A 53999-nucleotide genomic window follows, 5' to 3' on the forward strand; every position below is an offset into this window, starting at 1 on the left:
CCGCACAGCGCCGTGAAGCAGGAAGCCCCCAGAAGGGCCAGACGGCCCAGGCTGGAATCCTCGTCCTTTAGGGCGGGGAGCACGTCAACGCCATGGTGACCTTCTCGACCTTCGGGGCGCCGCCCCAGTGGTCGGGGTTGGCCTTGAAGGTGAGCTTCTCGCCCTTGCTCCAGGAGGCCAGGACGTACGGGCCGGTGCCGACGGGCGCGGTGTTGAAGGCGCCGGTGTTGGGGTCCTGGCCGCCCGCGACGTGCTCGGGGACGATCGGCAGCACCGTGCGGCCGGCGAAGGGCGCGTACGGGTACTTGAGGGTGAAGACGACCTTGTCGTCGCCGTCCGCGCGCACCGTCTCGATGGCGTCGAGTTCGCTGCGGGAGGTGTTGTTGGTCTTCTCGTCGAGGACGGTCTCGTACGTGAAGACCACGTCGGCGGAGGTGAGCGGTTCGCCGTCGCTGAACTGCACCCCGTCGCGGAGGGTGTAGGTGTAGGTGAGGCCGTCGTCGCCGATCTCGGGAAGTGCCTCGGCCAGCGCCGGTGTCAGTTTCAGGTCGGCGTCGCGGGCGAGCAGCCCGTCGAAGATCTTGGAGTTGCCGTCCTTGCCGTAGCCGAGGAGCGGGCTCAGGGTGTCCGGTTCCGAAGCCACGCCGATCACGACGGAGTTGCCTGCCCCGCCGCCCCCGTCTCCCCCGCCGCCGTCGGGACCGCCGGGTGCGGAGCACGCGGCCAGTCCTGCCGCCAACGCCGTAGCGGCGGCGGCAGTCCGTATCCGTCGGGTCGCCATATCCTCACACCTTCTCTTGCAGCCAATGCGCTGTTGCATATTAATCGCAAGAGAGGTTGCCCCAGGTCCGCGCCCGCCACACACCGGGGGCGCGCCCGCCGCCCACCGTCAACTCGGCTCCCCGCGCGGGCCGTTGCGCGTAATCAAGCAGTGGCGCGAGGGATGCCCTGCCGGGTTCGGCGGCGGGCGGCGCGGCCAACACGTGGGCGGGGCGGGCGCGGAGGCGGGACGGGTCCGGAGGCGCGGCGGGTGCGGAGGCGGGACGGCGGCCGGCGAACCGGCTCGGCACCGACCTGACCGCCGACCTGGCTGCCGTCCTGGCTGGGGTCCTGGCTGGGGTTGTCCCCCGTTCCGGTCGTGGGGCGGGCCGGATCGCGCCCGGTCGGGCGCGAAACTAGCGTCCAGTCATGACTTCGACCCTGCGAAAGCACCTGGCCATGGCACTCGGTGTCGCCACGCTGCTCACCGCCGAGGTGGCCCCCGCCGTCGCCGAGCCCGCCGGCCCCTCTGCCGTGGAGCGGTTGCAGCGGGACACGGAGGCGATCCACGCCCTCGGTGTCAGCGGCGTGCAGGCCCGCGTGATCGGGCCCGACGGCAGGCAGTCGGTCGCCACCAGCGGCACCGCCGATCTGCGTACAGGTCGCCCCGTTGCCCCCGACGGCTACTTCCGGATGGCCAGCACGTCCAAGACGCTGGTCGCCACCGTGGTCCTCCAACTGGAGGCGGAGGGCAGGCTGTCCCTGAACGACACGGTCGACCACTGGCTGCCAGGAGTGGTGCGGGGCAACGGCAACGACGGCAGCCGGATCACCCTCCGCCACCTGCTCCAGCACACCGGCGGCATCCACGACGCCCTGCCCGGATACACCACGCCGGAGGAGTACTACCAGCAGCGCAACGACGTCCACGAACCCAAGCAGTTGGTCGACCTGGCCATGGCCCACGAGCCGGACTTCCCGCCCGGCGAGGGCTGGGCGTACTCCAACACCGGTTACGTGCTGCTCGACATGGTCATCCGGAAGGCGACCGGTCACCCCGCCCACCAGGAGATCGAACGCCGCATCCTTCGCCCGCTGGGCCTCGACCGGACCCGGTGGACGGGCACCTCGCCCACCCTGCCCCGGCCCCACGCCCGGGCCTACCAGTTCTTCGGCCCCGGTTCCCGGGTGGACGTCACCCACCAGATACCGGTGGACCACGAGAACCTCTCGTGGGTCACGACCACGCGGGACGAGAACCGCTTCCTGCGCGCGCTGCTCGACGGCCGCCTCCTGCCGGCACGGCAGTTGGCCAGGATGAAGCAGACCGTCCCCGTGAGCGCCGAGGTCCAACAGCTGTGGCCCGGCGGCCGATACGGCCTCGGCCTGGTCGAACGCCCCCTGAGCTGCGGAGGAACCTACTGGGGCCATGAGGGCGGGGACGGCGGCTACATCACGCTCAACGGCGTCACCGACGACGGCGCGCGAAGCGCCGTGGTCTCCACGTCCGAGGCCCGCGGCGACACCCTGGAGCACATCCTGGAGCAGGAGAACACGGCCGGCGCCCTGATCGACCACGCGCTGTGCGCCGGGAGCCGCGGCACCCCGTGAGCGGAGGTGCCGCGTCCCGCGCCCCGTCCGAGCCGTGCGCGGGACGCGGCGGGCACGAGCGTCGCGTCACCCGCGGTGGGTCTCCAGCAGCCTCAGCCACACCTCGCTGATCGTCGGGAACGCGGGAACGGCGTGCCAGAGGCGTTCCAGTGGGACCTCGCCGGCGACGGCGATCGTCGCGGAGTGGAGCAGTTCGCCGACGCCGGGGCCGACGAAGGTGACTCCGACGACGGTGCCGCGCTCGGGGTCGACCAGCATCCGGGCCCTGCCGCGGTAGCCCTCGCCGTACTGGTGGGCTCCCGCGAGGCGTGCGAGGTCGTAGTCGACCACGTCCACGCGGCGGCCGGTGCGTTCGGCCTCCTGCACGGTCAGGCCGACGGCGGCCGCCTCGGGGACGGTGAAGACGACCTGCGGTACGGCCGCGGTGTCGGCGGTCGCGGCGTGTGCGCCCCACGGGGAGTCGTCGACCGGTTCGCCCGCGGCGCGGGCTCCTATGACGGCACCGGCGATCCGGGCCTGGTACTTGCCCTGGTGGGTGAGCAGGGCCCGCCGGTTGACGTCTCCGACGGCGTAGAGCCAGCCGTCGGGGACGGCGGTCACCCGGAAGGTGTCGTCCACGCCGAGCCAGTCGCCCGGTGTCAGGCCGACGGTCTCCAGGCCCACGTCCGAGGTCCGCGGTGCCCGGCCGGTGGCGAGCAGGATCTCGTCCGCCTCCAGTTCCTCGCCGTTGGCCAGCGTGATGTGCACCGCACCGTCCGTGTCGCCCTCGCGGGTCAGGTGCTTCACCGAGGTGGCGAACCTGATGTCGACGCCGGCTTCCCGCAGGCCGTCGGCGACCATCTCGCCGGCGAAGGGCTCCATCCGCTGCAGCAGCCCGTCCTCCAGGACCAGCATGGTCACTTGGGATCCGAGGGCCTGCCAGGCGGTGGCCATCTCTACGGCGACCACCCCGCCGCCGATCACGGCCAGTCGGCCCGGTGCCCGGTCGGAAGTGGTCGCCTCGCGGCTGGTCCAGGGGCGGACCGAGTCGAGGCCGGGGATGGGGGGTGTCGCCGCGCTGGTGCCGGTGCTGAGGACCACGGCGTGCCGTGCGGTCAGGTGGACCGTGTCGCCCTGCGCCGTCCGCACCGCCACCCGGCGGGGGCCGTCGAGGCGGCCGTGGCCGCGGACGAGGTCCACGGAGACCGAGTCCAGCCAGTCGACCTGGCTGTCGTCCTTCCAGTGCGAGGACATCCTGTCCCGGTGCGCGAGGACCGCGTCGACGTCCAGTGGTCCGGCCGCGGCGGCGCGCAGTCCGGGTATGCGGAGGGCGTCGGCGCGGGCGACCACCGGCCGCAGCAGTGCCTTGCTGGGTTCGCAGGCCCAGAACGAGCATTCGCCGCCGAGCAGTTCACGCTCGACGATGACGGTACGAAGGCCTGCGGCGCGGGTGCGCTCTGCCACGTTCTCACCGACGGGTCCCGCACCGACGACGATCACGTCGTACTCGCGGGTGGCCTCGCTGGTCGCTGCTTCCTGCATCACGGTTTCCTGTGGTCAAGTCGGGTCGAGTGGGTGGTCGGGTGGGGTGGTGGGTGCCGGTCCGGCATCCTGTTTCGGGGGGCGGCTGCGCGCTCCGCCTGCCGGGGCCCGTGGTGTCGGTGGACTTCTCCGCCCGGCGGTCCCCGGCCTGCACGCCTGTTGCCGGTGCTGTCGCGATCAGCGGCCGGGGAAGCGCTCGGTGATCTCCTGGAGGACCCAGCCGTTGCCGTCGGGGTCGCTGAAGGAGGCGTAGGAGGCGTAGGAGGCGCCTTCGGGGTGGCGGCCCGCGATGCGTGCCTGACCGGGCAGGTCGTGGTTGACGGTTCCGCGGGCGTGGTTGTGGAAGAGCACGCCCTTGTCGTCGTGGAAGACCTCGCTGACCTCGACGCCCCGCTCCAGGAGCTCCCGGCGGGCCTCCTCGATGTCGGTGACGATGAGGTACAGGCCCTGCGTGGAGCCCGGCTCGGCGGAGGTGAGGCCCTTGCCGAAGATGATCGACGCCTCGGATCCCGGCGGCGTGAGATGGACCGCGCTCCACTCGGAGGTGGGGGCGGCGTCGACGTCCAGACGGAAGCCCGCCTTCTCGTAGAAGGCCTTGGCGCGCTCGACATCGGAGACGGGCAGGACGAGGAGTTCGAGCTTCAGGTTCATGGCTTCGTTCGGCTTTCTGTGGGTTCAAGTGACCGGAACGGGGGTCGTCACCGGTTCAACTGGTGACGAGCATGCGACATCAATCGTCACCAGTCAAGGAGGTGACGATTGGATCGGGCGCGACCGTCGCACCCCACGAGGCCCCGAGAGTGTTCATTGCGCAGGTCAGGAACCACACCGAACAGCGACGGGCCGACTTCCGCACGACCCGGGATGCAAGCGGCGAGCGGCGAGCAGCACTGCTTCGAAGTATCGCGACGACGGCACCCGCCACCGCGGACCGCCACCCCTCCCCGCACAGCGAGGCCCCTCGCACCACTACGCCCACTTTCACCCCCAGCCCCACGAGGACGAACCGACACCACAGGGCGCCACCCCCTCCGCCCAGGAGCCGCACCGGCCGGGAAGGCCGGCCGAGCCCCCCGCCACCACCAATGCCACACCTCCTCGATGCGTCACCTGTTTGACAGGTGACGCATGTCGTGTGAGTCTCGATTCACGCCTTCAAGCTTTTGCGAAAGGAAATTTCGATGAGTACCTCTCCCGCGAACTCCGCAGGTCAGGATGGGGCCGACTCACCCCGGGCCCGCGGCCGGTTCTCACGCCGCGTGTTCGTCGGCGGAGCGGCCGCGGCGGCCGCCGGGGTGTCCCTGGTCGGTACGGCTGCGCTCCCGGCCGCCGCCTCCACCGCACGGCACACGCGAGAGGGCTTCGGCTCGGTGACCACCGCGCCGCGCCTGCCCGTCGGGTTCACCAAGACCTTCACCAGCCGCTTCGTCCAGGCCAACGGGATCCGCCAGCACGTGGTCGTCGGCGGTGACGGCCCGCCGCTGCTGCTGGTCCACGGCTGGCCGCAGAACTGGTACGCATGGCGCCTGCTGATGCCGGAGCTGGCCAAGAAGTTCACCGTCGTCGCGGTCGACCAGCGCGGCATCGGCCTGACCGACAAGCCCGCCGCCGGCTACGACAGCCGCACCCTGGCCAACGACCTCGTCGCCCTGATGGACGCCCTGGGCCACCGCGGCAGGTTCGCCGTGGTCGGCCACGACACCGGCATGATCATCAGCTACGCCCTGGCCGCCGACCACCCCGGCCGTGTCGCACGCGTCGCCCTGGCCGAGATCCCCGGCCCGCCCGGCGTGGTCCCCTCACCGCCGCTGTTCATCGAGGAACAGCTCAACAACAGGCTGTGGCACATCCCCTTCAACCGGGTCGACCACGAGCTCACCGAACAACTCGTCCGGGGCCACGAGGACCTCTTCTTCGGCTACGAGTTCGACATCCAGGGCGGCACGCTCCCCGAGTACGCCCGCGAGTACTACTTCCGCCTCTTCTCCGACCCCGAATCCCTGCGCGGCTCCTTCCAGCTCTACCGCTCCTGGGACACCACCCTCAAGCAGAACGAGAAGCGGGCGAAAACCAGGCTCCCCATGCCCGTCCTGGCCATCGGCGGAGCCGACAGCTGGGGCCCCGCAGTCGGCGAAGCCATGAAGGACGCCACCACCAAACTCCACACCGTGGTCCTCCCTGGCGCCGCCCACTGGGTCGCCGAACAGGCCCCCACCGCGCTCCTGCACACCCTCGACGACTTCCTCACCCCCTACCGCACACGCCGGTAGGCACGGACACGCCATGCCCGGGGCATCCGCCTGAACGGCGGGGCCGAGCACCCGATCCACCCCGGCCCCGCCCACCCGGCCGTCGCGGCCACCGCCGGCGCGTCTGCGGCAAACGACCGACGGCATCGCGCGGCGTCACCGCCACGACGCGACGCCGCAACAGCCCCCTCCCCGCGGCAGTCGCCGCACCACACACGAAGGAAGCACAGCATGTTCGGCAAACTCGGAGCCCCTGAAATCCTGCTGATCCTGGTCGTCCTGGTCCTGCTCTTCGGGGCCAAGCGCCTGCCCGGCATGGCGCGCTCCCTCGGGCAGTCCCTGCGCATCCTCAAGAGCGAGACCAAGGCCATGCGCGATCGCGACGAGGAGACGACACCCGATGCGTCCGCCTCCACGCCCCACGTCCCCGCGACCGACTCCCCCCTGACAACAGTTCCCGCTCCCGATCGCCGGGAGGCGTCCGCGGCGGCCGCCCGGGACACCTCGGGCCCCTACTGATCCCACTGCCAGGAGGCGAGAGAGGAGGTCCACCCCGTGACCACGAGCGCACCCCAGACCCCCCAGGGGGACATGCCCCTGACGGCTCACCTGCGTGAACTGCGCAACCGCCTCACGAAGGCGATCGGCGCCATCCTCGTGGCGACCGTCGTCGCAGGGCTGTTCTACAAGCAGCTCATCGACTTCGTCATCGCACCCCTGCCCGGATGCGATCCCATGACCGCCGGGACCGCGGGATCGGAGCGGTGCGGGATCGTCTCGACCAACGGCCTCCTCGCGCCCTTCACCCTCGCCCTGAAGGTCTCCCTCACCGCAGGCCTCATCGCAGCGAGCCCCGTCTGGCTCTACCAGACATGGGCCTTCCTCGCCCCGGGCCTGCACCGCACCGAGAAGAAGTACACCCGGGCCTTCCTCGGCGCCGGCATCCCGCTCTTCCTCGGCGGAGCCGCGATCGCCTACGCCATCCTCCCCACCACCGCGCGCGTCCTGATCTCCTTCACCCCCGACGCAGCCACCAACATCCTGCCCATCGACGACTTCCTCGACCTCGCCACGCGCGCCGTCGTCGTCTTCGGGCTGGCCTTCGAGCTCCCCCTCGTCCTGGTCATGCTCAACTTCGCCGGCATCGTCAGCGCCAGGCGCATGATCGGCTGGTGGCGGCACATGGTCATCGGCATCACCGTCTTCGCAGCCATAGCCACCCCCAGCAGCGACCCGCTGACCATGCTCGCCCTCGCGGGCCCCGTCACCGCCCTCTACCTCCTCGCCTGTGCCGTCGCATCGGTCAACGACCGCCGGCGCGCCCGCAAGGACCCCGCTGCCGGCCTCGGCCCGGACGAGCCCTCCGTCCTCCCCGCCCCGAAGGAGCCGGCACACAGCCGCTGACCGACCGTCCCCCGACACACCGCATCCAGGAGGCCGCACATGTTCTTCGACATGGGCCCGCTCGAAGTCATCGCCATCGCCGTGATCGCCATCGTGGTCCTCGGCCCCGAGAAGCTGCCGAAAGCCATACAGGAGGTCTCCGCGGTCATCCGCAAAATGCGATCGCTCTCCCAGACCGCGCAGAACGAGATACGCAAGGAACTCGGCCCCGAGTACTCCCACCTCGACCTCGGTGAACTGAACCCCCGCAACCTCACCCGGAAGGCACTGTCCGGGGCCGAGCGGACCCTGCGCCTCGACGACCTCGCGAAGAGCGTCGACCTGAACAAGGTCCTGACCGAGGATCGAACCCGGCCAACCTTCACCAAGGCCACCAAGTACTGAGCCCGCGCGACCGGCCGTCCCGGTCCCACGCGCTGTCTCCGCCGAGAAGCGGCACCTCCGGGCCGGACCCGCCGGAACGGATTCCCGCCACACCGCCACGAAGTCCCGGTCCGCCGCCCGGAGTCGGCATCGGCCGCCGCCGCACGGAGCCGGGCATACACATCGGCACCGTGCTCTCGCCGGCCATTCGGGACTCCGGGGTTCTGATGCGTGGAATCGGGGTCCGGGCACGCCGGGGACCCTCGGCGCGCGTTCAGCGGTGGGATGTCTCGGCGGGCGCGCAGCGTCCCGGCAGGGCCAAGGGCTCGGTGTCCGGCGCCCGACACCCGGAGACGACGCGTCATGCGTCACCCTCTTGACAGGTGACGGAATCCGCACGTACCGTCACCTTGCGAACAGGTGATGGGTGGGGGTGCCGCTTCGGATCCGGCCCGGCGGGGCGATCGTTCGAGCCCGCTGCCCCTTCCCGACATCGCGCCCAGCGCCTCACGGCGCGAAGGCGCGGCCTCTTCGCGCCGTACGCATCACCCACCAGGCCCGCCCCGGGCCCCGACCGTTGTCGTGAAGGACCCCCATGCCGATTTCTCGAGTCCTGAAACTGATGTCCGCGGCCGCGGCCGCCGTCGTCCTCTCCATCGGCTGCTTCCTGCAGCTCTTCTGACCCCACCGTCCGCGGAGGACCGGCCGGGACGGTCCGCGACCCCGTCCCCGTCGAACCGGGTTCGACCCCTGCGGGCACGGCCGCGCGGCTGCCGGACCCGGTCCGCATTGCCGCCCCGACTCCTGCCGAAAGCCCGAGCGGCGGCATCCCCGAGGGATGCCGCCGCTCATGTCACCGAAGAACTCCCCGCGCGGTTCACGGTCCTCGCCGGGCCGCGAGGAGCCCGTACCGCAATTGCTCAGAACACGTTGCGGACGAGCCACTCGTCCGGGTCGTAGTCGTTCCGGCGGGCATCGAGGGGCTCCGCGGGCCGCTCCTCGACGGTGTCCTCCAGCCGAACGTGCGTCGGCAGAGCGCCGAACCGGGCGCGGCGTCGCTCCGCGTAGGGATCGGGAGCGGCGGCGGCGGCCCCGGAGTTGCGCACCACGCCGGCCGTCTTCGACTTGTTCTTCCTGTTCACCATGTCGCAACCTCCTGCTCGGCCAACTTCCCGCTCGTCACGCTTGTTCCCCGAGCCGCCGCGACGCCTCGCAGGTCGGCAACGGGTGTTCACCACGGGGCTCGCCCTCAGCACCACGCCGGGCCGGGCAGCATCGGCGCGAGCGGCCGAATCCTCGCCGTACGGCCGCCTGCGAGGACGGCCCCGCCCTGCGCAGGCGGGACTTCGCTCAACGCCTCCGCCACGGCCCGTCCGGCCCGCCCTCGACCCGGCCCCACGGTCCGGCCGCCGCGAGCCGCACAAAGGCCGCCCCGGCAGTCCGCACCCACCCGATCAGTGGCGCCAACGTTCGAAGAGACACCACTTGACCAGTCCTGGGAGTTGGTGGCGCCAGAGCCACCAGGGCAGGCGGCGGCGCGGGACGAAGGACCACAGGTCGTCGTCGGCCTCGTTGCCACGTGGCTGAGCGCGCAGCAGGGCGAGGCACTCCCGGTCGACGGTGCGGTGCAGCCGCGCGACGTGTGCGAGCGCCACCGTGCCCTGATGCTGCCGCGCGGGGTCGGTGGCGCGGAGCGCCCGGGCCACGCGGGGCAGGATGGCCCGCGGATCGGGGTGGTGCAGGGCGAGCCCGATGACGGCGACGCCGACGTGGCGCTCACCGCGTTCGAAGGCCGCGTCGACGACGGCCGGGTCCTGGACGCCGATCAGTCCGGTCCCCTGCTCCCAGTCGAGGGCTGGGAGCAGGGGCTGCGGGATCTCCTCGTACGCCATGACCGGACGATAGGCCGAGCGGGACGGTTCGGGCCACGGGGTGCGGGATGGGCGCCGCGGCAGGGGCCCTCGGCCGCGGCCGGCCCGCACGTTCAGCCCGCGAACCGGGTCGGTGCGGTGTGGTGGGCGATCGCTTCCCGGGTGCGGGACGGATCAGTGCCGCCACAAGTCCCGGCGGAGCGCCCGTGGCCTGCTCGGCGTCACCGTTGCGCGTCGGCCCGTGCGCGGGCGCGTTCGATGTCGGGGACGTGGCTCTCGGCCCATTCCCGGACGGCACGCAAGGGCGCCAGCAGTGACCGGCCGAGGTCGGTGAGGGCGTACTCGACATGCGGAGGATTCGCGGAAATCTCCGTGCGGGAGATCAGACCGTCGTACTCCATCGCGCGAAGCGTCTCGGTGAGCGCCTTCGGCGTGATCCCCCGGATGTGCGCCTTGAGTTCGGTGAATCGCTTCGGCCTGTCGTCCAGCGCGTTGACGATGAACACCGTCCAGCGCGCCCCGATCCGGTGCAGCACGGTACGGCTGGGGCAAGTCGCGGCCATGACGTTGTAGGCCTTGCCCATGCGTGTCCCCCAAGTAGCGTTGTGGATACCGGTATTGAATCTATACCGTCCGGGCTGTGTCCCTTCCCCCTCGCACGGCCCGCCCCTCAACGGCCCGGCACCGTCGTTTCGTCGCAGCGATCGTCATCGACTCGGTCGGCACCGGTGTCTTCGTCCCCGTTTCGATGCTGTACTTCCTGGCCACGACATCGCTGACGCTGGTGCAGGTGGGCGCGGCACTGACGACGGCCGGGCTGCTGGCGCTCCCGGCGGGCCCTGTGATCGGAGGGCTGGTCGACCGGTGCGGCGCCAAGCCGGTACTGCAGGCGGCGAACCTGGCCCAGGCGCTCGGCTTCGCCGGGTACCTCCTCGTGGACCAGGCATGGCAGATCGCGGTCTGCGCCTGGTTGAACAGTGCCGGGCGGGCGGTGTCCTTCAGCTGCTACGGAGTGATCGTCACCGCGCTGGCCGCCCCCGGCCGACGTGAGCGCTGGTTCGGCCTTCTGGGGTCGGTGCGCAACCTCGGCTACGCACTCGGCGGCCTCGCCTGCGCCGTCGCCGTCGGTTTCGGCACGCAGGGCGTCTACTCCGCGATCGTGGTCGTCAACGCCCTGTCCTGTGCCGGTGCCTTCGTCCTGATGCGTGCCATGCCGAACATCCGTCCCGAGGCGGGCCAGGACGCTGCCGGGGGGTGGGGGCGCGTGCTCCGGGACCGGCGGTACCTGCTGGTGGTCGCGCATCAACTGTGCTTCGCGATCTCCTTGTTCGCCCTGAACATCGCGATACCGGTCTACGCCGTGGACGTGCTGGGACTGCCCGGTTGGACGGCCGGCGCGGTCTTCGTCCTGAACACCCTGCTGGTCGGCTTCGGCCAAGGCATCGTCGTCGGCCGGCTCGGCGGGCGGATCCGCAGCCGCGTCCTGGTCGCCGGCCACGTCTGCTTCGCGGCCGGCTACGCCCTGTTCCTCGCCGCCGACCGCGTGAGCGCGCTCGCCCTCGCGGTCGGCGTCGTGCTCCTCGGCGCGGGCAGCTACACCTTCGGTGAAATCCTCGGCGGCCCCGTCGCGGCGACCGTCGCCGCGGAGAGCGCCCCGGACGCTCTCCGCGGCCGGTACCTGGCCCTCAACCAGCTCGCCGTGACGGTCGCGGGAGCGCTCGCTCCGGCGGTGCTCTCCGGGTTGCTGTCCATCGGGGCAGCCGCCCTCTGGCCGGCCATGGTCGGCGTCAGCGTCCTCGGAGCCTTGCTCGCCCTCGCGATCGGCAAAGTGGTGCCGGCCGCCCGGAGCCCCATCGGAGGGGTCCGTCGCCGGGGCGGGACGAAACCCGCCCCGGTGACGAACTCGGCGACCGGCGGGCCGAGTTCGTTCACCCCGTCCACCACCCATGACACCCGCCGCTCCGCATCGGCCCTGCGGTCGGCCGACGACACACGAAATCCGTAGCGGCTCTCACTCCTCGGGCCGGTCCGTGTCGTCCTGCCGCACGTCGTCGACACGCCACCGGGAGTGGTGACGGGCGGCCCAGGCGCGGTCGACGCTGCCGGTGCGCATCCCCTCCAACGCCTCGGGGTGCGCACGCGCCTTCCTGATGTGCGCGAGGACCGCGAACACGATCGCCCAGGCGACGGCGTCGTGGACGAAGATCGCACTGGTGCGGGAGATGAACGGCAGGAGCCCCGCGAACCACATCAGCAGCCCGGTGACCAGCATGACCAGCACGGTACCGGCGATCCAGCCCGCGTAGACCTTCTGCCCCGCGTTGAACTTGCCGGCCGGGCGGGCCTCCAGCGACAGCACCCGGCGGCGGGCCGCGCGCAGCCACTGCCTGTCGTAGTCCGCGAAGCGGTTGAGCCGGCGCAGGTCCGCCCGCAGCGCCGAGGAGAAGAGACCGAGCAGCAGGGGGACGGGCAGGAGGATTCCCGACCACTTGTGGACGGTGGCCATCAGATACCGCTGCCCGACCACTTGGGCGATCGGCCCGATGTACATGCAGGCGGCCGTCACCAGGCACACGAGCATCAGCCAGCCGGTGGTCCGGTGCACCAGGCGCTCGGCACGGCTGAACCGCCGCACCCTGCCGCGCGGTTCAGGCCGCGTGCCTGTCGGCCCCGTCGAGCCAGCCGTCGATGTCATAACCGCGCTCCTCCCAGTAGCCGGGTTCGACCTTGCTGGTGACCGTGATGCCCGACAGCCACTTGGCGGACTTGTAGAAGTACATGGGCGCCGCGTAGAGCCGTACCGGACCGCCGTGGGCGTGCGTGATCGGCTTGTCCTGCATGTCCAGGGCCACCAGCATGTCCGCCCGTCGCGCCTGTTCGAGGGTCAGGCTCTCGGTGTAGGCGCCGTCGAAGCAGGTGAAGTGGACGGCGGTGCCCCGCGAGCGGACCCCGGCCTCGTCCAGGAGGTCGGCCAGCTTCACGCCGCTGAACGGCGTGTCGTCCACGCGCCATCCGTCGGTGCACACCACGTCGGCGACGATTCGGGTCTGCGGCATCGCCCGCAGGTCGGCGAGTGCGTAGGTCCTCGGCCTGTCGACCAGGCCGCCGATACGCAACTTGTAGTTCGTCGCGTCCTTGCGCGGCACCGAGCTGACGACGCTGAAGTACCGGAATCCGCCCGGATTGGGCAGCAGCCCGGTGAGCCCGGTCGGATCGGCCTGCGAGGAGGAGGCCAGGAAGCTCTCCCAGGCACTCTGCAGACGGGGAGCGCCGGCGAGTCCCGCGGCTCCCGCCGCGAGCATCGCGAGCATGGTCCGGCGTCCTACCGGCGCACCGCCGGCCGGGCGTTTCGACTGCCCTGCCATGGTCACCATCCTTCGTGTCGCGGCGATCGCGGCAGTTGCCGGCGCCGGGGCTGTTGCCGCGGATCGCAGGCGCGGGCCCGGCGGGGGCGAGGTTCGCGGCAGCGCCTCCCCCGCCCGGATTCCGGCGACCGTGAGCGGGCATGCGCCCGCAGCCGACCTCGCCGGCGTGCTTCCCGGCGGCGGCGCATCACTTCCTGCGGCGGTGCCCGCATGCTGACACGCCAAATCGTCACCAGTCAAGGGAGTGACGATTTGCTCACAGTCGGCGCACGGCCACGGGTCTCGCCCGCCGGACGAAGGGCCCGGGCACGAATGGCGCCGCGCCGGACACCGGCCGGGCGGCGAAACCCTCGCGCCGGGGGCGAAGCCCTCGGCGAGCCTTCAACCTTCGGGAGCTTCGGCGACCCTTGTCGGCGCCCGCGCGGACCGTGGCCCGCCGGGCCGCTCCGGTCACCCTCCGCGGGCCGCCCGTACGCCGGGCCGGTGCGCGGCGGCGGCATGGCCCTGGGCGCGAGCCATCGACTCGCGCGGGCCGAAGACGGGCGCCGGCCCGGGATGCCGGGGGCGACTGGCGGCGCAGGACGGTGGCGACGGGGGACGGCGGTGATGCGGGACGGTGGTGATGCGGGAAGCCGCGGCCCCGCCCGGACGGGGATCCGTCGCGGGCCACCCCCCGTCACCCGTCACCCGTCACCCGTCACCCGTCACCCGTCAGGAGAATTCGACGTGGTCGATGTCGATGGTGACGAGTTCGATGTCCCGGATGGCGACGCCGTCCTCCCCCACCGGATGGACGCGCCGCTTGGTGGGCACCATGATCCCGTCGAATTCCTGGTAGTCGGAGCTGTAGTGGGCGGCCGGTCCCGCGTTGAGGACCTCGGCCGCGTAGTCGTGCCGGCGCAGCAGTCCGCTCTCGTCGTAGGAGAAGACCTGCTCCGGCGCGTGGGTGGCGATTCGGCTGGGGAAGGCCACCTTGAGCCGGCGCAGGGTCGCGCCGTCCTCGGTCACGGGCTCCAGTTCCTCGGTCCTGAAGTCGGGCGCGGCGAAGGTGAAGGGGGAGGTCAGGTAGGTCCACATCGCATAGCCGGCGAAGTAGGCCAGGTGCAGGTCGTCCCACGGTGTCTGCAGGGTGTGGCCGGCGAACGCGGCGCGCGGGTTCGATCGCTCCGCCAGCACGTCGCCGGCGGCGTTCTCCACGGCCACCCGCTCCGGGGTGAACGAGCTGTGCAGGTCCGGCGCGGTGAAGGGGCTGTGGCTGGCGTACTGGCGGTCGAGGCCGAGGCGCACCGTGGAGGAGTCGAGGATGCCGGCCTTGCCCTTCAGCTCCCACAGGGCGCCGCCGGAGCGGAAGTGGACCGTGGCCGTGCGGTACCGGCCGTAGCGGTCCAGGCCTCCATGGGCGTCGATGACAGTGCTGGTGAGGTCGGTCATGGGGGGCTTCCTTGCCTGGCATTGGGGGTGGGGCTGTTCTGCAAACCGACCATAATGACCGGTCGTCTTAAAGTCAACGAATGACAGCCCGAAACGGGACACCCAGGGGATGCAGCGCGACCAGAAGGGCCCCGCTCACCGATTCCACCAGCACATTTATCGAGGTTCACCCATGTCTGACCGCGAGGCGGGCGAGGTGGGGGCCGCTGCCATCAGCGAGGGAAGGGTGTATCCTAAGACGATCGACCATATTAAGAGGAGGGTTCGACCGTGGCCCGACCCAGCTTGCGCGAGAACATTGTCGAGGCGGCCGTCGACCGGTTCCATGCCCACGGGTACGCCGCCACGGGGGTGAAGGACATCACCGATGCGGCCGGCGCCCCGAAGGGGTCCTTCTACAACCACTTCGAGAGCAAGGAAGCTCTCGCGATCGTGGCGCTGGAGCGCTACGGGGAGAGGCGTCGCTTCGACATGCTGCGCGACGAGTCGGTGGCACCGCTCGCCCGACTGCGTCAGCACTTCGAGTTCCTGCGCGACGAGAACCTCGACGCGGGCTTCACCCGGGGCTGCATGGTCGGCGACCTCGCGGTCGAGGTGGCCGACCACAGCGAGGCCGTGCGGGCGGCCGTGCTGACGGGCTTCACCTACTGGCGCGAGGCCCTCACCGAGGCCATCTCCGCCGCCCAGGAGGCGGGCGACGTGTCCAAGGCCCAGGAGGCGGCCACCCTGGCGTCCTTCGTGCTCAACGCCTGGGAAGGCACCCTCATCGCCACCAGGACCGACCGTTCGGCCAGGCCCTTCGAATCCTTCTTCACGGTGGTCTTCGGCGTCATCCTGCGCTGACCGGCTCCAACAAGAGCTGTGATCACGTCACGCGTGCTGAAGTCGCCCAGCAACTGCCCGCCGACGTCGCGTCGCCACGATCCGCCCCCTGCCGCCTCCACACCTGGGCACCGGGACGAGAGGCGGTGTCGGGGTCCGACGTGAAATCGACGGTGAGCCGACAGTCGAGAGCCGCGGCGATGCGGCTCAAGAGCACCAGACGATGGCGGTTCGGGCGGCTCGACCGGAGCGGGCTCAGCCCTTGGCCGACTGCCGCGAGCGCGTGAACGCCGTCTTCGCCTGCTCGCCGACCCGCTTGCGGGCCCGATACGCCGCGGCCTTGATCTTGTTGCCGCACGGGTCCATGGCGCACCACTCGCGCCGCGCGCCCCGGGACCGGTCGATGTAGACCTGCGAGCATTCGGGGTTGCCGCACTCCTTGAGCAGCGACGCCTCCGGCCCGCCGAGGACCGAGACGGTGTCCCGGGCGACAGCCGCGAACGCCTGCTCGACGGACGCTTCGATGCGCCGCCCTTCCGAGGTGAGCTGCGGGACGGGGGTGGGCTTGCGCGCGTAGTCGTTCACGAGCGCCAGGGCGTCGCGGTCGTAGGCCCGCTCGGACATCCTCGCCACGATCAGCTGGTAGACGGCCTCCCTGAGCACCAGGGCCTCCTGGAGGTCCGCGGCCTTGCAGGGGATCTCGCGCTCCGCGATCCCGCTCTCGCGGAACCACACGCTGAGGCTCTTGGGCGAGTCCATGTCCTCACGGGGATCGGCGCGGTGCCGGTAGCGCAGCGTGCCGGCGAAGTCGAGCGACGGGGCACCTCCAGGGAACGCATGCATGTCACCACCTTAAATGGTGACGCGGCGAGCTGCAAGGACCCGCCCCGGACCCGGGCCGCCGGGACCCCCACGGCGTCGACACCGGCACCGGCGCCGGAAGGGGCCGCCACCGCCGGGCCGCACGCCGCGAGGAGGGCCACCCGGCACGTCACCCCCTCCATGGCCGGCACGAGGCCCGGCGCCTCGCGGATCGTGTGGGAATAATCCATATTCGTCACCTCTTGGAGTGGTTACGTCCTGGTGCTGCGACCCGCGGCACCGGCGGCCACGGACCGGGGAGCGGACACTCCCGAACGCCACGGGTCCCGATCCTGAGCCGCCCAGAGCCCGATCAGGATTTATGGGGTGAAAGGTTCCATGGAGCGGTCCCTCGTCGAGGTGGGCGACCAGCCTGAGCGTGCGGCAGCGGTCGCCCCGAGCCCCGCAGGGGGTTCCTCCGCGGCTCCCGGCCCGGGCCCGGGGACCCGGTCCTCGGGAATACCGGCCGAAGGTGCCGCCCCGCGGGCCGAGGGAGATGCGAAGCCGTACGGCTCCAAGGCCCCCGACTTCATCAAGCGGTCGAGGTCGCTGCACCTGATCTGGCGGATCGGCATATTCGTTGCGGGATTCGCGGTGGTCGGCACCGGCGTGATCCTTCTGCCGCTCCCCGGTCCCGGCTGGGTGGTGATCTTCGGTGGCATGGCGATCTGGGCCAGTGAGTTCACCTGGGCCCAGGCCGTCCTGCGCTGGACGAAGCGCAAGGTGACCCGGGCGACGCGGCGGGCCCTGCGACCGGAGACGCGGCGGCGCAACATCGCGCTCGCGTCGGCGGCCCTCGTGGTCGTGGCGGTGGCGACCGGCACCCTCATCACACGCTTCGGCCTCCTCGACCGATCCGTCTTCTGAGTCACCGCACTTCTCGCCCGCGAAGGACCCGCATGTGCAGCGGCAGTTCGCTCCGGCGGGTTGCCGCGGGATGCGACCTTCACGGGATCGAAGGGACACGCGCCGACCGATCGATGTCAGTGGGTGGCCGTAGTTTGTCCCGATGGTTCGGAACGCGGTCGACAAGCGTGCCGTCGAGGCGGCCGTCGTGGATGCCCAAAGGGCGGTGGCCGAGTTCGACGGGGCCTGCCGGTGGCTCGCCGCCGCACGGCGGGGGCCGATGGCGCCACTGGGGGCCGAGGTCTGGGTATTCGACGAGGCCCTGGCCCAGGTGCTGTTGGTGAAGCACCGCCTGCGGGGATGGGTTCCGCCGGGCGGGAAGGTCGAAGCCGGAGAGACGCCCCGGGAGGGCGCGAGCCGGGAACTGCTCGAGGAGGCGGGCCTTCAGCCGGAACTGCTGCCCGACCCGGCGGCGGTCGCGGTCCGCTCGTTCCTCCCGGGCCTTCCGCTCACCCTCGGACTGTCGTACGCCGCGGTCGTCGACGTGGCGAGCCCGCTCGTCGCGGAGGACGGGCAGCCGGCGGCCTGGAAGCCCTTGGACGAGGGCTGGGAAAGCTGCTTTCCCGACGATCCCCTCCGCATCCGTCAGTACGCGGCATGGCTGGCCGAGCGGCCGGACCGTCGCTGAGGAGTCGCCCCGCCAATCCGCCGCGTGAGCAAGGATCCGGAGGCGGCGAAGGCATATGCGACGCAGCCGTCCGGCCTGGGCGCCGTGCATAGTGACCGTGTGGATCGATTTGCGGGTCAGGCCCGCCTCGAATGGTGGGCCAACCAAGCGATTTGCCTTGAGATGTACGACATCGACATCACCGTCGCCGTCGACACGGGCGGCGAGTTGCGGGCGACCGGTCGGCACACCAGCACCCTCGACGCGACCCAGCGCGAGGGCTGGGACTTCCTCGTGACTCCTCCCCCTCGTGAACGAGGGGGCTTCTCGCTAGGCCGGGTTGGCGTTGCGACGGACCAGCCCGGCCCGTAGAACGTTGATCGCACCCACGGTGTCGGCGTGCGCGGTGTGGCCGCACGCCTGGCAGTGGAACTTTTCCTGTGTGGGCCGGTTTTCCTTGGCGGTGTGCCCGCATTCGGGGCACTCGCGTGAGGTGTTACGGGGGTCCACGGCGATCACTTCCCGTCCGGCGCTTTCAGCCTTGGCGTGCAGGATCGTCAAAAACACCCCCCATCCGGCATCGTTGATCGACCTGTTGAGTCCGGCCTTGGCGGCGCCACCGTTGGGCAGGAACGCGCCTGCCTGGCCGGGGGCGGGTTTCGGCGCGGGCGACCTGGCCATGTTGCGGATCCTGAGGTCCTCGTGCGCGATGAAACCGTGTCGGCGCACCAGGTCCAGAGCGGTCTTGTGCGCGTGGTCCAGGCGCCGGCGGCGCACCTTGCCGTGCAGAGCGGCGACGCGCTCCACGGCCCGCTGATGGTTCTTCGTGCGGTCCTTCGCCTTGCGGCGCGGATACCGGGACAGCGCCCGCTGTGCCCTCTCCAGCTTGGCGGCGGCCGTGTGGGCGTGGCGCGGGTTGGCGATGTGCTCGCCGTGAGAGGTGGTGAGGAACGAGGCGATGCCGAGGTCGATGCCGACCACGCTGCCGGTGACGGGAAGAGGCTCGGGCCGGGGCTGCTCCGCGGTGAGGACGACGTACCACTTGCGGCGCTCGCGCTTGACGGACACGGTCTTGACACTGCCGACCACCGGCCGGTGCCGGTTGACCTTGACATGACCGACGCCCTGGAAGCGGACGCGGGTCACGGGGTCGTGCGGGGTGGAGTCCCACCGGCAGCCGTCCCCGTCCTTGGGGAAGTCCACCGTGTCGAACCAGTTCACCCCACGAAAGCGCGGGTAACCGGGCGTCTCGCCGGACTTGACGCGACGAAAGAACGCCTGCATCGCCTTGTCGAGACGGCGCAGGGTGGCCTGCTGCGAGGAGAACGACCAGCGGCCCTGCCGCTGCGGGTCGAACGCCCGGATCTCCTTGAGCTGCCCGGACTGGATCCCGTACGTGACGCTCGTCCTCGAGCTGTGCCGGTAGGCATCGCGGCGTTCCTGCAGTGCCCCGTTGTAGAGGGAGCAGTGATCCCGCAGCATCTCGCCCAGCGCCTGCTCCTGACGCACGGTGGGCCGCATGAGGAACTTGTACGCCCGGATCATTTCAGCCCACCCCCTCCAATCGAGTTCCCTTGATCCTAATTCGCCGGGTCCTGTGGCGGAGCGCCGCTGACTGTGATCCGTCAATACATCGAGAGCCAGAAGCGGCCTGTCTGACCACCACCACGAAGACGAAGAGCACTCCGGCGCTTCGCGCCTCCGCGTCGAGGATGCGTTTCCCTCCCCGACTGAAGCCGGGGATACCCACGCAAGATCAGGGATGGATCCCCACTTCTCCATCACGTTTCCCGGCGAGGATCGCGGCGGGATCATGGTGCGAGTCGTCGAGGCAGACGACGGAACCCTCTCGCTCACGGAGGCACAGGATTAAAACGGCTCCGTGAGCGTCACCTTCGACCTCACCTGAGTTCAGCCCCCTGGGACAGGAATCCGACTTGGCGACGGGGCAGAGGCCGGCGTCCGCCCGCATGAGCCGGACTGTCCGACCCGAGCGCCACGGCTTGACCGTGAGATAGAACTTCCAGCATGGACATGGGCCGCGAGTCACGGTGGGAAAAGGACGCAATGACAGTGGAGATCGTTTTTGCCCTGATGACTGCCGTCGCACTGGCCGCGGCGGTCTTCGCCGTCCCTCTGTCTCTCGCACTGGCCTTTGACCTCTCGGGTCCAGCAAGGAGGGGCGTGCTGGTGGGAGGTGCGGCGCTGGGAGCGACGGCCGGAGTGTGGCGTCTGGTACGGGTGTTGCGTCGGTTCGACAAGCAGCGCCGAATGGGCCGCTGACCGCGGCAACGGCTCCGCAGCCGGGGCACCACACACCGCCTGGCCCGACCGCGGCATCGGGTCCCCCACCCGTCTGGGTCGCCGACTCCGGGCCGCGGAGCGGTCCGTCGCCCGGCTCACCGACTGCCGCCGACTCACCGAATGAGATGACTTCCCATGCGAACCGGGCCCGGGCCGGGCCCGGTTCGCGGGCCGCTCCCGGCCGGGCGGCCGGGGCCGGGGCCGGAGTCAGTCGATGAGGCCGGCGCGGGTCTGCGCGAGTGTCCGGCGCTGGACGCCGCCGGTGTCGAAGTTGGCGGGCGCCAGCCAGGTACGGAACGCGTCGCGGAGCGTGGGCCACTCGCTGTCGACGATCGAGAACCAGGCGGTGTCGCGGCTGCGCCCCTTGTAGACGACCGCTTGGCGGAAGGTGCCTTCGTAGCGGAAGCCCAGTCGCTCCGCGGCCCTGCGTGAGGGGGCGTTGAGGCTGTCGCACTTCCACTCGTAGCGCCGGTGGCCGAGGTCGTCGAAGACATGGGCCATCAGGAGGAACTGCGCTTCCGTGGAGATGGCGGTCCGCTTCAGCAGGGGCGAGAACATGACGTTGCCGACCTCGATCACTCCGTTGGCCGGGTCCTGCCGCATGAGCGAGACGGTGCCCACCGCCCGGTCCGACCGGTTGTCGACCACCGCGTAGAACAGGAGGTCCGTGCGGGCCGCGGCCTTGTCCGCCCAGAGGCGGTACTCCCCCGCGTCGGAGAAGGGACCGTCGCCCATGTAGGTCCAGTCGCGATCGTCCGGCGCCGACCGCAGTGCGCTGTACAGGTCCTCGGCGTGACGTTCGGGGTCCAGGGCTTCCAGGCGGCAGTGCCGGCCGTTGAGCGTACGGCCGGAGGGGGGCGGGCTCGGGCGCCACTGCGGGACCGGCTCCCCGACCGGCTGACCCCATTCGTTCGTGCGTGCAGGCATCGAGCTCTCCGTACGTCGTCGGCCGCGTCCTCGGGCGGGCAGGACGCGGCCGTCTCTTCTGCGGTGCGGCGGACTTCGTCGTCCGGGTGGGGACGACCGGCCCCACCCGCCCCCGTGAGGCACCTGTTCGCCCGGGGGCCAAGAACCACTCGGGTCGTACGAGGGTGCCGAGCCGGGCCCGGCGCACCTCGGCGACCTCGCGTGTCCCGAAGGCGGGATCGTACCGCTCACCAGCTGTTACAGCGCTGTCGCCGCCTTGCCGGGGTCGTTGGGGTGGGACTGCAGTGCTGTGATCGTTGCTGTCATCCACGGCCACAGCGGCAAGCTGCCCAGGACCTTCTCCCGCAGCTCGCTCTCGTCGTCGGCGCACCACACGCCGATGCTGCGCAGTTCCCCCACGGGGCGCCACAGGCGTACGAGGTGTCCGTCGGCCGCGAGCTCCTTCGCCCGCAGGCCTTCCGCGGCGCGGATCCGGTCGACTTCGGCCGGGTCGGTGCCCTCGGGAACGGTCGTGACGAGCTCGACCAGGAACTCCTTCATCTGGAACCTCCATTTGTTGGTGCCCTGTGGCGTCCGTGGAGGACGCCTGCGGCCGGAAGGCCGTTCGCGGGCGGGTGCTTGTGTCTGTCAGGCCATGGCCGCGGTGTCCGCGGGCGTGCCGGCGCGCAGCAGGGCCAGGGCGTTCGCCCACAGCGCGTCGAGCGGGTCGGTGTCGTTGTAGAGCTTGGCGAAGAGCACTTGGCCCTCCAGTTGCGCGACGACCGAGCGGGCGGCCCGACGGGTGTCGGCGACGGTGATGTCGCCGTGTTCCAGGGCTGCGGTGATCACTTCCTCGACCATGTCCACCTGGGCGTCGAAGATGTGCTGCAACCGCTCCCGGATCGCCTCGGCCTGGTTGCTCAGTTCCAGGGAGAGGCTGCCGAACATGCATCCCACGACGGAGCCGCGGCTGTCCTGCACCGCGCGTTGAGTGGTGCGTGTCTCCTCGAACAGCCGCCGGAGCCGCAGCAGGGGTTGGTCGGCGCCGCGCAGGGCGCGCTCCCAGTCCCGTCGCTGGGCAGTCCAGTGCTCATCGATCACGGCCAGGGCCAGGGCTTCCTTGGAGTCGAAGAAGTAGTAGAAGCTGCCCTTGGGCACTTCGGCCTCCCTGCAGATCTCCGCCACGCCCAGGGCCGTGTATCCGCGCAGTTCGATGAGGGACCGCGCGGCGGCAAGGATCTTGCTCCTGGCGTCACTGGTTCGTCCCATGATGACGAGTATACGACCGCTCGACTATATGTAGGTGATCGGTCTACTATCACTTCGAGGGTTCCGACCCTCGCGGGCCCGGCCACCCTTCCGTGACGCGGGCCGGGCCCGCAGCAACGCCACGGCCCGCAGTGACGGACGACGACCGCACGGGCCGACCGGGGCGGGCGACGCCGGCCTCCTTTGACTCCGCCGGGTCGATCGACTACCTTGTAGACGACCAGTCGCCTATTTTGATTCATCATCCAGGGAGAGGCCATCATGAGCACGCAGGAGCAGAAGGTAGCGGTCGTCACAGGCGCGTCCCAGGGCATCGGAGCCGGCATCGTCGCCGCCTACCGCAAGCTGGGCTACGGCGTGGTGGCCACGTCGCGCAGCATCGCCGACTCGCAGGACCCCGACATCGTCACCGTCCGGGGCGACATCTCGGACCCGGCCACCGCGGAGCGCGTCATCGCCGCGGGCATCGAGCGCTTCGGCCGCATCGACACCCTGATCAACAACGCGGGCGTGTTCATCTCCAAGCCGTTCACCGAGTTCACGCAGGAGGACTACGACACGGCGCTCGGAGTCAACGTGGCGGGCTTCTTCCGCATCAGCCAGCTCGCGATCGCCCGCATGCTCGAGCAGGGCGGCGGCCACGTCGTGCAGATCACGACCAGCCTCGTCGACCAGCCCAGCTCGAAGGTTCCCTCGATCCTGGCGTCCCTGACCAAGGGCGGGCTGCAGTCCGCCACCAAGGCCCTGGCCATCGAGTACGCCGGCAGCGGCATCCGCTCCAACGCGGTCGCCCTGGGAACGATCAAGACCCCCATGCACGACGAGCAGTACCACGACGCGCTCGCCGCCCTGCACCCCGTCGGCCGGATGGGCGATGTGAGCGACATCGTCGACGCGGTGCTCTACCTGGAGAACGCGCCGTTCGTCACCGGCTCGATCCTCCACGTCGACGGCGGCCAGAACGCAGGACACTGACCCGGCCGGCCCGCGCCGGAGGGACGGCGGGCCACCGGGCAGCACGCGCACCGCGCCGGCGCCCGCGAGGACGCGGCCGACCCGGCCCGCCCCGACCCGGCCCGCCCGGCGACCGCCACACCCGGCGGCCGCTGGAGCCGGCACGAGGCCCGGACGGCCATGAGCCCCGGGCGTCGCCCCCGAAGCCGGCCTCCACGCCGATCCGGCACTCCTGTGCCCCGGCACCCCCTCCGACCTGGGGTTCCCCGGGCCGATTCCCGTACGACCGGTCCACTTCGCCATCTCGAGGATGGCTCCCGGGCGGTCCCGAACGGTGTCCCGCACACCGGATTGAGAGCTGACGCGATGAGCCACCCGATGCATGCCGTACTGAACCAGTGGAAGGCCGCGTTCGACGGCCACCGGCCGGACGCCATGGCCGAGCTGTTCACCCCGGACGCCCTCTTCCAGGGCTTCGGCCCGGTGGTCGTGTCCGGCAGGGACGCCGTACGCGACTACTACGAGGCGGTCGCAGCCGATCGGAGCGCGGACGTGACGGTGCTGCACACGTACTCGCTCGGCGAGGACGTCGCCGGCGGTTTCGCGGACGTCACGTTCAGCGACCCGTCGGGCTGGGAGGTCAAGGTGCACATGTCGCTGGTCCTGCGGCACACCGACGGCCGCTGGCAGATCCGCCAGTACCACGTCTCCCGGGTGGCCGCCCAGGACTGACCCGCCGCACCGGGCCCCCTCGGCACCCCGGCCCACCGGCCTGAACTCCCCTCCGGGCAGCGCCCGTTGCCCGCGGTGCGGGCCGGGCCGCGACTGCCCGGTCCGGACCTCCCGGGCACCTCCGCCTCCCCCGCCCACGAGCGGCACGAGCGGCCGGTGCCCCGCGGCCGGCACCGTCGGCGCCCGGCACCGTCGGCGCCCGGCGCCCACGGCGCCCCCGACCCCTTTGCCGTGCGCGGCACGGCGGCGCACGACGTGTCCGGGGCCGCCGCTCCCCCGCGGCCCGCACCCGCACTCCTGCCCCGTGCCCCGGCGTACCCCGGTCTGCCGGGAAGGGGGGCGGCGAAGCGCGCCCGCGCCGAGCGGTCGAGGCGCCCGTTCGCCCGCGCATTCCCGGATGGGCCGCCGGCCCGTGTCCCTTATGTCACTCGGCATTCCTTTGACATGGGCCGGCATCTTCCCTACTTTGTAGACGACCGGTCATATACATCGGTTGAAGTCGAATCCAGAAACGAGATGACCCTCATGAGCACCCCCGTGAACGTCGCCGTCGTGTACTACTCCTCCACCGGAACCGTCACCGAGATCGCCAAGGAGCTGCGCGACGCAGCGGTCAAGGCGGGCGCGGAGGTCCGCCTGGTGAAGGCTCCGGAGCTGGCTCCGTGGGAGGCCATCGAGTCCAACCCGGCCTGGGCCGCCAACCACGCCGCCACGGCCGACATACCCGAGGCGACGACGCAGGACATCGAGTGGGCCGACGCGGTCCTGTTCGGGACGCCGACCCGGTTCGGCAACCTCTCCGCCCAGCTCAAGCAGTTCATGGACACCCTCGGCGGCCTGTGGGCCCAGGGGAAGCTGGCCGACAAGGTCTACAGCGGCTTCACCTCCTCGGCCACCGCTCACGCCGGCCAGGAGACCACGCTCCAGGCGCTCTACACCTCCGTCCACCACTTCGGCGGCATCGTGGTGGCCCCCGGCTTCACCGACGCGATCAAGTTCGAGGACGGCAACCCCTACGGCACCTCGCACGTCGACGGGCAGGGCACGGCCCCGGTGGGCGACACCACCCGCGCAGCGGCCCGCCACCAGGCCGAACGCGTCGTGAAGATCGCCGGCAAGCTCAAGGCCGCCGCCTGACCCTCCGGCACGCACACCCCGGCCCCGGCCCCGCGACGACACGTCGCGGGGCCGGGGCCTTGCCGGTGGCGCCCCGGGCTACCGGTCGGCGGCCCGGGGTGTGCGGCAGTCGCGGGCATGGGCGGCCTCGCAGCCGCCGCGTTCCCACGGGCCCTGCCGTCCCGCCCACGGGTCCCGCTGTCACGGCCGCTCCTGGGCCTTCGCCCGCGACAGTTTCGGCTGAGCCGCCACGAGCAGGGCGGCCCCGACGGACCAGACGACCAGCGTGATCATGGGCATGAGCATGGTGGTGCTCTGGAAGTAGCTGAGGTTGCCGACCGCCCGGACCGCTGCTCCCGGGGGCAGCAGGGGTGAGACGAAACGGGCCGGGGCGGGCAGCAGGCCCGCCCCGATGACGGCGCCGCTGGTGGCATTGCCCAGAGTCAGCAGGAGGAGGGTGGCGACGGGGACGCCGATGGGGCCCAGGTAGGTGCCGAGCAGCAGGGTGGTGAAGGCCGCGGCGGACGTCAGCAGCGCCAGGGTGATGGCCAGCGGGACCACGGGGGCCGGGACGGCGTGGAGGACGGGGCCCGCGAGGACCGCGGCGAGGATGCCGGCGAGGACGGAGAAGCCGGTGACGAGTGCGAAGCGGTATCCCGGTGGCAGCACCGCCCTGAGCCCGAGCACGCTCTGCGCGAGCACGAATCCCGCGAGGGTGACACCGAAGGACAGGTAGAACCCCGCCAGCCCCCGGGAGTCGTACTTGACCAGGGGGATGACATCGTCGACCGTCAGGCGCTGGCCGGTCTGCTGCGCGTACGTGCGCACGAGATCCGTGACGATGGCGGTGGTGGACTGCCCGTTCGCTCCGGCGACGTCGAGATGCAGCACCCCGGCACCGGGGTTCCGGGTCAAGGACGCCACCGCTTCACGGCTCTCCAGTGCCTGCCGTGCCGCGGCGGGGGTGGCGGTGCGGACGATGCGCGCGCTGGGGCCCAGCGCTTCACCTGTTTCACGCGCCAGCCGCTCCCCGGTCACCGCTATCGGAATCTCGTGGGGCTGCGGATTCCTCTGGAGGCCCACGTAGGCGCCGATGAACGCGGCCAGGATGACCAGGCCGATCAGTGCCGGCTGCAGCCAGGCCCTCGTCGGTACCCGGCGCCGTTCGGGCTTCTCGGGTGCCTCGGAACCACCGCTCCCGGCGGAGCCGGCGCTGCTGCGGTGCGAGTTCAAGGCGCCTCCGTAGGCACGGACACCGCCCACGGCACGAAGGCGCTTTCGTCCGGTGCGCCCAGTTTCCCACCGGCGGTTCGCCGTCGCCGCTCGGGAGCCGGGCCGCGCGGGCGGGCGGACACCCGCCCGGATGCCGTTGATCGCGTACCGCCGGTCCGGGACGAAGTGGGCACGCCGCTGACGCCCGGCTCGGACGGGAGTGGCTCGTCGGCCCCGCGCCTGTACGGGGTGGGGCTCGGGATCGTCGGGCGCGTGCCGGGCCTGCGCGCGGTGCGTCCCAAGGGCCCGATCCGTGGACCCGGTCCGCCGCCCACGTGCTTCCGTACGGGAGGCGCTCCCGGTGCGGACGGCGGCTGCGCGCGGCGGGTACGGTCCGACCCGGTCGGCCGGAAGCAGGCCTCCGCCGCTGGGAGGCCTGCTTCCGGTCCGCGTCGGCTACCGGGTCAGGTAGGCGTCGTGGATGGTTTCGCTGACGGTGTTGCCCTCCTTGTCGACGGCCTCGGCCTTGAAGGAAACGCTGCCGCCGGCCCGGGGGTTGGTGACCTGGATGCGTCCGTTGCGCACGGTCCGCTCGTGCCAGTGGGCTCCGTGGTCGTAGGAGACCTGGACGCGCAGGGACGCGAGGTTGCGTCCCGCCGCGGAGCCCTTCACCGTCACCGGCACGGTCATCTTCGCGCCTGCCTCGGCGGTGTTGTCGAGGGACAGGTCGGGGGTGAACCGCACGACGGACACGGGGAGTTGGGTGATCCCGGGGGCGTACTCGGAGGAGAACGTCCAGGTCGCGGTGACGTTGGTGGAGACGTCGGTGGCGGGTCCGCGGGTGAGTGAGGCGGTCAGTTTGTAGTCGGTGCGCTCGTTGGCCGCGATGTGGAAGAAGTCCATGGGGTAGATGCTCGTGCGGAGGACTTCTCCGTTGCCGTACAGGGTCGTTCGGGCGCTTTCGTGCATCGAGTTGTTGTTGCTCGCGTTGCCGCTGCCGTCCGACAGGAGCGGCAGGTCGCCCATGAGCGCCTCATCGGCCCGTATGAAGCCGGCGCCCTGCGGGAGGTCGGGGCCGAACACGCCCTTGTTGAACTCGTGCCGGTAGGAGCGGCCCGGCTTGAAGGTCCGGACAGGGGAGACGTAGCTGCCTTCCAGGGTGTCCTGCGCGTCCACCTGGTCGAACAGCAGGACCCACGAGGGGGTTTGGGAGAACAGGTGGAGCGTGGTGGTGTCGGGCAGGGGCCGCTCGGTGCCGAGTCCGGCGCCGTTGTCCGCCACCGGTGTCACGTACCCGATCTTGTCTCGCGCCGGTGCGGCGAGGTTCACCCTGATCTTGGAGAGTTCGCGGTCCTTGAGGTGGTGGGTGAAGCCGGTCAGCAGTTTGTCGCCCTTCGGCTCGTGCACCGCGTGGTATTCGTCGTGGCCCTTGGCTCCGGTGGAGAAGGAGGCGGAGAGCTGCTGGCTCAGTCGGACGTCGTCGTCGGTCTTCGGGCCGAGGTGGGCGGAGTGGAAGTTCTTGAACGACGAGACGAAGACGCCGAATCCGATGCCGGCTCCGTCGGTGGGGTCGGCGTGTGCGCCGATGTGGCCGAAGATCTGGCGGGCGGCGCGGTTGGGGACGGTGACGTCGATGGGCCGGGCGGTGCGGGCGTCCAGCGTGACCGTGGTGTCCTTGGTGATCTCCAGCAGGGGCTGGTTGATCCAGTCGATGCCCTGGGTGGTGGACCCGGCGGGGTCGACCCGGAGCATGCTGTTGAGGAAGTAGCGCCCCGGGGGGACGCGCAGCGAGTACCGGTCCGCGAAGAGGACGGCGGAGGTGCCCTTGGCGGGACCGGACATGCCCGCCAGGTAGGCGTCCCAGGAGGGTGCGGCGGCCGGCTTGCCCTTGCGGTCCAGGACCTTGACGGTGAGGGTGAACCTCTCCGCCTCGCGTTCCACCGCGAGTGCGGTACCGACCGTCTGTCCGTCGCCCTCGGCCGTGATGCGGCCGGTGAAGGCGCCCACGGTGTCGCCGCCGAGTCGGGTGTCGACGGTGACCTTCACGCTCGCCTCGCTGTGCGGGGCGATGGTGACCTGGTCGTCGAAGGTGAACATGCCCGGGGGCACGGCGCTGCCGTCGGGGCCGGTGGCGTCCATGGTCAGCTTGAGGGTGACGGCCGTGTCGCCCGGGTTGCGGTAGGTGAGGTTCTTGCTGACCGGCTGGTCATCGGTGTGCGGCCACAGGGCGGTGCCGAACGAGAGGGACGTCTGCCGGGTGGTCACCTTCTGCTTGACGGCCTTGCGCAGGTCGACCCGGCCCGAGCCCTGCTCGAACGGGGTGTAGGCGCCCGGCGTCGTCGAGTTGACCAGCGCCTGCTTGATGTCGTCGCCGGTCCAGTCGGGGTGCTGCTGGGCGAGGAGCGCGGCGGCGCCGGCGACGTGCGGGGTGGCCATGGAGGTGCCGCTGAGGCCCACGTACCCCTCGGCGACCTGGGTGCCCCTGTCGGCGAGCAGGCTGCCCTTCGCGGCCGCGGCGCCGATGTCCACTCCCGGTGCCGTCAGGTCGGGCTTGATCCCGGCGTCGCCGACGCGCGGGCCCGTGCTGGAGAACGGCGCGAGACGGTCCTGCTTGTCGACCGCGCCGACGGTGAGGGCCGCCTCCGCGCTGCCGGGCGTGCCGACCGAACCGGGGCCCTCCTGACCGCTGTTGCCGGCCGCGATGACGAAGAGGGTCCCGCTCTCGGCCGACAGGGCGTTGACGGCCGCCTCCACCGGGTCGATCCCCGGGGTGTCGTACGTGCCGAGACTGACGTTGGCGACATCCGCCTTCTGCGCCGCCGCCCACTCCATGCCGACGATCACGCCGGAGAGGCTGCCGGTGCCCGCGTCGTCGAGGACCTTGCCGTTCAGGATGCGGGCACCGGGTGCCACACCCTTGTACTTGCCGCCGGACTTGGCCCCGGTTCCGGCCGCTATGGACGCCACGTGCGTGCCGTGGCCGTACAGGTCGTGCGTGGTCTGCGCGTCGGAGAAGTTGCGCTCGGCCTCGATCTGTCCCGCGAGGTCGGGGTGGGTGGCATCGACGCCGCTGTCCAGGACGGCGATGCGGGTGCCCGTGCCGTCGTAGCCGGCCGCCCACGCCTCGGGGGCGCCGATCTGCGGCACGCTCGTGTCGAGGCTGGCCTGCACCACGCCGTCGAGCCACACGGAGGCGACGCCCGGTGCGGCGGTGCGGTCCGTCGCGCCGGCCGGCCCGTCGGTGAGCGCGGACCACAGGCGCGTGGAACCGTTCGCGGGGACGGTGACGGCGTCGGCGTCGACGCTCTTCAAGGTGTGTTCCACCTCGGCGCCCGCGAGGGAGCGGACCGCCTTCCTGGCGTCGGTGCGGGGCGCGTCGTACATCACGATGAGGTTCAGGCCCGGGCGCTGCGCGTAGGCGGGCAGGCTCAAGGTGGTGATGTCGAACAGGCGCCGGTCCACCCGGCCGCTGTGCACCAGGCCCCGTGCGTCGTCGGGCATCGCATAGGTGTGCTTGCCGATGGTCTCCGTACGGATGGGGATGTGCTCGCGTCCCCGGGCGGGACGTACGGAGCGGATCTCGCCCTGGGCGTTCACCCCGATCCGGTCGCCCGTGATCAGGGGAATCCAGCGGTGTACGGGGCCGGTGGGGGCGCCCTTGGCCTTGGCGTCGGGCCCGAACGCCGAAGGCGACACGGGCGCCGGCGACGGAGCGGGGCCCGGCGGGTCCGCGAGCGCCGGGGACACCGAGGAGGTGAGGGCGGCCAGCAGCATGCTGATGCCCACCATGGCCCTCCGGGCAGGGGGCGGGGACGTGGGTTTCACGGCTTCCTCTCGCTCGTTCGCCCCGTGTCCGTCCATGGATCGCATGGCTGGACACGGGTGCGTCGTACGGCGCGGCCCACGCATGCGGCAGGTACCGACGGATGTTCGCGTCCGGCGGTCAGTTGCTCGGCAGCCACGGCGTGCGGGGATTCGGCCGATCTCCGCAGGCGTGAACCGACAGGCAGGCGTGGGGAGTCGTCGTGGACTCGTGGATCATGGTGATCGTCTCCTCGTCCCCTGCTCAAGGGGACGGCGCAGGCGGTCTTGCGCCATGGCCCACCTGCGCCAGGCCGGGTGCGCGGGGTGTTCGGGAGGCGGCTGCCGCCGACCGCGGCCGGTCCGCCCGCGCGGACCCGGGCCGCGCGGTCACGGGCGCCGGTCGCCGCGCGTGTCCTTCTGCCGCGCATGCCGGCAGCGGCATACGGCCCGCTCCCCCGGCCGCTCGGACGGGCGGGCGTACGCCCCACGTGCCGCGCCGGAGTAGCAGGAGGGCGCGGGTGTGCACCGCGATGCCGCGTCGAGCAGCCGAGGGCCCACGGGGCTTCTTGGGACTGTCGTCACTGACGGGGGTGGCGTTCACCGGTCAGGAGGAAGAGGACGTCGCGGCAGAACTTGTCGAACGAAGGCGCACCGGAGCGGGCCGCGTCGAGGTCGAACCGCTGGGCGAAGGAGGGTTGGTGGGCGGTTTCCTGGTAGGTGGCACCGGGCGGCATCCTCCGGGAAATCCATTCCTTGGCACCGCGGATCGCCTCGGGGTCGGATGGTGGTGCGAGGTCGTCGGGGAGTCCGAAGTGTCCTGCGAGTCCGGTGGCGCCTGCCAGGAACCATGCTTCGAACTCTCGGACCGCCGCCACCGCAACCAGGGGCACGTGGGCATGCGTGGCCTGGGCGTGGCCGCGCAGTCGCTGAACCAGTTCCAGGGCGCAGTCGTCGTCCGTGTCGAGCAGCACCAGGACGCCGGTGGGTCGAGGACTGCGTGCGGTGACGACGGTGAGGGCCTGGGCGAGGGGGTCACGCTTGAGCATCCGGTCCCGGGGGACGCGGTGCGGGCGCTGGATGTCGGCGTAGGCGCCGGGCAGCAGGTGGGGCACTATGCGCTGGAGCAGCCCGAGCAGGGCCCTTTCCTCGCCGTGTCCTTCGACGATGGATGCGATGACCGGGTAGGGCGCGCTCACTGCCGGTTCTCCTGCGGTTCTGCTCCTGGTGTGGTCTCGGCCGGACGCATCTGCGCGCTGCGCAGGAGTTCGGGCAAGGTCAGTACGCCGTCGTCGAGGAGTCGGCGTCCCGCCCGGTCGAGCGGGCCGATCGTGCTGCCGGGGCCGTTGTCGCGGACGACCAGCAGGTGCGCCGGGTCGGCGGCCGCGTTGTCCAGCAGGTCTGCGCTCTGGGTGGTGACGATCACCTGTGTGTTGCGTGCGGCCGCGACCAAGGCGTCGTAGAGCGCGCCGAGCATCGGCGGGTGCAGGGAGATTTCGGGCTCCTCGATCCCGATGAGGGGGATCTCACCGGTGAGCGCCCCTGTTTGGAAGAGCGCGGCAAGGACTGCGGTGAGACGCAGGGTGCCCTCCGACAGCGACCTGCGGTCCACTTTCACTGCCTGCCCGTCCTGGCCGCGGAAGCGGCCGGTGACGACGGCGAGGTCCAGATCGGGTGACACGATTCCGTCCACTCCGACCGCGTTGTCGATCATGGTGGTGAGGTACCCGTCGATCGTCGCCTTGATCCAGGGGTGTCCGCCGGCCAGTTCATCGAGCACGCGCGCCAGGTACTCGCCGCGTTCACCGAGCACTCTGCCTCCCGGGCGTCCGGGTGTGTCGTCGACAGCACGCAGGACAGGGGTGAGCAGCTCGTAGAAGCGCATGGCTCTCAGGTGCTCGTGCAGCACTCTGCTTTCGGTGTGGTTCCGGCCGGCGCGGGGCAGCAGGATGTCGTCCCGCCAGGCCACCGCACGGTTCTGTGCCGTCTCGGGGCTGAACTGCTCTCCCTGGGGGCTGCCGTTGATGCGCAGTTCCTCACGGCGCAGCACGGGGAGGGTTCCCCCCTGCGGGTCGGTGCCGACCTCCAGTACGTAGGCGGCGTCGAAGGCGGGATGCCCGGCATCCGACGAAGGGATGCGTGCCTCCAGGCGGATCCGGAAGAAGTCCGCCTGGCTCTGTCGGCTCCGGTGGAGCACCTCACCCAGACCGCCCCGGGATTCCAGGGCCTGGCCGGGCGAGGAGCCGAGGGCTTCGCGCACGTAGCGGATCGCATCGAGGAAGTTCGACTTCCCGGCCGCGTTCGGACCGGCCAGGACCGTCAGCGGCCCGAGCCGCACGTCGCAGGCGGCGATGGACCGGTAGTTGTGGACCTGCACCCGGGTGAGGAACGGCGGCACGTCGCCGGTGGAGGTCATGACCGGACACCGGCACGGGGAGCAGTACTCACCGTGATGCGACGTCCGCCTTCAGCGGCGTACGGCCGGGGTTCCGTGAACAGGTCCTGGCGACGCGGGCCTGGTTGCGTCTGGTCTCCTCTGCGTACAGGAACCGGCTCTGCGTAAACGCCGCTCACCCAAGTCTCCGTTTCTTTCCCGCCGGGCACCGTCATCGTGTCGGCGCGCCTCGCGAGCACTCGACGGGTGGCTCGTCCACGTCTGCCACCCTACCCAGACGATCAACCTGTTCCTGAGCACCGGCCGTGGGGGCGGTCGTCGGGATCCCTTCGAGACAGGCATGAGCCGATTCCCGGCGGGGAGATATTGAGCTGCAAGGGGCGGGAGAGCCGTGGCGTGTCGCACGCCCGCTCCGGCGGGGTTTGTCGGCCGGGGTTCCGTCCGGGTTCTGCAGGTGGGGGGAAGCCGTGGACCTCAACGAGATTCTGCTTGCCCTGGGTTCAGGCGTCGCCCTCGCGCTGGCCGGCGGCGTGGCGGCCCTGCGCGGCTGGTTGGACCGTCGCAGGCGGCGGCCGGGGGATCCTCCGTCCGGCACTCCGCCCGGTCCTCCGTTCGGCGACGACGATTGGGACGACGACGAGTGAGCGGAGGAGGCGCGCCGGGCGGGGGCTCTCGTGGGTGACATCGCGAAGGGCGTCTTCAGCGGGGCGTGGGCCCTCCTGGTGGGGTGGATCGTTCCGGCCTCGCTGAATCTGTCGGTGTTCGTCCTGGCGGTCGTTCCGACCCTGCGGCGTGACGCGGCGGTGGTCCGGTGGTGGCCCGGGCCGCAGGTGAAGGTGTCGTTGCTGCTGCTGGTGGGCTCCGTCCTGGTCGGTCTGGTCCTGCACGCCCTGCAGAACCCTCTGTACCGGGTCCTGGAGGGGTACGCGTTGTGGCCCGACCCGGCCTACGGCTGGGGCTGCAGGCGCCAGTTGCGGGTCAAGCACGGGCTGCGGGACAGGATCGCCGCGCTGCGTCTGGAACAGCGGGTGCGGGAGGGCCGGGTGGGCGCCGACGCGGCGGTTCGGCTGGCCCGGCTGCGGAGCAGCCCCGATGTGGCACGGCATACGCGCCGGGACCGGAGGCGTTCCACGGTCCAAAAGGCCCTGCTGCAGGAGGGGTTGTCGCGTTACCCGGTCAGTGACGAGCAGGTCGCGCCGACCCGCCTGGGCAACGCCATCCGCCGGCTGGAGGAGTACGGATACGAGCGGTTCCGCCTCGACACGCAGGTGATGTGGCACGAACTGACCGGCTGCGCCTCCGATCAGACCAGACGTCAGGTGGAACTCGCCCGGACCCGCGTCGACTTCTTCGTCGCGCTCCTGTACGGGCACGGGGTCGTGGCCCTGTGCGCCCTTGCCGCCCTCCTGAGCAGCCGGCCGCAGCAGGGCGTCCTGCTCACCGCGGCCTCGGTGCTGCTCGCGCTGATGCCGGTGTGGTACTGGTCCGCGGTGAAGGCCACCGACGAGTGGGCGGCGTCCGTGCGCTCCCTGGTCAATCTGGGTCGCAAGCCCCTTGCGGAGTCCCTCGGCTACAGCCTGCCGCTCCAGTTGGAGGCGGAGCGCACCATGTGGACGCTGGTCTGCCGGCTGTCGCGGCTGCCGTATCACGAGCGGGCGGCCGCCCTGGATCAGTACCGCGCCTGCACTCCGCCGCCACCCCCGCCGCCGTGAGGCCGGTTGCCCGGCCGTCCCGGACGGGCCGCCGCGGCGGGACGCGCGAGCCCCGGCGGGCGGGTGCCTGCCGGGGCCGCGGGAAGGAAGAGCGTGGTCGTGAAGGGCGGTCGCCTACGCGGCGAAAGGCTCCATGAGGCTTCAGCCGAACGATCGTCCTCATGGGCTATGGGTGAGGCCCGGGGACACTGTCCCCTTCACAACCACGCTCTCCACAACAGGACCGGGTCCGTGATTGTTCCCGGCTCCCTGACCAGGGCTTTTCACACACGACGCCTCGTCCGCGGCGGCGTGTCCACCGGCGGGCCCACGAGCGGTGCCGCGGCGCGCGCCGGACGGGTGCAGCCCGGGCGGCGGCCGCCGCCCCGGTGCGGGTCAGCCGCGGAAGGCCGCCGGGCGGTCCGGGCTCGCCTCCGCGAGGGCCTTGGTGACCTCGGCGGTGCCTGCCCGCAGGCCGTAGACGGGGGTGTCGGGCTGCTGGCGCCAGGAGTCGTCGATGCCGCCGGTGTCGACGGTGTCGAAGCCGAGCTGGTCGATCAGGGCGCGGACCTTCGTCTTCGCCGCCTCGTCGTCCCCGGCGACCGGGAGAGCCACACGGTCGGGTGCGCCGGCGGGCCGCGGGCGGTCCAGGATGTCCTGGGCGTACGTGCCGTTGAACGCCTTGATCACGGAGTGGCCGATCCGGCGTTCGGTCCAGCGGCTCTCGGTGATGCCCTCGTCCTCGATCTCGTCGATGCGGCCGTCGCGCTGCTGCGGGTAGTAGTTGTTGGTGTCGATGACGGCCACGCCCTCGGCGGCTCCGTCGAGGAGGCCGGAGGGCAGGTTCGGGACGGCCTTCACGGGGACGGTGACGATGACGATCTCGGCGTCGCGGGCGGCCTCCTCGGCGGTGACGGGGGTCGCCCCGGTCTCCTGTGCCAGTTCCTTGAGCGTGTGCGGGCCGCGGGAGTTGGCGACGAAGACGTCGTGGCCCAGCGCGGTGAGCCGCCGGGTGAGGTTGCCGCCGATGTTGCCCGCGCCGATGATGCCGATCCTCATGACTGGCCCCTTCACCTTCCAGTTCCATGCATATGCATGCTTCTGGGGAGGGCAACCCCGGTCGGCCGGGGCCTATTCCGCGAGGGGGCCGACCGGGTGAAAGGGAGCGGCTAGGCGGGGCGGACCTCCACGGCCCGTACGCCGGCGTCCGCCCGCTCGATCGCGTAGATGACGCTCTGGCCCTCCGCCAGGACGTCGACGAACTGGATGGCCTGCGCCTGGAAGGGGACGTCCTCGTCGCCGCCGTAGGGGGAGATGAAGCCGACCCCCTTCGCGGCGTCGAACAGGATCACGCGCCCCGCCCGCAAACTGTTCCGCACCCTGCCACCTCTCACGCACCGTCAGTTCGCTCATTCATCCCCGCTCAGGACCGTGTGACACCTCTTGATCACCTGATGTCGTGAACGGGCAGGCAGGCAGGACGGCGGGCGGGGCGGCGGGCTGCGCCTGCCGCGCGGTCCCGGTGCCGCGCAAGGAGGACGGGTCGCGGGAGGGCGGGTCGCTGGAGGGCGGGTCGCAGGGGGCGTGGGGCCGAGCAGCGGCGTCGGTCGTCGCGGGCGTGCCGGACAAAGGTGGCGCGCTCAGTGGTCGTGGGTGTGGGGGCGGGTTCCGACGGCCGTGAGGGCGGCTGCGGCCGAGAGGGCGGCCAGTACGGCGAACAGGGCCGGGTATCCGCCGAGGGGGCCGGCGAGGAGCGTGCCGGCGAAGGGGGCGAGGGCGGCCGCGGTGTGGGCGGGTGCGCCGAGGAGTCCGGAGAGGCGGCCGTAGTGGGCGGTTCCCCAGCGGTCGGTGACGGCGGTGGCCTGGAGGAGGGTCAGGTTGCCCCGGACGGTCCCGGCCGCCACGGACAGCACGACGAGGAGGGTGTACGGCCCCGGGACGAGGGCGAAGGCGGCCGTGGTGAGTCCGCCGAGCCCGACGAGGGCCGCGGTGCGGGGGGTGGTGCGGGTGTGGCGGGCGAGGGCGGCGTAGAGGGTGCGGCCGAGGGTCTGCCCGGCGCCGCCGAGTCCGAGGGCCCAGGCGGCCTGGGTGGTGGTGCAGCCGCGTTCGAGGAGGAGGGGGACGAGGGTGATGACGGCGGTGTACATCGCGAACGCCGAGAGGGCGAAGGTCGCGGCCAGCATCCAGAACGCCCGGCTGCGTACGACCGGTTCCGGCCCGGCGGCCGGCCGTTGGGGGCTTTGGGGGGCCGGCGGCCAGGGGGCCCGGAGGGCGAGGGCGTGGGTGGGGATGGTCAGGGCGGCGAGGATCGCGGCGAGGACGGCGTAGGTGGTGCGCCAGGAGTAGTGGTCGGCGAGGACGGCGGTCAGGGGTGCGAAGACGGTGGAGGCGAGTCCGCCGGCGAGGGTGACGGCGGTCAGGGCGCGGATGTGGTCGGGGGCCCACCAGCGGGTGAGGGCGGCGAAGGCGGGCGGGTAGAAGGTGGCGGCCATCGCCGCCCCGGCGAGCAGCCATCCGGCGGTGAAGACGGCGAGGTTGGGGGCGGCGGCCACGACGAGGAGGCTGAGCGGCCCGAGGACCGATCCGGCCGTCATGACGATGCGGGGGCCCTGGCGGTCCAGGAGGCGGCCGACGTGGATGCCGGCGACGGCGGAGACGACGAGGGCGGCGGAGAACGCGGCCGTGGTGGCGCCTGCGGGCCAGCCGGTGCGGGCGGTGATGGTGGGGTTGAGAACGGGGAAGGCGTAGTACAGGACGCCCCAGCTGGTGATCTGCGTGGCGCACAGGGCGGGCAGGACGGCGCGTGGCCGTGACCGGGTCCCCGTCCCGGTCGCGGCCACGCCGGACGTGGTGTGCGGCATGCGGGTCAGCAGCCGCCCGAGGCGGTGGGGGCGCCGATGGTGAGTGTGGCGGGCGGGGCGGCGCAGCAGCCTGCGGTGTCCTGCCCGGTGGTCTCGGGCTGGTCGAAGAGGCCCGCGCCGCCGCAGACGCCGCTTTCGGGGAGGGTGAGCTCGACGCGCTCGGCGGCTTCGCGGTCGCCGGCCAGGTGGGCGGCGACGGAGCGGACCTGCTCGTAGCCGGTCATGGCCAGGAAGGTCGGGGCGCGGCCGTAGGACTTCATGCCGACGAGGTGGATGTCGGGTTCGGGGTGGGAGAGTTCGGCCTGGCCGTGGGGGTAGACGGTGCCGCAGGAGTGCTGGTTGGGGTCGATCAGCGGGGCCAGGGCGAGGGGGGCCTGGAGGCGTTCGTCCAGGCCGAGGCGGAGTTCGTCCAGGAACGAGAGGTCGGGGCGGAAGCCGGTGAGCACGATGGCCTCGTCGACCGGGTCCAGGCGGCGGCCGTCCTCGCCGACCAGGACCAGGCGGCCGTCCTGGGTGCGCTCGACGGTGTCGGTGCGGAAGCCGGTGACGGCGTCGGCGTGGCCGCTGTCGACGGCGGCCTTGGCGGCGAGTCCGAGCGCGCCGCGGGCGGGGAGCTGGTCGGCGTCGCCGCCGCCGAAGGTGGAGCCGGAGATGCCGCGGCGCAGGATCCAGGTGGCGTGCGTGCCGGCTCCGTCCTCGGCGCGGGCCAGGTCGGCGAGGTGGGCCAGCGCGGTGAACGCGGAGGCGCCGGAGCCGATGACCGCGGTGCGCTTTCCGGCGTAGCGGGCTCGGGTGGCGGGGTCGTCGAGGTCGGGGACGCGGTAGGTGATCCGGTCCGCGGCCGCCTTTTCGCCGAGGGCCGCAAGGCCGCTCGCGCCGGCCGGGCCGGGGGTGGACCAGGTGCCGGAGGCGTCGATGACCGCGCGGGCGAAGAGGCGCTCCTCCCGTCCGTCGGGGGTCTCGGTGTGGACGACGAAGGGCTGGTGCTCGCGGTCGGCGTCGACGATCCGGTCCCGGCCGCTGCGGGAGACGCCGACGACCCGGGCGCCGTAGCGGACGCGGTCGCCGAGGGCGTCCGCGAGGGGCTGGAGGTAGCGCTCGGCCCAGTCGCCGCCGGTGGGGTAGGTGGTGGGTGCGGGGGCGGTCCAGCCGGTGGGGGCCAGGAGCTTCTCCGCGGCGGAGTCGACCACCTCGCTCCACGGGGAGAACAGTCGTACGTGGGCCCAGGCGCGGGTCGCGGTGCCGGCGTTCGGGCCTGCTTCCAGGACCAGGAAGTCCAGGTCGCGTGCGGCGAGGTGGGCGGCCGCGGCCAGTCCCACGGGCCCGGCGCCGATGACCACGACAGGCAGCCGGTCGTTGGCGGTGGCGGTGGCGTTCACGACGAGTCCCCTTTGTTTCGACGTTTGTCGATGTCCGACGTGGCCAGCATCGCACCTGCATCGATGGACGTCAACATAGACATTCATCGAAATCAGCTGGCCGGACCTCTCCCGCAAGGGTTCGACGCATGTCAACATAGACATATGTCGAACACGAGGGTGCTGCCCCTGCTGGAGCCGGAATCCGACGTGGCGGCGTGCTGCCCGCCGCTGGACGAGCGCCCCCTGAGCGCCCGGGAGGCCGAGAGCGCGGCCAGGATGTTCAAGGCCCTCGGGGACCCGGTGCGGCTGCGCCTGTTCTCCCTGGTCGCCTCCCACGCGGGCGGCGAGGCGTGCGTGTGCGACATCTCCGACGTCGGCGTCTCCCAGCCGACCGTCTCCCACCACCTCAAGAAGCTGAAGGAAGCCGGACTGCTCAGCTCGGAGCGGCGCGGCACATGGGTGTACTACCGGGTCGAGCCGTCGGTGCTCGCCGCGATGGGCGCACTGCTGGCCGGCGCCGCGAAGACCGTGTGAGCCCCGCGCGGACCACCGGACCGCCGCCGCCCGCGCACGCCCGTTGCGGCGTCACGCCGCGGGCGTCGCTCAGGCGGTCCTGCCGCGCATGAAGACGACCGCCACCAGCGCCAGGCCCACCGCGGTGCCGATCAGCTGCATGCCGACGAAGCCCGGCACGGACGCGGGGGCGATGCCCGCGAAGGTGTCGGTGAAGGCGCGGCCGATCGTGACGGCCGGGTTCGCGAAGGAGGTGGAGGACGTGAACCAGTACGCCGCCCCGATGTAGGAGGCCACCGCGGCGGGGGCGAACCGCAGCCGGTCGGTGCGGCCCAGGCCGAGGATCAGCAGGATCAGGCCGGCGGTCGCCACGACCTCGCCCAGCCACAGGTTCCCGCCCGAGCGGTCGTGGGTGGACCACTTCACCAGCGGCTCCCCGAACATGGCGTCCGCCAGGACCGCCCCGGCGATCGCGCCGGCGATCTGCGAGGGCACGTACACGGCCGCCTCGCGGGCCGTCACTCCAGCGCCGCCGCGGCGGGCGGTCCACCACTCGGCCAGCGTGACGGCCGGGTTGAAGTGCGCGCCGGAGACCGGGCCGAGGAGCACGATCAGCACGCCGAGGCCGAAGACGGTGGCGGTGGAGTTCGCCAGGAGCTGGAGGGCGACGTCGTCGGTGAGCCCGGTGGCCTGGATGCCGGAGCCGACCACGACCGCGACCAGGCCGGCGGTGCCGACCGCCTCGGCGGCCGCACGGGCGACCAGCGGAGCGCGGGGCAGGGTCGCGTCGGGAGCCGGCCGGGGCGTGTCGGGAGCCGGCCGGGGCGTGTCGGGAGCCGGTCGGGGCGTGTCGGCGGCTGTGGCGGGCCCTGCCGCGGGTGCGGCGACGGGCTCGGCGGCGGTCAAGGCGGGGTACTCCTCGGGCAGATGGGGGCCGGACCGTCAGGGCCGTCAGGACCTTCCGGACCGCAAGGACCGTCAGAAGCAGACGGCCTACGAGCAGGACCGCTTGAGGTCCGCCCCGGCGGTGGCACGCGCGGTGCGGGCCAGGTCGGCGAACTGGCCGGCGAGGGTTTCGATGACCTCCGGGCGCAGGCGGTAGTAGGTGAACCTCCCGCACGGCTCCGTGTCCACGACGCCCGCCTCGCGCAGCACTCTCATGTGGTTGGAGAGGTTCGTCTGCTTCGCGCCGGTCTCCTCCACGAGGTGGGTGGTGCACAGCGTCTCGCGGGCGAGGAGGGTCACGATCCGGAGCCTGAGCGGGTCGGCCAGAACCCGGACCAGCTCGGCGTCGACTGACGTCATCATGGACTGATACTTTCACATCAGCCAAGGCTGATACCAGCCTGTGCTGACCTGTTCTCCGGTGTGCGGGGGGCCGTCAGCCGCCCGCCCCGAAGGAGGAACGATGCCCGCCTCGCCGCCGCTCCCGTCCGTGCTGTTCGTCTGCGTCCACAACGCGGGCCGCTCCCAGATGGCCGCCGGCTTCCTGCGCCACCTCGCCGGCGACCGCGTCGAGGTCCGCTCCGCCGGCTCCGCGCCCGGCGACGGGGTCAACCCCTCCGCCGTCGCCGCGATGGCCGAGCTCGGCATCGACATCTCCGACCAGCGGCCGAAGGTCCTCACTCCCGAAACCGCCCGGGCCAGCGACTACATCATCACGATGGGCTGCGGCGACGCCTGCCCCTACTTCCCCGGCAAGACCTACCTCGACTGGCAGCTCGACGACCCCGCCGGACAGGGCGTCGAAGCCGTCCGGCCCATCCGCGACGAGATCCGAACCCTCATCGAGGGCCTGATCGCCGAGATCGACGCCAAGAAGGCGTGACCGGACGGGCGATGACCCCCAGCCGCCCGCCCCATGCCCGACCGCTCCCACGCCCGGCTGCCTGCATGCCCGCCCGGCCGCTCCCACGCCCGGCTGGCTGCCTGCATGCCCGCCCGGCCGTTGCCGCCGAGGCGGAACGCGCGCGGCAGGGAGCGGGCGTCCACTGCCGCCGCCCGCGGTCCCGCCCTCAGGTCCCCGTCCTCAGGTCCCGCCCACGGGGCGCAGCCCGCGACGAGCCGGCCCATCGCGATCGGCGGTCCCACCGACCCCGCCCGGCACGCCCGGTGATCCCCCGGTCGGCTCGTGGCACGCCCGTGGCGCCGGCCCTTCGGCGCGGGACCAGCCCCTCCGGCGCGGGGCCGAACCGTCCGCGGCGGGACCACCTCTCCGGCCCCGCCCTTGTGGCGCGAGGCCGGATCTCCGGCGCGGGCCGGCCCGTTCGGTGCGGGGCCGGAACCGCCCTCCGCTCCCCCTCGACCGGCACGGCCGGTCACAAGCGCCCGTCGGCATGATTGACTCACGGGCGATCATTGATCGCCCGTCCTCGCCGGGTTCGTACGGAGATGAGCGATTCGGCCACAAACCAACAAAGCGACCTGACAAGTGAAATCTGATATATCGCGAATATTGTCGCGAACGGACGGCAGACCGGTGTTCGCCGCGCTGCGCCGGCCGCGGGTGCTGCTGTGGGCGGCGGCCGGTGTGGCGACCCTCGGGTTCCTCATCGCGCTGGAGAGCGCCGCGCGCCGCTACGGCCTGCCGGGGCCGATCACCAACCTGGCGAGCGAGGTGGTCCTCGCCCCGCATTCCGGGCCGCTGCTGTACGCCGGCCTGGCACTGACCATGGTGGTGCTGACCTGGCGGCAGCGGTTCATCGCGCTGGGGACCGCGATCGGCATCGACTGCGTCTTCTTCCTCGTGCGGTGGGCCCTCGACGCCGACATGAACTTCGGCAACGGCGCCCTGTGGGTCCTGCTGGGCTGCGCGGTCGTGGCACTCACCCGCCGTACCGGACAGGAACGCGTGCTGCTCCTCAAGGGCGCGGGCCTGGGCATGCTGCTGGTGGCCGGCCACAAGACCGGCGACACCTGGCTGCTCATCACCTCCAAGACCCGCCCCTCGGTGCTCGACCCGTACGTGGCGACCGCCGATCACGCGCTGGGCAACCCCTCGTGGCTGGCGGGCCGGCTCGTCGAGGCCACCGACCCGGTCGGCTTCCACATCCTGTACTGGGTCTACGGCCAGCTCCCGCTCGCCGCGGCCGTCTTCGCGCTGTACCAGCTGCGCCACGTGGCCGTCGAGCGCCGCTTCCCGGGCCACCACCTGGTGCGCACCTTCCTGGTGATCGGCCTGCTCGGGCCGGGCATCTACATGCTGTTCCCGGTGGTCGGCCCGATCTTCGCCTACGGCGCCGACGGCGGGCACTGGGCGGTGGCCGACGTGTGGCCGAACACGCCGCCGCCGCTCACGGCCCCGCACCCGATCCCCTTCGACGAGATCACCCCCCGCAACTGCATGCCCAGCCTGCACACGGCGTGGGCGACCGCGATCTTCCTCCATTCCCGCAAGGGGTCGCGGGCCCTGCGGTACCTGGGCGCGTTCTGGCTGACCGCCACGCTCACCGCGACGCTGGGATTCGGCTACCACTACGGCGTGGACCTCATCGCCGGCGTGGTGTTCACGCTCACCATCGACGCCGCGATGCGCGCCTTCGACCGCGGCTGGGACCGGTCGGCCGTCCTGCTGGTCGCCTACGGCACGACCGTCTTCGGCCTGCTCCTGGCCTCCTACCGCTACCTGCCGACCGAGATGGCCCGACACCCCTGGTTCTACGGGCCCCTTCTGCTGCTCGCGATGGCGTCGGTGATCCGGGGCTACATGCGGACCACCCGGGCACGCGACGCCGGGCCCGCACCGGCGCTGCAGCCGGAGCCGCAGCCCGAACTCGTCTGAGGCACGACGGGGCACAGCGTCGGCACCGGCATCCGCGTCGGCGTCGGCGTCGGCCTGGGCGTCGGGAGGGGTTTCCGGGTGGGTCCGGGAACCCCTCCCCCGGTTCAGTGCGCCAGCCACACCGCCGTGTCGGACGGGAGGCGGCCGTCCTCCAGCGGCCCGCCGGCCAGCAGTACGGCGCGGTGCGCGGGGAGTTCCACCGGATGCGGGGACAGGTTGACCACGCAGCGAAAGCCGGGGTCGCGGCGGAAGGAGAGCACGTCGCTGCCGGGTTCGCTCTCCCAGGAGAGCGAGCCGTCGCCGAGTGCGGGCTCGGCGCGGCGGATGCGCAGCGCCTCGCGGTAGAGCGCCAGCATCGAGGACGGGTCCTGCTCCTGCGCCGCGGCGGTCAGCGACTTCCACGCCTGCGGCTGCGGCAGCCACGTACCGGAGCCCTCGGGGCCGAATCCGAACGGCGGGGTGTCCCCGTCCCACGGCAGGGGGACGCGGCAGCCGTCGCGGCCCCGGTCGGTGTGCCCGGAGCGCTGCCACGTGGGGTCCTGGAGCAGGTCCTCGGGCAGGTCCTCCACCTCCCACAGGCCCAGCTCCTCGCCCTGGTACAGGTAGGCGCTGCCGGGCAGGGCGAGGGTGAGCAGCGCGGCGGCACGGGCCCGTTTCGTGCCCAGGTCCAGGTCCGCGGGGTGGGTGAGGTCGGACAGCGAGCGCAGTGGTCCGTCCGGCTGGGGCCGGGCGTAGCGGGAGACGTGCCGGGCCACGTCGTGGTTGGAGAGCACCCAGGTGGCGGGGGCGGCGACCCGGCTGAGCGCCCCCAGGGACGAGTCGATCACCTGCCGCAGCCGGTCGGGCCGCCACGGTGTCATCAGGTAGTCGAAGTTGAAGGCCGTGTGGAGTTCGCCGGGCCGTACGTAGCGGGCCAGCCGTTCGGGTGCCCCCGTCCACGCCTCGGCGACGAAGACGCGGGGTTCGTCGTAGGTGTCGGCGACGGCCCGCCAGCCCTGGAAGATCTCGTGGACCTCCTCGCGGTCCCAGTGCGGGTGGTCCTCGCGGGTGGCGCCCTCCAGCAGCTTGCCGTCCAGCGAGCCGAGGTCCGGCAGGCCGGGGGCCTTGACGAGACCGTGTGCGACGTCGATGCGCACGCCGTCCACACCCCGGTCGAACCAGAAGCGCAGGATGGACTCGAACTCGGTGCGGACCTTGGGGTTGTCCCAGTTCAGGTCGGGCTGCTCGGGGGCGAACAGGTGCAGGTACCAGGGTCCGGGTGAGCCGTCGGCCTCGGTGATCCGGGTCCAGGCGGGTCCGCCGAACACGCTGCGCCAGTCGTTGGGGGGCTCCTCGCCGCGCGGGCCGCGCCCGGGACGGAAGATGTAGCGCTGCCGGGCGTCGGACCCGGGTCCCTGGGCCAGTGCCCGGCGGAACCAGGCGTGCGCGGTCGAGGTGTGGTTCGGGACGATGTCGATGATCAGGCGCAGGCCGTGCCCGTGGACCTCGTCGAGCAGGGCCTGCGCGTCGTCGAGCGTGCCGAAGAGCGGGTCGATGTCCCGGTAGTCGGCGACGTCGTAGCCGCCGTCGGCCATCGGGGACGGGTACCAGGGGGTGATCCACAGCGCGTCGACGCCCAGGGCGACCAGGTGCGGCAGGCGCCGGCGCAGGCCCGCGAGGTCACCGATGCCGTCGCCGTCACCGTCGGCGAAACTGCGCAGGTACACCTGGTAGATGACGGCGTCACGCCACCAGTCGGCGCGGGCGCGGGCGGAGTCCATCGGCTTCTCCTGGCGGCGGGCTGGGCGAACGGCCTGGTCGTGCCGTGCACCCCGGCGGCCGGCAGCGGCCGGGCGCCGGGGTGCACGATCACGTCAGGAGCCTTCCCGGCGGGCGCGGGGTCAGTCGCGGGCCACACGTTCGGGGTCGTCCGCCTGGGTGCCGATGCGCAGCCACCGGTAGCCGTAGGCGGGCAGCTGGACGGGGAGCAGGCCGTCGTCGGGCACCGTGAGGCCGGCGTGGTCCTCGTCGAGCAGGTCCGTCAGCCTGCTGCCGGGTCCGGTTCCGGGCACCCGCAGCCGTACGGTGAGCGGCCGGCCCGCGAAGTTGTGCACGGCCAGCACGCCGGCGTCGGTGGTGCGGCCGATGTGCGCCAGCACGGCGCGCTCCCCCGTCTCCAGCAGGCGGTACTCGCCCCAGGCCAGCTCGGGGGCCTCCCGGTAGCGCTCGGCGAACAGCCGGATGCGGCTCAGCAGCGAGTGGGGGTCGCGGCTCTGGTCGTAGACGTTGACCTTCCGGGGTGCGTACGCGCCGTCCGCCAGTGGGTTGGGGAAGGTGTCCGGGGCGGCGGTGGAGAAGCCGGCGCCCTCCTGCGGGGTCCACTGCATGGGGGTGCGGACGGCCTGGCGGCCCTCGGCGGCCAGGTTCTCCCCCATGCCGATCTCCTCGCCGTAGAAGAGCACGGGGGTGCCGGGCAGGGTGAACAGGAGGCTGTAGGCGAGTTCGACGCGGCGCCGGTCGCCGCCGACCATGGGGGGCAGCCTGCGGCGCAGTCCCCGGTCGTAGAGTTGCATGTCCTTGTCGGGGCCGAAGGACGCGAACACCTCGGCGCGTTCGTCGTCGGTGAGTTTGTCGAGGGTGAGCTCGTCGTGGTTGCGCACGAACGTGGCCCAGTGCGCGTCGCGCGGGGCGGCGGGGCGTTCGCGCAAGGCGCCGGCCAGCGGCCCGGCGTCCTCGCGTGCCATCGACAGGTACATCCGCTGCATTCCGACGAAGTCGAAGCACAGGGTGAGTTCGTCGCCGCGGTCCGCGTCGGGGTCGCCGAAGAACCGGGCGAGGTCGTCGTAGGGCAGGTTGACCTCGCCGAGCAGGATCGACTCGCCGTTGCGGCGGCCGAGGAAGGCGCGCAGGTCGGCCAGGTAGTCGTGCGGGTCCGGCAGCTTGTCGGCGTCGTCCTGCCCGGCGGTCTCCAGGAGGAAGGGCACCGCGTCGACGCGGAATCCGGACAGTCCGAGCTGGGTCCAGAAGCCCATGACGCGGGCGATCTCGTCGCGCACCTCGGGGTTGGCGACGTTGAGGTCGGGCTGCTGCTTGTAGAAGCGGTGCAGGTAGTACTGGCCGCTTCCCTCGTCGTACTCCCACAGGCTGTCCTCCGCGTCGGGGAAGACCACGCCCCGCGGGCCGTCCTCGGGCGGCTCGTCCTGCCAGACGTACCAGTCGCGGTGGACGGAGTCCCGGCCGGAGCGGGCGTCCTTGAACCAGGGGTGGTCCTGGGAGGTGTGGTTGACGACGAGGTCGGCGATCACGCGGATGCCGCGGTCCTTGGCGGTGCGGACGAACTCGGTGAAGTCGCCGAGGGTGCCCAGGCGGGGGTCGACACCGTAGAAGTCCGTGATGTCGTAGCCGTCGTCGCGTTCACGTGTCGGGTAGAAGGGCATCAGCCACACGCACGTCACGCCCAGGCGCACCAGGTGGTCGACGCGCTGCGTGAGGCCGGCGAAGTCGCCGGTCCCGTCGCCGTTGCCGTCCTGGTAGGTCTCGACGTCCAGGCAGTACACCACCGCGTTCTTCCACCACAGGTCGGAGGTGAGGGTCAGACGCACTGGTACTCCTTGGCCGTGGCGGGCAGCGGGCGGGTGACGTCGAGCCGTGGCAGCACCTCGGAGGCGAACGTGTCGATGAACGGGCCCTGTTCGCGGCCCACGTGGTGCAGCATCACCGCGTCGAAGCCGAGTTCCGCGTACTCCTGGAGCCAGGCGGTGTGCCGGCCGAGGTCCGAGGAGACGTTGACCGTGCGCGCCACCTGCTCGGGCGTGACGTGCTCGCTGACGATGTCGAACAGTTCCGCCGAGTCCAGGTCCCAACTGGCGGGCGGTGCGTGCACGTTGGTGCGCCACTGGTCGTGTGCCAGCGCCAGGGCCTCGTCCTCGTCGGGCGCCCAGCTCAGGTGCGCCTGGAGGTGCAGGGGGCCGCGGCCGCCCGCGTCGCGGTACGCGTCGATGATCTCGCGCAGCCGTTCACGCGGGGCGTTGACCGTGATGAGGCCGTCCGCCCACTGGGCGCAGCGGGCCGCGGTGGCCGTGCTGCAGGCGGCTCCGATCAGCGGGGGCACGGCGGGCGGCAGCGTCCACAGCCGGGCCCGGTCGACGGTGATCAGCCCGTCGTGGCTCACCTCCTCCCCCCGCAGCAGCGCGCGGATGACGTCGACGCACTCCAGAAGCCGTGCGTCGCGTACGTCCTTGCGGGGCCAGGGAGCCCCGGTGATGTGCTCGTTGGAGGCCTCGCCGCTGCCGAGCGCCACCCAGAACCGGCCCGGGAACATGGACGCGAGGCCGGCGACCGCCTGGGCGACGATCGCGGGGTGGTAGCGCTGGCCCGGCGCGTTCACCACGCCGAACGGCATCCGGCTGGTGGCCTGGAGGGCGGCGCCGAGCCACGACCAGGCGAATCCGGACTCCCCCTGGCGGACGCTCCACGGGGAGAAGTGGTCCGAGCACATGGCGGCGGTGAAGCCCGCGCGTTCGGCTCGCACCGCGGCGTCGAGGAGGTCCGCGGGCGGGATCTGCTCGTGCGAGGCGTGCAGTCCATAGACAGTCATGCCGCAGCGGGTGCCCCTGCTGGCGCACCTCAACATGGACGGGACCGGTCGGGATCCCGAAACCCGTTGCACGCCCGCGCACTTGACCCGCGGCGGGCGCCGCTCCGGCCGCAGACGCCCACCGCACCGGGTGGCACGGCCGCACCCCCCGGCCGGTCCTGTAACGCGCGGCCCGCCGCCGACCAAGTAGGAGTGACAGCACGAACGACGACGAGAGGGACGTACGTTGGCACCGGACACGACAGACCGGGACCCGCCGCCGGGAGGAACGTACGACCCCGCGGCGTTCGAGATCTTCTACCGCCGCCATGTCGAGGCCGTCACACGGTTCATGGCCCGGCGGGTCGGTGATCCGCACACCGTCGCGGACCTGACCGCCGAGACCTTCCTCCGCGTGATCGACTCCTCCCGCGCCTACCGGCCCGACCTCGGGACCGAGGCGGCCTGGCTGTACGGCATCGCCCGCAACGTCGCGGCGGCCGAGGCGCGGCGCAGTGCGCGCCGGCACGTGCTCGGCAGCCGTATCGCCGGCCGGCGGCTGCTGGACGGCGACGACATCGGCCGGCTGGAGGAGAAGCTCGACGCCGAGCAGGCGGGGCGCCGGGCCCTGGCCGCGATGGACGGGCTGCCCGACGGGGAGCGCGCGGTGATGGAACTCGTCGCCGTCGACCAACTCACCGTCTCCGAGGCCGCCGAAGCCCTCGGGATACGCCGGGTCACCGCCCGGGTGCGGCTGCACCGGGCCCGCAGGTCGCTGCGCGGCGCGGGCATCGGGACCGCCGACGCAGCCGCCGACACAGCCGCCGGCACCGGGGCCGCGGACACGGGGGCTGCGGTCGCCGCGCGCGGCCCGGGGGACGTGCCCGGCGCCCGGCGGGCGCCGCACCCGACGACGGATCGGGCCGGCATCACCTACGTACGGGGAGAAGCATGAACACGAAGACATTCGAGGACCGTCTCCTGGACGAACTCACCCGGGAGATCCTGCTCAGGCCCGACCGGCCGCCGCAGCCCGCCCCCCGCCGCAGGGCCGCTCCCCGGCGGGCCCTGGTCGCCCTCGCCGCGTGCACCGCCGTGGCGGGCGTCGTCGTCGCCCTGCCGTCGGCGACGGGCGGATCCGAGGCGTACGCCATCGAGCACAACCCGGACGGCAGCGTCACCCTGCGCCTGGGAGAACTCGCGCCACCCAGCGCACAGCAGCAGAAGGAGGTGGCCGAGCGGCTGCGCGCCGCGGGCGTCCACGTGAGCATCGACAACCCCAGGAGCGGCTACGTCTGCGCGCAGCCGCGCGGCCGGAGCGTCCTTGTCGACGTGGTGAAGACGCCGTCCGGCGATCCCGACGATCCCGGCGAGACCTGGAGGTTCACCATGACGCTGCATCCCGGGGACACCCTGGCCTGGGAGAACCCGCAACCGGTCAAGGGCGGGGTGAGCGCGGCCTCGAGCATCTACGCGTCCAGGGGGAAGATGAAGCCCTGCCGTGAAGTGCCGGTCAAGGCGCCTCCCGTCACGGGCCTCCGGTAGCGGTCACCACGGGCGCCGGGCCCGTACGGCTTCGGTGGTACGGGCCCGGCGCGGTGGACGCGGGGACCCCTGGGCGGGGGCACGCGTCATGCGGGTGGGCCAGGTGGGCGAGGACCGTGCGTGCGGCCCTCGTGACGGCGTCGCGGGCTTCGTCGGTCGGTTCGTGGATCTCGAAGCCGTGCAGGCCGTCGGGGACGTCGATGAGGTCCAGGGGTGTCTTCGTCTCATGTGCCGCGGCCACGAACTGCGCCACCGTGGCCGCGATCTGCGGGGTCTCCCGGCCCGCCCGGGTGAGCACGATCGGCGGCGGCGCGGCGGCGGCGGAGCGCAGCGCGCCGACGGGGGCGAAGCGGTCCTCGACCGCGCCCCAGCCGGGCAGCGGGGCCAGGATCGGGTACGTGAGGGCCAGGCAGCGCAGCCACGGGGGCGGGTCGGTGAGCCAGTGCGCGGCGAGCAGTCCGGCGCCGGAGAAGATCCACAGGGCGATGCGCGACTCGTCCACGCGGGGGTCGGCGCGCAGCAGTTCGAGGGCTTCGGCGACGTCGTGCGCGGCCTGCGCGTAGTCGGTGATGTGGTGCAGGCGGTGGTCGACGACGGCCGCGACCGCGCCCAGGCCCGCGGTGTGGCGGGCGTAGCCGAGGTAGAACGGCCAGTCGCGCGGGGTGGGGGCGAGGTCGGGCGGGATCGGCCCGCCGTGCACGAACAGCACGGCGGGCATGGGCTCCTGTGGCGTGCCGGGCTCCGGCAGGTGCAGGTCCACTCGCCCGTGGCGTTCTTGCGGGCGTTCGGGGGTGTCGAGGAGGAAGGGCCGCAGGAACGGCTGCTCGTCCTCGGGTGCGGTCAGCCGCCGGCCCTCGCCCGCGGCCGCGCGCAGCAGGACGGCGGCCAGTTCGTCGGGGTGGGAGAGCATCGGCCAGTGCCCGGTGGGCAGTTCGAAGAAGCGCACATCGGGGTCGGCCAGCCTGCGGAACTGCGGAGGGCCGGTGCGTACGAGTGCTTCGACCAGTTCCAGGGTCGTTCCGCCGGCCGTGCACAGGATTCCGGTGGTCGGCAGGGCTGTCGCGGCGCCGGTCAGGCGCAGCGGACGGGTCAGGGTGCACGGCGGCTGCGGGGCGGACTGGCGGCTGAGCTGTTCCAGGTGCCGCCCCGACAGCCCTTCGGTGCTGCCCCAGCGCTGCCACTGCCCCGGCCCGGGCGGCGGGATCGGCTCCGACTCGCCCCGGGTGCGCAGCAGTTCGCGTACCGACGGGTCGGGCACCAGGGCCATCGGCGCGTCGCCGTCCTGCGGCAGGCCGGCGTCCAGGTTGACGATCCGCGCGACGCGTTCGGGGCGGCGGTCCGCGGCGGCCAGCACCGGATGAATGGCGTAGTCGTGGCCGACCAGTACCGACTGCCCCGCCGGATCGAGGGAGTCGATCAGCCGGATCACGTCCTCGGTATGCGTCTGCAGGTCGGCGTCGGGCTGCCGGCTCAACGCCACCGGGTGCGCCCGGGCGCCCGACGCGCGCAGCCGACCGGCCACCTCGCTCCAGATCCGGTCGTCGGTGAACGGGCCGGACACCAGGATGAAATCGGACATCAGTACCTCCAGGGGGCGGGTTCGTCCCGGGTACCGTAGGAACTCCTGCTGAGGGAGGTTCAACCCGTGCCGCCAGAAGGCACCTTGAGCATCGGCGAGCTCGCCGCGCAGACGAGGACCACCGTCAAGACCGTCCGCTTCTACTCCGACCAGGGGCTGCTGCCCGAAGCCTCGCGCAGTAGCGGCGGCCACCGCCGCTACGGCCCCGAGGCGCCGGCCCGGCTGCGGACGATCCGCGCACTGCGCTCGCTGGGCGTGCCCGTCCCGGAGATCGGGCGGGTCCTTGGGCGCGGGGACACCCTGGAGTCCGTACTGGCACGCCGGATGGACGACCTCGGGACCGAACTCGCCGCCCTGCGCTGGCGCGAGGCCGCGCTGACCGCGGTTCGGGACGGTACGCCGCAGGAGCTCGCCGAACGCCTGGAGCTGATCGGGTCGGTCGGTGTCCCGCCCAGCACGGCCCCGCTCGCGCACTACTGGCGCCGCCTGCTGCCGGTGCGTCTGTCCGCCCGGTTGCGCGCCGCGGTCACCGAGGCGGCCGTCCCGCAGCCCCCGGCCGCCCCGACCCCGGACCAGGTCCTCGCGTTCGCCCGCCTGGCGGCGCTGGCCACCGCGGCCACCGACCACTGCCTGGTGGCGCACCGGCCCGCCGCGGCCACCGCCGCGCACCCGGACCTGCTGTACGGCGGACTGCACGAGGCGTTCCACCTGGTGGACGCCGCCCTGCGGGCCGGCCGCGGCCCGGGCCCGGGTGAGGCGCTGGACTGCTACGTCGCCGCGCACGCCCGCGCGGGCGAAACCCGCGACAGCCCCGCCTTCCGGCGCGCCCTCACCGTCCGCCTCGCCGCGCAGGACCATCCGGTGATGTCCCGCTACTGGCAGCTGGCCGGGCAACTGTCACCCGAACTGACCCTCGGTGGAGCGGACTTGTGGCTGCGTGAGGCGCTGGACGCGGATGTTGTTGCGGGCTGAGGACCGTCTGCGGGTGCCTGCGGCGCGCCGTACCGCCGGCGGGCCGGGCAGCCGCCCCAAGGGGGCGGGTACGCGGTCCGGGCGCTGCCTGCTCCCGGGGGTGGGCGAGGCGTCCGGTGTTCCCGGGGGCGGGAGGCCGGGGCTGGGGTGCGGGGCATGACCGGCGGCGCTGTGGCCTGCCCCGCGTGCGGGCAGCCCCTGCGCTGCGGCGGCCAGGTGCTCTGCGTGCGCGAGGACGACGGCCGGCGGGCCTGCCGCTCGCTCTGGAGGTGCACGCGGCGGCACGTCTGGTGGCGCTGGGCGGATCGGCCGGACGGGCCCTTGGAGGTCTGCCCTGTACCGGGGTTGTTCCGCTGACCTCCCGGGAGTACCGGTGCGGGAAACTGTACGGATGAACGACTCCGGTGATTGCCGCCCGCTGGCCTCGGCCGAGGAGATCCACACGTATCTGGTCGAGCGGCTGAACCTGGCCCTGCGGGGGCCGGAGATGTTCGGGGGCGAGATCGCCCTCCAGATACTGATGAACCATCTGCTGATGGCCGAACGGGAACCGGATCCGATCGGGCGGCTGCGGTCGACGTGGCAGGAGCGCGGGGCATGGACCTCGCTCGGGGTCACCGGGGCCTTCCGCGAGCTGGTCCCGAAGCCGAAATACAACTGCGGCATGGCGTCGGTGTACGCGGAGTTCGCGCAGGCGCGCGGCTGGCTCAGGCCGGACCGCACGCTGGCCTCCGACGCCTACCGGGCCATGGTCGACCAGGTGCGGGACTGGGTGGGCGAGGACCGCACCTGGGCCGACGTGACCGACCGGTTCGGACCGCCCTCGGTGCTGTTCGGCGGCAGCAACCCGCTGTACAGCAAGTCACTCGGCTACCTCGCCGACGACCCCGCTCTGCCCATGGTGGTCTTCCACCTGTGGAACGGCACCGAGCCCGGCCCCGGCGACGGCTGGCCCCCCGCGCACGAGCAGCCGCTGCTGCTCGCCGTGCGCCACGGCCACGGCCCGTTCCCGGGCACGTTCACCTTCACCCCGCACGGACACCGCCTGCGCCCACCGACCCTCGAACAGGCCTGGCTCGCCTGAGGCGTCGGCCTTCCGGCATGCCTCTCGCCGGAGCGATGTACCGGCGTCGGGTGCGGCATATCGGGGTGGGAGAGCATCAAGGACCGCGAGGACGAAGCCGGCCGGCGGCAGGTAGTCGTGGGCTTCGACGTAGTGGGCGACCAACTCCGGCGCGGCATAGGCGACTCCGTCGCCGGGGACCCGTATCTCGGCGCTTCCCTTCGCGCAGTCCTTGACGGCGCCGGCCTTGCCGGCCAGGCGTTCGGCGCACCAGGGGCAGAAGTGGTGGCCGCGGGTCTGCTGTGCCCGGTGGGTGCTTGTCATGCGCTTCAGCGCCTCCACCAGGTCCGCGGACGCAGCCTCCTTGGGGTGACTCCTGCCGCGCTCGAGCCAGCCCACGTTCACCTCGGGCATACCCCGCCAGTGCCCCGGTCCCGGCTGTGCCATGTCGTGGCCGTAGGTGTACGGGGTGAGGTCGGCGTAGTACGTCATGGTCGATGTCTATCAGTCGCCGGGCCGATGCCGACCCCCGCCCCGAGGCTGCGACGGCGCCTCCGGCACCAGCCGCTCGACAATCCCCACGACCCTGTCGTGCCTATGACCTGCTTGAGCAGTCGGCCTCGGTCCAGGTCGCCTGGAGGTCACGGCAGACGATGGTGAGTGTGCCCTCCCAGCAGGCGATCTCGTGGCTGCAGCCGTCCCTGTGCGGCAGGATCTCGTCGAGAATCACAGTCCCGAGGTCCGTCTCTCCATCCTCGTCGGCGGGATCGATGACGAAGCTGGACACGCCTGCGTAGCGGATGAGCAGGTCTCGATCATGCTTCCAGCAGTTGTGCTGGAACTCGATCTCCATCTCCTCACCGCCGGCACCCCGGACGGCCCGAAGCGTCAGGTCCTTCACACATTGCCTGCTGTGGAAGTCGTAGTGATCCGTATCAGTGGCGAAGGACCGGGCCCCCAGTGGCAGATCACCAGCGATCGAGGGCAGATGCTCCAGGTAGCGGGACGGGTCCAAGACCCCTGACAGGTCGCCGACCTGCGCATCGAGATTGACGTACTCCATCGACCTTCGCCCCGCTTGCGGCTTCCTGCCGGCCGATGAATCGTCGCACAGCCTCACCACATGGGATGGCGTCCAATCAGACGGGCGCATCCGGTCAGCTGACCCACCGATCAGAGAGACACGCGCTAGCCGTCGATGTCGAGCGCCGTGCCGTACAGCCGGTCGACCTTCAGCCGGATGGCCAGTCGGCGCTCGGCTACCAGTTCCTCCAGGAACGCGGCTTCGTCCTCGGGCCTGCCGGACTGCGGGATCATCCCGAGCAGTTCCTGTCCGACCGCGTCCCCGGGTACCGCCGTGGGCTCGGAGACCGTGGCCTCGCCCTCGGCGACGGCGAACGACCACACGTCGCCGCCCTGCACGTGCAGGGCGGCGCGTGGATCGCGCTGCAGGTGCTGGACCTTGACCCGGTCGGCCGTGGTGGAGAACCGTGCGATGCGGGCTTCGGGGTCCCAGCTGTAGACCATGGTCTTGACGTGCTCCCCGCCCTAAAGGGCGAGGATTCCAGCCTGGGCCGTCTGGCCCTTCTGGGGGCTTCCTGCTTCACGGCGCTGTGCGG

Annotated in this window: 51 protein-coding genes and 4 pseudogenes; 24 read left to right on the forward strand and 31 right to left on the reverse strand. The window is 72.0% G+C overall.

The genetic code is table 11. The features are described 5' to 3' along the window. Positions 1-85 precede the first annotated feature (85 nt). Positions 86-781: pseudogene (locus IE265_RS34855) on the reverse strand (ABC transporter substrate-binding protein); the annotation flags it as partial. A gap of 407 nt (positions 782-1188) precedes the next feature. Between IE265_RS34855 and IE265_RS34860 the strand changes: the two are divergent. Next, complete coding sequence (locus IE265_RS34860; RefSeq protein WP_190039781.1) at positions 1189-2370, forward strand: serine hydrolase domain-containing protein; 1182 nt, start codon at positions 1189-1191, stop codon at positions 2368-2370. Positions 2371-2436: 66 nt separating this feature from the next. On the opposite strand, the gene IE265_RS34865 is transcribed toward IE265_RS34860, so the two are convergent. Together IE265_RS34865 and IE265_RS34870 are read right to left on the reverse strand one after the other, a co-directional pair. After that, the gene (locus IE265_RS34865) at positions 2437-3891 is read right to left on the reverse strand and encodes a dihydrolipoyl dehydrogenase family protein (protein ID WP_190039782.1); all 1455 of its coding nucleotides are present in this window, start codon (positions 3889-3891) and stop codon (positions 2437-2439) included. A 177-nt stretch (positions 3892-4068) separates the two neighbouring features. Next, the gene (locus tag IE265_RS34870; protein WP_190039783.1) at positions 4069-4542 is read right to left on the reverse strand and encodes a VOC family protein; all 474 of its coding nucleotides are present in this window, start codon (positions 4540-4542) and stop codon (positions 4069-4071) included. Positions 4543-5072: 530 nt separating this feature from the next. Between IE265_RS34870 and IE265_RS34875 the strand changes: the two genes are divergently transcribed. From IE265_RS34875 to tatB, 4 genes are all read left to right on the forward strand, one after another. Next, positions 5073-6161: an alpha/beta fold hydrolase gene (locus tag IE265_RS34875; RefSeq protein ID WP_190039784.1), complete on the forward strand. Its 1089-nt coding sequence runs from the start codon at positions 5073-5075 to the stop codon at positions 6159-6161. 210 nt (positions 6162-6371) lie between these two features. After that, positions 6372-6659, forward strand: a complete 288-nt coding sequence (gene tatA / locus IE265_RS34880; RefSeq protein WP_190039785.1) for a Sec-independent protein translocase subunit TatA — start codon at positions 6372-6374, stop codon at positions 6657-6659. 36 nt (positions 6660-6695) lie between these two features. Further along, a complete protein-coding gene (gene tatC, locus IE265_RS34885) occupies positions 6696-7544 on the forward strand; it encodes a twin-arginine translocase subunit TatC (protein ID WP_229916898.1) in 849 nt (282 codons plus the stop codon). 39 nt (positions 7545-7583) lie between these two features. After that, on the forward strand, positions 7584-7928 hold the full coding sequence (gene tatB / locus IE265_RS34890; RefSeq protein ID WP_190039786.1) for a Sec-independent protein translocase protein TatB: 345 nt from the start codon (positions 7584-7586) through the stop codon (positions 7926-7928). Positions 7929-8827: 899 nt separating this feature from the next. Here the strand turns inward: tatB and IE265_RS34895 are convergent. The 3 genes from IE265_RS34895 to IE265_RS34905 form a co-directional block, all read right to left on the reverse strand. After that, positions 8828-9052, reverse strand: a complete 225-nt coding sequence (locus tag IE265_RS34895) for a hypothetical protein (RefSeq protein WP_229916899.1) — start codon at positions 9050-9052, stop codon at positions 8828-8830. Positions 9053-9361: 309 nt separating this feature from the next. Continuing rightward, the gene (locus IE265_RS34900) at positions 9362-9799 is read right to left on the reverse strand and encodes a hypothetical protein (protein ID WP_190039787.1); all 438 of its coding nucleotides are present in this window, start codon (positions 9797-9799) and stop codon (positions 9362-9364) included. 200 nt (positions 9800-9999) lie between these two features. Further along, positions 10000-10362 carry a winged helix-turn-helix transcriptional regulator gene (locus tag IE265_RS34905; protein WP_190039788.1) on the reverse strand — a complete coding sequence of 121 codons (363 nt, stop codon included), beginning with the start codon at positions 10360-10362 and terminating at the stop codon, positions 10000-10002. Positions 10363-10418: 56 nt separating this feature from the next. Here IE265_RS34905 and IE265_RS34910 point away from each other — a divergent pair, with 56 nt between their 5' ends. After that, positions 10419-11783 (forward strand): MFS transporter, encoded by a 1365-nt coding sequence (locus IE265_RS34910; RefSeq protein ID WP_229916900.1) that lies wholly within the window; start codon positions 10419-10421, stop codon positions 11781-11783. Positions 11784-11789: 6 nt separating this feature from the next. Here the strand turns inward: IE265_RS34910 and IE265_RS34915 are convergent, their stop codons facing one another. The 3 genes from IE265_RS34915 to IE265_RS34925 form a co-directional block, all read right to left on the reverse strand. Beyond that, entirely contained in the window at positions 11790-12473 is a 684-nt protein-coding gene (locus IE265_RS34915; protein WP_190039789.1) for a cytochrome b/b6 domain-containing protein, read from the reverse strand. Further along, positions 12427-13089: a molybdopterin-dependent oxidoreductase gene (locus IE265_RS34920; protein ID WP_190039790.1), complete on the reverse strand. Its 663-nt coding sequence runs from the start codon at positions 13087-13089 to the stop codon at positions 12427-12429. Before IE265_RS34920 ends, IE265_RS34915 begins: the two co-directional genes overlap by 47 nt. Positions 13090-13854: 765 nt before the next feature. Continuing rightward, positions 13855-14574 (reverse strand): hypothetical protein, encoded by a 720-nt coding sequence (locus tag IE265_RS34925; protein ID WP_190039791.1) that lies wholly within the window; start codon positions 14572-14574, stop codon positions 13855-13857. A gap of 270 nt (positions 14575-14844) precedes the next feature. Between IE265_RS34925 and IE265_RS34930 the strand changes: the two genes are divergently transcribed. Continuing rightward, entirely contained in the window at positions 14845-15417 is a 573-nt protein-coding gene (locus IE265_RS34930; protein ID WP_190039792.1) for a TetR/AcrR family transcriptional regulator, read from the forward strand. Positions 15418-15651: 234 nt separating this feature from the next. Here IE265_RS34930 and IE265_RS34935 read toward each other — a convergent pair whose 3' ends face one another. Next, positions 15652-16239, reverse strand: coding sequence for a CGNR zinc finger domain-containing protein (locus tag IE265_RS34935; RefSeq protein WP_190039793.1), 588 nt, complete (start codon positions 16237-16239; stop codon positions 15652-15654). Between the two features lie 345 nt (positions 16240-16584). On the opposite strand from IE265_RS34935, the gene IE265_RS34940 reads away from it, so the two are divergent. The 3 genes from IE265_RS34940 (at position 16585) to IE265_RS34950 (ending at position 18142) form a co-directional block, all read left to right on the forward strand. Beyond that, positions 16585-17124 (forward strand): TIGR02611 family protein, encoded by a 540-nt coding sequence (locus IE265_RS34940; protein WP_308434846.1) that lies wholly within the window; start codon positions 16585-16587, stop codon positions 17122-17124. A gap of 142 nt (positions 17125-17266) precedes the next feature. After that, complete coding sequence (locus tag IE265_RS34945) at positions 17267-17791, forward strand: NUDIX domain-containing protein (protein WP_190039794.1); 525 nt, start codon at positions 17267-17269, stop codon at positions 17789-17791. A 24-nt stretch (positions 17792-17815) separates the two neighbouring features. Continuing rightward, positions 17816-18142 carry a hypothetical protein gene (locus IE265_RS34950; RefSeq protein ID WP_190039830.1) on the forward strand — a complete coding sequence of 109 codons (327 nt, stop codon included), beginning with the start codon at positions 17816-17818 and terminating at the stop codon, positions 18140-18142. Here IE265_RS34950 and IE265_RS34955 read toward each other — a convergent pair. Further along, positions 18101-19315, reverse strand: coding sequence for an RNA-guided endonuclease InsQ/TnpB family protein (locus IE265_RS34955; RefSeq protein WP_190039795.1), 1215 nt, complete (start codon positions 19313-19315; stop codon positions 18101-18103). The two genes, IE265_RS34950 and IE265_RS34955, sit on opposite strands and share 42 nt — an antisense overlap. A 39-nt stretch (positions 19316-19354) precedes the next feature. Here IE265_RS34955 and IE265_RS39515 point away from each other — a divergent pair. Beyond that, positions 19355-19429: pseudogene (locus tag IE265_RS39515) on the forward strand (IS200/IS605 family transposase); the annotation flags it as partial. Positions 19430-19798: 369 nt separating this feature from the next. Then, the gene (locus IE265_RS34960; RefSeq protein WP_190039796.1) at positions 19799-20053 is read left to right on the forward strand and encodes a DUF6332 family protein; all 255 of its coding nucleotides are present in this window, start codon (positions 19799-19801) and stop codon (positions 20051-20053) included. A 228-nt stretch (positions 20054-20281) separates the two neighbouring features. On the opposite strand, the gene IE265_RS34965 is transcribed toward IE265_RS34960, so the two are convergent. The 3 genes from IE265_RS34965 to IE265_RS34975 all read right to left on the reverse strand — a co-directional run bounded on the left by IE265_RS34965 (position 20282) and on the right by IE265_RS34975 (position 22249). Further along, complete coding sequence (locus IE265_RS34965) at positions 20282-21001, reverse strand: GNAT family N-acetyltransferase (protein ID WP_190039797.1); 720 nt, start codon at positions 20999-21001, stop codon at positions 20282-20284. 237 nt (positions 21002-21238) lie between these two features. Next, a complete protein-coding gene (locus IE265_RS34970) occupies positions 21239-21541 on the reverse strand; it encodes a muconolactone Delta-isomerase family protein (RefSeq protein ID WP_190039798.1) in 303 nt (100 codons plus the stop codon). Positions 21542-21628: 87 nt separating this feature from the next. Further along, complete coding sequence (locus IE265_RS34975) at positions 21629-22249, reverse strand: TetR/AcrR family transcriptional regulator (protein WP_190039799.1); 621 nt, start codon at positions 22247-22249, stop codon at positions 21629-21631. Between the two features lie 261 nt (positions 22250-22510). Here IE265_RS34975 and IE265_RS34980 point away from each other — a divergent pair, with 261 nt between their 5' ends. The 3 genes from IE265_RS34980 to wrbA all read left to right on the forward strand — a co-directional run bounded on the left by IE265_RS34980 (position 22511) and on the right by wrbA (position 25072). Then, the gene (locus IE265_RS34980; protein ID WP_190039800.1) at positions 22511-23224 is read left to right on the forward strand and encodes an SDR family NAD(P)-dependent oxidoreductase; all 714 of its coding nucleotides are present in this window, start codon (positions 22511-22513) and stop codon (positions 23222-23224) included. A gap of 357 nt (positions 23225-23581) precedes the next feature. Continuing rightward, positions 23582-23935, forward strand: a complete 354-nt coding sequence (locus IE265_RS34985) for an SgcJ/EcaC family oxidoreductase (RefSeq protein WP_229916901.1) — start codon at positions 23582-23584, stop codon at positions 23933-23935. A gap of 525 nt (positions 23936-24460) precedes the next feature. Beyond that, positions 24461-25072 (forward strand): NAD(P)H:quinone oxidoreductase, encoded by a 612-nt coding sequence (gene wrbA, locus IE265_RS34990; RefSeq protein WP_190039802.1) that lies wholly within the window; start codon positions 24461-24463, stop codon positions 25070-25072. Between the two features lie 180 nt (positions 25073-25252). Here the strand turns inward: wrbA and IE265_RS34995 are convergent, their stop codons facing one another. The 4 genes from IE265_RS34995 to IE265_RS35010 all read right to left on the reverse strand — a co-directional run bounded on the left by IE265_RS34995 (position 25253) and on the right by IE265_RS35010 (position 32480). Further along, on the reverse strand, positions 25253-26284 hold the full coding sequence (locus IE265_RS34995; protein ID WP_190039803.1) for an ABC transporter permease: 1032 nt from the start codon (positions 26282-26284) through the stop codon (positions 25253-25255). A gap of 435 nt (positions 26285-26719) precedes the next feature. Further along, positions 26720-30052: a S8 family peptidase gene (locus IE265_RS35000; protein ID WP_229916902.1), complete on the reverse strand. Its 3333-nt coding sequence runs from the start codon at positions 30050-30052 to the stop codon at positions 26720-26722. A gap of 593 nt (positions 30053-30645) precedes the next feature. Next, the gene (locus tag IE265_RS35005; RefSeq protein WP_190039804.1) at positions 30646-31263 is read right to left on the reverse strand and encodes a DUF4276 family protein; all 618 of its coding nucleotides are present in this window, start codon (positions 31261-31263) and stop codon (positions 30646-30648) included. Continuing rightward, entirely contained in the window at positions 31260-32480 is a 1221-nt protein-coding gene (locus IE265_RS35010) for an AAA family ATPase (RefSeq protein WP_190039805.1), read from the reverse strand. Before IE265_RS35010 ends, IE265_RS35005 begins: the two co-directional genes overlap by 4 nt. 446 nt (positions 32481-32926) lie before the next feature. Between IE265_RS35010 and IE265_RS35015 the strand changes: the two genes are divergently transcribed. Together IE265_RS35015 and IE265_RS35020 are read left to right on the forward strand one after the other, a co-directional pair. Continuing rightward, complete coding sequence (locus IE265_RS35015) at positions 32927-33103, forward strand: hypothetical protein (protein WP_190039806.1); 177 nt, start codon at positions 32927-32929, stop codon at positions 33101-33103. Between the two features lie 30 nt (positions 33104-33133). Beyond that, positions 33134-34171, forward strand: coding sequence for a hypothetical protein (locus IE265_RS35020; protein WP_190039807.1), 1038 nt, complete (start codon positions 33134-33136; stop codon positions 34169-34171). 375 nt (positions 34172-34546) lie between these two features. Here IE265_RS35020 and IE265_RS35025 read toward each other — a convergent pair whose 3' ends face one another. The 4 genes from IE265_RS35025 to IE265_RS35040 all read right to left on the reverse strand — a co-directional run bounded on the left by IE265_RS35025 (position 34547) and on the right by IE265_RS35040 (position 38390). Further along, positions 34547-35224 (reverse strand): NADPH-dependent F420 reductase, encoded by a 678-nt coding sequence (locus tag IE265_RS35025; RefSeq protein ID WP_373303095.1) that lies wholly within the window; start codon positions 35222-35224, stop codon positions 34547-34549. Positions 35225-35319: 95 nt separating this feature from the next. Beyond that, positions 35320-35529: a cold-shock protein gene (locus tag IE265_RS35030; RefSeq protein ID WP_229916903.1), complete on the reverse strand. Its 210-nt coding sequence runs from the start codon at positions 35527-35529 to the stop codon at positions 35320-35322. A 261-nt stretch (positions 35530-35790) separates the two neighbouring features. After that, the gene (locus IE265_RS35035) at positions 35791-37011 is read right to left on the reverse strand and encodes an MFS transporter (protein WP_190039809.1); all 1221 of its coding nucleotides are present in this window, start codon (positions 37009-37011) and stop codon (positions 35791-35793) included. A 5-nt stretch (positions 37012-37016) separates the two neighbouring features. Further along, positions 37017-38390: an FAD-dependent oxidoreductase gene (locus IE265_RS35040; protein ID WP_190039810.1), complete on the reverse strand. Its 1374-nt coding sequence runs from the start codon at positions 38388-38390 to the stop codon at positions 37017-37019. Between the two features lie 144 nt (positions 38391-38534). On the opposite strand from IE265_RS35040, the gene IE265_RS35045 reads away from it, so the two are divergent. Further along, entirely contained in the window at positions 38535-38906 is a 372-nt protein-coding gene (locus IE265_RS35045; protein ID WP_190039811.1) for an ArsR/SmtB family transcription factor, read from the forward strand. Between the two features lie 69 nt (positions 38907-38975). On the opposite strand, the gene IE265_RS35050 is transcribed toward IE265_RS35045, so the two are convergent. Together IE265_RS35050 and IE265_RS35055 are read right to left on the reverse strand one after the other, a co-directional pair. After that, on the reverse strand, positions 38976-39791 hold the full coding sequence (locus tag IE265_RS35050; RefSeq protein WP_190039812.1) for an aquaporin: 816 nt from the start codon (positions 39789-39791) through the stop codon (positions 38976-38978). Between the two features lie 87 nt (positions 39792-39878). Continuing rightward, entirely contained in the window at positions 39879-40193 is a 315-nt protein-coding gene (locus IE265_RS35055; protein WP_190039813.1) for an ArsR/SmtB family transcription factor, read from the reverse strand. Positions 40194-40293: 100 nt separating this feature from the next. Between IE265_RS35055 and IE265_RS35060 the strand changes: the two genes are divergently transcribed. Both IE265_RS35060 and IE265_RS35065 read left to right on the forward strand, forming a co-directional pair. Continuing rightward, complete coding sequence (locus IE265_RS35060; protein ID WP_190039814.1) at positions 40294-40713, forward strand: arsenate reductase ArsC; 420 nt, start codon at positions 40294-40296, stop codon at positions 40711-40713. Between the two features lie 627 nt (positions 40714-41340). Then, the gene (locus IE265_RS35065) at positions 41341-42666 is read left to right on the forward strand and encodes a phosphatase PAP2 family protein (protein ID WP_373303096.1); all 1326 of its coding nucleotides are present in this window, start codon (positions 41341-41343) and stop codon (positions 42664-42666) included. Positions 42667-42770: 104 nt separating this feature from the next. On the opposite strand, the gene IE265_RS35070 is transcribed toward IE265_RS35065, so the two are convergent. From IE265_RS35070 to IE265_RS35080, 3 genes are all read right to left on the reverse strand, one after another. Beyond that, positions 42771-44426 (reverse strand): glycoside hydrolase family 13 protein, encoded by a 1656-nt coding sequence (locus IE265_RS35070; protein ID WP_190039815.1) that lies wholly within the window; start codon positions 44424-44426, stop codon positions 42771-42773. 120 nt (positions 44427-44546) lie between these two features. Beyond that, the gene (locus tag IE265_RS35075; RefSeq protein WP_190039816.1) at positions 44547-46247 is read right to left on the reverse strand and encodes an alpha-amylase family protein; all 1701 of its coding nucleotides are present in this window, start codon (positions 46245-46247) and stop codon (positions 44547-44549) included. Beyond that, positions 46238-47242 (reverse strand): TIGR03885 family FMN-dependent LLM class oxidoreductase, encoded by a 1005-nt coding sequence (locus tag IE265_RS35080; protein WP_190039817.1) that lies wholly within the window; start codon positions 47240-47242, stop codon positions 46238-46240. Before IE265_RS35080 ends, IE265_RS35075 begins: the two co-directional genes overlap by 10 nt. Positions 47243-47573: 331 nt before the next feature. Between IE265_RS35080 and IE265_RS35085 the strand changes: the two genes are divergently transcribed. Both IE265_RS35085 and IE265_RS35090 read left to right on the forward strand, forming a co-directional pair. Then, complete coding sequence (locus IE265_RS35085) at positions 47574-48176, forward strand: RNA polymerase sigma factor (RefSeq protein WP_229916911.1); 603 nt, start codon at positions 47574-47576, stop codon at positions 48174-48176. Beyond that, a complete protein-coding gene (locus IE265_RS35090) occupies positions 48173-48766 on the forward strand; it encodes a hypothetical protein (RefSeq protein ID WP_190039819.1) in 594 nt (197 codons plus the stop codon). The genes IE265_RS35085 and IE265_RS35090 overlap by 4 nt, the downstream gene beginning before the upstream one ends. Here the strand turns inward: IE265_RS35090 and IE265_RS35095 are convergent. Further along, positions 48750-50345: an alpha/beta hydrolase gene (locus tag IE265_RS35095; protein ID WP_229916904.1), complete on the reverse strand. Its 1596-nt coding sequence runs from the start codon at positions 50343-50345 to the stop codon at positions 48750-48752. The genes IE265_RS35090 and IE265_RS35095 overlap by 17 nt on opposite strands. An 84-nt stretch (positions 50346-50429) precedes the next feature. Between IE265_RS35095 and IE265_RS35100 the strand changes: the two genes are divergently transcribed. Together IE265_RS35100 and IE265_RS35105 are read left to right on the forward strand one after the other, a co-directional pair. Beyond that, on the forward strand, positions 50430-51317 hold the full coding sequence (locus IE265_RS35100; protein WP_229916905.1) for a MerR family transcriptional regulator: 888 nt from the start codon (positions 50430-50432) through the stop codon (positions 51315-51317). A 391-nt stretch (positions 51318-51708) separates the two neighbouring features. Then, positions 51709-52401: a hypothetical protein gene (locus IE265_RS35105; RefSeq protein WP_190039821.1), complete on the forward strand. Its 693-nt coding sequence runs from the start codon at positions 51709-51711 to the stop codon at positions 52399-52401. A gap of 90 nt (positions 52402-52491) precedes the next feature. Here IE265_RS35105 and IE265_RS39520 read toward each other — a convergent pair. The 3 genes and pseudogenes from IE265_RS39520 to IE265_RS35115 form a co-directional block, all read right to left on the reverse strand. After that, positions 52492-52872 (reverse strand): annotated as a pseudogene (locus IE265_RS39520) (DUF7919 family protein); the annotation flags it as partial. A gap of 103 nt (positions 52873-52975) precedes the next feature. Beyond that, entirely contained in the window at positions 52976-53395 is a 420-nt protein-coding gene (locus IE265_RS35110; protein WP_229916906.1) for a hypothetical protein, read from the reverse strand. 173 nt (positions 53396-53568) lie between these two features. Beyond that, positions 53569-53928: pseudogene (locus tag IE265_RS35115) on the reverse strand (pyridoxamine 5'-phosphate oxidase family protein); the annotation flags it as partial. Between the last annotated feature and the right edge of the window lie 71 nt (positions 53929-53999).

This window comes from Streptomyces fructofermentans, from assembly GCF_014651055.1.
In the GTDB taxonomy this organism is placed as follows: Bacteria; Actinomycetota; Actinomycetes; order Streptomycetales; family Streptomycetaceae; genus Streptomyces; species Streptomyces fructofermentans.

Excerpts from the sequence above, each read along its gene's own strand:
- IE265_RS34860 (WP_190039781.1), top strand. The coding sequence starts at position 1,189 with ATGACTTCGACCCTGCGAAAGCACCTGGCCATGGCACTCGGTGTCGCC.
- IE265_RS34865 (WP_190039782.1), bottom strand. The coding sequence starts at position 3,891 with ATGCAGGAAGCAGCGACCAGCGAGGCCACCCGCGAGTACGACGTGATC.
- IE265_RS34870 (WP_190039783.1), bottom strand. The coding sequence starts at position 4,542 with ATGAACCTGAAGCTCGAACTCCTCGTCCTGCCCGTCTCCGATGTCGAG.
- IE265_RS34875 (WP_190039784.1), top strand. The coding sequence starts at position 5,073 with ATGAGTACCTCTCCCGCGAACTCCGCAGGTCAGGATGGGGCCGACTCA.
- tatA (WP_190039785.1), top strand. The coding sequence starts at position 6,372 with ATGTTCGGCAAACTCGGAGCCCCTGAAATCCTGCTGATCCTGGTCGTC.
- tatB (WP_190039786.1), top strand. The coding sequence starts at position 7,584 with ATGTTCTTCGACATGGGCCCGCTCGAAGTCATCGCCATCGCCGTGATC.
- IE265_RS34895 (WP_229916899.1), bottom strand. The coding sequence starts at position 9,052 with ATGGTGAACAGGAAGAACAAGTCGAAGACGGCCGGCGTGGTGCGCAAC.
- IE265_RS34900 (WP_190039787.1), bottom strand. The coding sequence starts at position 9,799 with ATGGCGTACGAGGAGATCCCGCAGCCCCTGCTCCCAGCCCTCGACTGG.
- IE265_RS34905 (WP_190039788.1), bottom strand. The coding sequence starts at position 10,362 with ATGGGCAAGGCCTACAACGTCATGGCCGCGACTTGCCCCAGCCGTACC.
- IE265_RS34915 (WP_190039789.1), bottom strand. The coding sequence starts at position 12,473 with ATGACATCGACGGCTGGCTCGACGGGGCCGACAGGCACGCGGCCTGAA.
- IE265_RS34920 (WP_190039790.1), bottom strand. The coding sequence starts at position 13,089 with ATGCTCGCGATGCTCGCGGCGGGAGCCGCGGGACTCGCCGGCGCTCCC.
- IE265_RS34925 (WP_190039791.1), bottom strand. The coding sequence starts at position 14,574 with ATGACCGACCTCACCAGCACTGTCATCGACGCCCATGGAGGCCTGGAC.
- IE265_RS34935 (WP_190039793.1), bottom strand. The coding sequence starts at position 16,239 with ATGCATGCGTTCCCTGGAGGTGCCCCGTCGCTCGACTTCGCCGGCACG.
- IE265_RS34945 (WP_190039794.1), top strand. The coding sequence starts at position 17,267 with ATGGTTCGGAACGCGGTCGACAAGCGTGCCGTCGAGGCGGCCGTCGTG.
- IE265_RS34955 (WP_190039795.1), bottom strand. The coding sequence starts at position 19,315 with ATGATCCGGGCGTACAAGTTCCTCATGCGGCCCACCGTGCGTCAGGAG.
- IE265_RS34960 (WP_190039796.1), top strand. The coding sequence starts at position 19,799 with ATGGACATGGGCCGCGAGTCACGGTGGGAAAAGGACGCAATGACAGTG.
- IE265_RS34965 (WP_190039797.1), bottom strand. The coding sequence starts at position 21,001 with ATGCCTGCACGCACGAACGAATGGGGTCAGCCGGTCGGGGAGCCGGTC.
- IE265_RS34970 (WP_190039798.1), bottom strand. The coding sequence starts at position 21,541 with ATGAAGGAGTTCCTGGTCGAGCTCGTCACGACCGTTCCCGAGGGCACC.
- IE265_RS34975 (WP_190039799.1), bottom strand. The coding sequence starts at position 22,249 with ATGGGACGAACCAGTGACGCCAGGAGCAAGATCCTTGCCGCCGCGCGG.
- IE265_RS34980 (WP_190039800.1), top strand. The coding sequence starts at position 22,511 with ATGAGCACGCAGGAGCAGAAGGTAGCGGTCGTCACAGGCGCGTCCCAG.
- IE265_RS34985 (WP_229916901.1), top strand. The coding sequence starts at position 23,582 with ATGCATGCCGTACTGAACCAGTGGAAGGCCGCGTTCGACGGCCACCGG.
- wrbA (WP_190039802.1), top strand. The coding sequence starts at position 24,461 with ATGAGCACCCCCGTGAACGTCGCCGTCGTGTACTACTCCTCCACCGGA.
- IE265_RS35000 (WP_229916902.1), bottom strand. The coding sequence starts at position 30,052 with ATGGTGGGCATCAGCATGCTGCTGGCCGCCCTCACCTCCTCGGTGTCC.
- IE265_RS35010 (WP_190039805.1), bottom strand. The coding sequence starts at position 32,480 with ATGACCTCCACCGGCGACGTGCCGCCGTTCCTCACCCGGGTGCAGGTC.
- IE265_RS35035 (WP_190039809.1), bottom strand. The coding sequence starts at position 37,011 with ATGCCGCACACCACGTCCGGCGTGGCCGCGACCGGGACGGGGACCCGG.
- IE265_RS35045 (WP_190039811.1), top strand. The coding sequence starts at position 38,535 with ATGTCGAACACGAGGGTGCTGCCCCTGCTGGAGCCGGAATCCGACGTG.
- IE265_RS35055 (WP_190039813.1), bottom strand. The coding sequence starts at position 40,193 with ATGATGACGTCAGTCGACGCCGAGCTGGTCCGGGTTCTGGCCGACCCG.
- IE265_RS35060 (WP_190039814.1), top strand. The coding sequence starts at position 40,294 with ATGCCCGCCTCGCCGCCGCTCCCGTCCGTGCTGTTCGTCTGCGTCCAC.
- IE265_RS35070 (WP_190039815.1), bottom strand. The coding sequence starts at position 44,426 with ATGGACTCCGCCCGCGCCCGCGCCGACTGGTGGCGTGACGCCGTCATC.
- IE265_RS35080 (WP_190039817.1), bottom strand. The coding sequence starts at position 47,242 with ATGACTGTCTATGGACTGCACGCCTCGCACGAGCAGATCCCGCCCGCG.
- IE265_RS35085 (WP_229916911.1), top strand. The coding sequence starts at position 47,574 with ATGGCCCGGCGGGTCGGTGATCCGCACACCGTCGCGGACCTGACCGCC.
- IE265_RS35090 (WP_190039819.1), top strand. The coding sequence starts at position 48,173 with ATGAACACGAAGACATTCGAGGACCGTCTCCTGGACGAACTCACCCGG.
- IE265_RS35095 (WP_229916904.1), bottom strand. The coding sequence starts at position 50,345 with ATGTCCGATTTCATCCTGGTGTCCGGCCCGTTCACCGACGACCGGATC.
- IE265_RS35105 (WP_190039821.1), top strand. The coding sequence starts at position 51,709 with ATGAACGACTCCGGTGATTGCCGCCCGCTGGCCTCGGCCGAGGAGATC.